Origin of the sequence: Xanthobacter lutulentifluminis (genome assembly GCF_043194675.2) — a bacterium.
Classification (GTDB): Bacteria; Pseudomonadota; Alphaproteobacteria; order Rhizobiales; family Xanthobacteraceae; genus Xanthobacter.
The window spans coordinates 115,343-171,974 of record NZ_CM195525.1 but is presented as its reverse complement, the minus strand read 5'-3'; the positions used below and the strand labels follow the sequence as shown (position 1 = coordinate 171,974).

Sequence of the window (56,632 nt, the reverse complement as noted above, 5' to 3'; positions counted from 1 at the left end):
GGAAGTATCCGAGCTGCATCCTGCGCGGCGACAACTCCCAGGGCGAGTTCTATTCCATCGCCATCTCCAACGGCCACCAGCAGGTGGATTCGGGGACGAAGATGATCCACCTCGGCAAGAACACGTCGAGCCGGATCATCTCCAAGGGCATCGCGGCGGGGAAGTCGGAGAACACCTATCGCGGGCTCGTCTCCGCCCACAAGAAGGCCACCGGCGCGCGCAACTTCACCAACTGCGACTCGCTGCTCATCGGCGACCAGTGCGGCGCGCATACCGTGCCCTACATGGAAGCCAAGAACCGCACCGCGCAGTTCGAGCACGAGGCGACCACCTCCAAGATCTCCGAGGACCAGCTGTTCTACTGCCTGCAGCGCGGCCTCGGGCAGGAGGAGGCGGTGGCGCTCATCGTCAACGGCTTCGTCAAGGACGTGCTCCAGCAGCTGCCCATGGAGTTCGCCGTGGAAGCGCAGAAGCTGATCGCCGTGAGCCTCGAGGGCTCGGTCGGCTGAACCTGCGGCCGGCGCGGAGCGCGCCGGCGCAACCCGTCATCTCCCGCAGCGCCCCGGCCGATCCGGCCCCGGCGGCGCGCGGTGTCCGAATTCCAGGGATCGTCACATGCTCGAAATCAAGAATCTGCACGCCCGCATCGGCGAGAACGAGATCATCAAGGGCCTCGACCTCACCATCCCCGCCGGCGAGGTGCACGCCATCATGGGGCCGAACGGCTCCGGCAAGTCCACGCTCTCCTACGTGCTGGCCGGCAAGCCCGACTATGAGGTCACCGACGGCTCCGTCACCTTCGAGGGCCAGGACCTGCTGGAGCTGGAGCCCGACGCGCGCGCGGCCGCCGGCCTGTTCCTCGGCTTCCAGTATCCCATCGAGATCCCCGGCGTCGCCAACATGACCTTCCTGCGCGCGGCCATGAACGCCCAGCGCAAGACCCGGGGCGAGGAGGAGCTCTCCACCCCCGAGTTCCTGAAGCTGGTGCGCGAGAAGGCCCCGGCGCTCGGCATCTCGCAGGAGATGCTGCGGCGTGGCGTCAACGTCGGCTTCTCCGGCGGCGAGAAGAAGCGCAACGAGATCCTGCAGATGGCGCTGCTGGAGCCCAAGCTGTGCATCCTCGACGAGACCGATTCCGGCCTCGACATCGATGCGCTGAAGGTGGTTGCGGAGGGCGTCAACGCCCTGCGCGCGCCCGGCCGCTCCATGCTGGTCATCACCCATTACCAGCGCCTGCTGGACCACATCGTGCCCGACCGCGTGCACGTGATGCACAAGGGCCGCATCGTGCGGTCCGGCGGACCCGAGCTGGCGCTGGAGCTGGAGGAATCCGGCTACGCCGCCTACGCCCAGGACGCGGCGTGAGGGGCGGAGCCATGAACGCTCCTCTCCGCGCGGCCCGGACCGCGACCGAAGACACCATCCTCGCGACGCTCCAGGCGCGTCTCGCCGGCGCGGCCCCCGGCCGGCTCGCCAGCCTTGCCCGCGACGCGCTCGCGGCGCTTGAGACGCACGGCCTGCCGAACCGGCGCGTCGAGGAATGGAAGTACACCGACCTGCGCGCCGCCCTGCGCGCCTTCCCGCCCCTGTCCGGCGCGCCCGAGGCGGGTGAGGAGGCCGAGGCGACGTTCAAGGCCCTGAAGGTGCCGGGCGCCGCCCGCATCCTCTTCGTGTCCGGCGCGTTCGCGCGGGGCGCCTCCGACCTCGCCGGCCTGCCGGCGGGCGTCTCCGCCTTGCCGCTGGCGAGCGCGGCTGCCGCCGGTGATCCGCTGGTGGAGCGCATCGGCAGCCTCGGGCCGGATCGGCACGACGGCGCGCTGGCGCTCAATACCGGCTTCCTCGGCGAGGGGCTGGTGGTGCGCGTCGCCGCTGGCGCCAAGCCCGGACAGGCCGTGCACATCGCCCACGTCTTCCCGTCCGCCGAGCCGCTGAGCGGCTTCACCCGCACCGTCGTGGTGGTCGAGGAGGGCGCCGAGCTGACGCTGGTGGAGAGCTTCTCCGGCCGGGCCAACATTCCCTATCTCGCCAACCACGCGGTGGAGCTGGTGGTGGGCGACGGGGCGAAGGTGAACCTCGTGCGCATCCAGGAGGAGGGCGAGGCGGCGCTGCATCTCGGCACGCTCGTCTACGAGCTGGGCCGGAAGGCGCAGCTGGAGGTGTTCTCGCTGGCGCAGGGCGCGGCCCTGTCGCGCCTCAACGTGTTCGGCCGCTTCGCCGGCCAGGGCTCCACCGCCACCATCCGCGGCGCGACCCTCGCCAAGGCGCGCCAGCATGCCGACACCACGCTGCTCATCGACCACGCGGTCGCCCATTGCGAGAGCCGCGAATTGTTCAAGACCGTGCTCGCGGACGACGCCCGCGGCGTGTTCCAGGGCAAGATCGTGGTGCGCCGCGATGCGCAGAAGACCGACGGGCGCATGATGAGCCAGTCGCTTCTCCTCAGCGACAATGCGGAGATGGACAACAAGCCCGAGCTCGAGATCTTCGCCGATGACGTGCAGTGCGGCCACGGCGCCACCGCCGGCGCGCTCGACGAGAAGATGCTGTTCTACATGCGCTCGCGCGGCCTTCCGGCCAAAGAGGCGGAGATGCTGCTGATCCAGGCCTTCGTGGGCGAGGTGGTGGAGCCGGTCGAGCCGGAGCCCCTGCGCGACCTCCTCATGGAGCGGATCGTCGGCTGGCTGGCGCAGCGGGCGGCCTGAGGGCTGCCGCACCCGTCCCTCCGCGCGGCGGGGCGGGACATGGGGAGCCGAGGGGGCGCGCCTTCCGCGCCGGCCCGGCTCCCGCAACCCGTTCCCATGGCGGGCGCGGGCGCAGGATCGCACAAGGACACACGGGTCATGAGCACGATGGTCACGGGCACGCCCGCCAGTCTCCACCCCGCCGTCACGGACGGCACGTTCGACGTGGAAAAGGTGCGGCAGGACTTCCCTGCGCTGGCGCTGGAGGTGAATGGCCATCCGCTCACCTATCTCGACAACGCGGCCTCGGCGCAGAAGCCGCGCCAGGTCATCCAGCGCATGGTGACCGCCTACGAGCGGGAATATTCCAACGTCCACCGCGGCCTGCATTATCTCGCCAATGCCGCCACCGAGGCGTTCGAGCATGCCCGCTCCACCGCGCGCGCGTTCCTGAACGCGGAATCCGATGACGAGGTGATCTTCACCCGCTCCGGCACGGGCGCCATCAACACGGTGGCCTCCTCGCTCGGCCAGTCCATCGGGCCGGGGGACGAGATCGTGCTCTCCATCATGGAGCACCATTCCAACATTGTGCCGTGGAACTTCCTGCGCGAGCGCAAGGGCGCGGTGATCCGCTGGGCGCCGGTGCGCGAGGATGGGTCGTTCGATTTCGAGGCGTTCCTGGCGCTGCTGAACGAGCGCACGCGCATCGTCGCCATCACCCACATGTCGAACGTGCTTGGCACCGTGACCCCCATCAAGGAGATCGCCAAGGCCGCGCACGCGGTCGGCGCCAAGGTGGTGGTGGATGGCTGCCAGGCCATCGTCCACATGCCGGTGGACGTGCGCGACCTCGACGTGGATTTCTACGCCGTCACCGGCCACAAGCTCTATGCCCCCACCGGCATCGGCCTGCTTTACGGCAAGAAGGCCCTGCTGGAGGAGATGCCGCCCTATGAGGGGGGCGGCGAGATGATCCGCGAGGTGACGGAGGATTACGTCACCTACGGCGTGCCGCCCCACCGTTTCGAGGCTGGAACGCCTCCAATCGTGCAGGCCATCGGCCTTGGCGCTGCAATGGAATATGTCCAGTCCATCGGCCGCGACCGCATCGCCGCGCACGAGCACGCGCTCTCGCTCTATGCCCACGAACGCTTGGGAGCGCTGAATTCCCTGCGCATCATCGGGACCGCGCCGGACAAGGGCGCCATCATTTCCTTCGAGATGAAGGGCGCCCATCCGCACGATGTGGCCACCGTGATCGACCGCTACGGGGTGGCGGTGCGGGCTGGCACCCATTGCGCCCAGCCGCTTTTGGCCCGATATGGAGCTACGGCGACGTGCCGCGCATCCTTAGCCCTTTACAACACGCGCGCTGACGTGGACCGTCTCGTGGACGCCCTCGTCAAGGCGCAGGATTTGTTCGCATGACCGATACGAAGGCGCCCGAGGCGGCAAATGCGCCGCAGATCCAGTCCACCATTCCCGACGCGGAGCTGGAGCGGCTGACCGATGGGATCGTGGTCGCGCTCAAGACCGTCTACGACCCCGAGATCCCCGTGGACATCTACGAGCTCGGGCTGATCTACAAGGTGGACATCGCGGACAACCACACCGTCGCGGTCCAGATGACCCTGACCACCCCCAACTGCCCCGCCGCAGCCGAGCTTCCGGGCATGGTGGAGAGCGCCGTCGCCTCGGTGCCGGGCGTGGCGGAGGTGAAGGTGGACATCACCTTCGACCCGCCGTGGGACCAGGGCCGCATGTCCGAGGAAGCCCGCGCCACCCTCAATCTGTGGTGAGCGGATGAGCCCGCCCCGCGCCGGCGCCCCGCCGCTCGGCCGCGTGATCGAGACCGGGCTCTATGTGGACGACCTTGTCCGGGCGCGCGGCTTCTACGAGGGCGTGCTCGGCCTTGCGCCCATGATGGCGGATGAGCGCTTCGCGGCCTATCCGGTGGGCGATACCGTGCTGCTGCTGTTCCGGCGCGGCTCGGCCGATGCGCCCATCCCTCTGCCGTTCGGCGGTGCCATTCCGGCCCATGACGGGGCAGGGCGGCTGCACTTCGCCTTGGCCGTGGCGGCCGCGGATATCGAGCCCTGGCGCGCCCACCTCACCGCCCACGGGGTGGAGATCGAGGGCGAGGTGCATTGGCCCAGGGGCGCCACCAGCCTCTATTTCCGCGACCCCGACGGCAATCTGGCCGAGATCGCCAGTCCCGGCCTGTGGCCGAACTACTGAGCGGCGGGCCGGCAGCGACGCGAGACGAGACAAAAAGAAAAGGCGAGGCCCGAGGCCTCGCCTTGTTTCATTCCGCGTGGTCCTCGCGCCGCGTACGGATCTAAGTCCGTTTCGCCTGCGGCGCGGCCCTGCCGCGATGCCGGTTCCGTACGCCCGAAAGACGGTCGTCGGTCGGCGTTATGGTTTGAGTCCTCCCGAGACCTGGACCGCATTCACCTTCCCTCTGGCCGGGCGGTGACGATCCCCTTTCTTTGCGCGCCCAAACTAGAACAAGAATCTGTCGTTTGTCATCCTTGCGCCGCAATATAAGTGTCGCTGCATCGCACCATGGTTTCCTGGCACCTTGCCCTGACCGCCGCACTTGTGTTTTCCCCTGCCATCCGCTTTCACTCCCGCCCACATTCGTCCTCTCACCAGAGCCGTGCCGATGCGCCTTTCCCGGTATTTCCTCCCCATCCTGCGTGAAGTGCCCAAGGAGGCCGAGATCGTCTCGCACCGGCTGATGCTGCGCGCGGGCATGATCCGCCAGGAGGCGGCGGGGATCTATGCGTGGCTGCCGTTCGGCCACCGCGTGCTCAACAAGGTGTGCAACATCATCCGCGAGGAGCAGAATCGCGCCGGCGCGATCGAGATGCTCATGCCCACCATCCAGTCGGCCGACCTGTGGCGCGAGAGCGGCCGCTACGACGACTATGGCAAGGAGATGCTGCGCATCCGCGACCGTCACGATCGCGAGATGCTCTATGGCCCCACCAACGAGGAGATGATCACCGAGATCGTCCGGGCCTATGTGAAGTCCTACAAGTCCCTGCCGCTGAACCTCTACCACCTGCAGTGGAAGTTCCGTGACGAGGTGCGCCCGCGCTTCGGCGTCTATCGCTCGCGCGAGTTCCTGATGAAGGACGCCTACTCCTTCGACCTCGATGCCGCAGGCGCCCGCCATTCCTACAACAAGATGTTCGTCGCTTATCTGCGCACCTTTGCGCGGATGGGGCTTAAAGCAATTCCCATGGTGGCGGACACGGGGCCCATCGGCGGCAACCTCTCGCACGAGTTCATCATCCTCGCCTCGACCGGCGAGAGCGAGGTGTTCTGCCACGGCGACTATCTCGACATGGCGCCGCCGCCGGCCGACGTGAACTTCGACGACGCGGCCGCCCTGCAGGGCGTGTTCGACGACTGGACCAAGCTCTACGCGGCCACCTCGGAGAAGCACGACGAGGCCGCCTTCGCCGCCATCCCCGAGGCGCGCCGCATGGCGGCCCGCGGCATCGAGGTGGGGCACATCTTCTATTTCGGCACCAAGTATTCCGCGCCCTTCGGCGCCAAGGTGCAGGGGCCGGACGGCGCCGAGCACACCATCCACATGGGCTCCTACGGCATCGGCCCCTCGCGTCTCGTGGCGGCCATGATCGAGGCCTCCCACGACGAGAACGGCATCATCTGGCCGGATGCAGTGGCGCCCTTCCAGGTGGGCATCCTGAACCTCAAGGCCGGCGACAGCGCCACCGAGGCCGCCTGCGGGCAGCTTTACGCGGCGTTGACCGCGGCAGGCTATGACGTGCTGTACGACGACACCGAGGAGCGGGCGGGCGCGAAGTTCGCCACCGCCGATCTCATCGGCCTGCCGTGGCAGATCCTCGTGGGGCCGAAGAGCCTCGCCGAGGGCAAGGTGGAACTGAAGCGTCGGGTGGACGGCTCCCGCGAGCTGATCGCGCCCGCCGACATCCTGGAGAGGCTGAAGGCATGAGCGCGACCGGGTCCGCGGCGGCGATGCGGGAGGAGCCTTCGGGGACACGGCCGTTCGCGCCGTTCGAATGGGCCTTGTCGCTGCGCTATCTCAGGGCCCGGCGCAAGGAAGGGTTCATCTCGGTCATCGCCGGCTTCTCCTTCCTCGGCATCATGCTGGGGGTGGCGACGCTCATCATCGTCATGGCGGTGATGAACGGCTTCCGCCAGGAGCTGCTGGGCAAGATCCTGGGGCTGAACGGCCATGTGCTGGTGCAGCCCCTGGAGACCCCGCTCACCGACTACACGGCGGTCGCCGATCGCATCGCCAAGCTCAACGGCATCCGCCTCGCGGTGCCGCTGGTGGAGGGCCAGGCGCTGGCCTCCTCGCAGTATGGAGCCTCCGGCGTGCTGGTGCGGGGCCTCGCGGAGAAGGACCTGAGGGCGCTGCCCTCCATCTCCCAGAACATCCGCCAGGGGACGCTGGAGAATTTCGACCAGGGGCAGGGCATCGCCATCGGCAAGCGGCTTGCCGACCAGCTCTCGATCCGGGCGGGCGACAACCTCACCCTCGTCGCGCCGCGCGGGGCGGTGACGCCCATGGGCACCTCGCCGCGCATCAAGGTCTACAAGGTGGCGGCGGTGTTCGAGATCGGCATGTCCGAATACGACAGCGCCTTCGTCTTCATGCCGCTGCCGGAGGCGCAGGCCTATTTCAACCGCAACGGCGACGTGAACGCCATCGAGGTCTATCTCGACAACCCGGACGACGTGGGCGAATTGCGCGGCGCCATCCAGTCGGCGGCGGAGCGGCCGGTCTATCTGGTGGACTGGCGGGTGCGCAACGCCACCTTCTTCAACGCGCTGCAGGTGGAGCGGAACGTCATGTTCCTCATCCTCACCCTGATCGTGCTGGTGGCGGCGCTGAACATCGTCTCCGGCCTCATCATGCTGGTGAAGGACAAGGGGCACGACATCGCCATCCTGCGCACCATGGGGGCGACGCAGGGCGCCATCATGCGCGTGTTCTTCATCACCGGCGCCGCCATCGGCGTGGTGGGCACGCTCTCCGGCCTGCTGCTGGGGGTGATCGTCTGCCTCAACATCGAGAGCATCCGCCAGTTCATCTCCTGGCTCACCTCCACCGAGCTGTTCTCGCCCGAGCTGTATTATCTCAGCCGCCTGCCGGCGCAGATGAACATCGGCGAGACCTCCACCGTGGTGGCGATGGCGCTGGCGCTCTCTTTCCTCGCTACCCTTTATCCGTCCTGGCGGGCGGCCCGGCTCGATCCGGTGGAAGCCCTGAGATACGAGTGATGGATACGCGCGTGACCCCCAAAGGACGTCCGCCCGCGCAGGGCTCCCGCCCGCCGCTCGCCCTCGCGCTCACCGGCGTGGTGCGCCGCTATGCCCAGGGGACGGGGGCGCTGGAGATCCTGCGCGGCGCCGATCTCGCCATCTCGCAAGGCCAGTCGGTGGCGCTCGTGGCGCCCTCCGGCTCCGGCAAGTCCACCTTGCTGCACATCGCCGGGCTGCTGGAGCATTCCGACGCCGGCGAGGTGTTCATCGACGGCAACCCCACCGCGCGCCTGCCGGATGCCGAGCGCACCCGCATCCGCCGCCTGCACGTGGGCTTCGTCTACCAGTTCCACCATCTGCTGCCCGAGTTCACCGCCCTCGAGAACGTCGCCATGCCGCAGATGATCCGCGGCCTCGGCAAGAAGGAGGCGGAGGCCCGCGCGAAGGACCTGCTGTCCTATCTCGGCCTCGCCGCGCGCCTGACCCACCGCCCGTCCGAGCTGTCCGGCGGCGAGCAGCAGCGCGTCGCCATCGCCCGCGCGCTGGCCAATGCGCCGCGCCTGCTGCTGGCGGACGAGCCCACCGGCAATCTCGATCCCAAGACCTCGGACCATGTGTTCGGGGCGCTGACGGAGCTGGTGCGCGCCACCGGCGTCGCCGCCCTCATCGCCACCCACAATCTGGAGCTCGCGGCCCGCATGGACCGCCGCGTCACCCTGCGCGAAGGCAAGGTCGTCGAGCTCGCCTGAACCGGCCGCCGCGGAGGGCGCATGGATTCGTTCTTCACGGTGTCGAAGGTCTTCTGGTTCCTCGCCGCCCCGTCCAACCTGCCGGTGCTGCTCGCGGCCGCCGGGCTCGTGCTGCTGCTCCTGAGGTGGCGGCGCGGCGGCGCCATTCTGGTGGCGCTGGCGGTGGGCTTCACCGTGGTGTTCGGCTTCTCGCCCATGCCGAACTATCTCATCAGCCCGCTGGAGGAGCGCTTTCCCCAGTTCCAGGATGATGGCACCCCCATCGCCGGCATCATCGTGCTGGGCGGCTCGGAGGAGCCGGAGATCGGCCTCGCGCGCGGGCAGCCGGCGTTCTCGGAAGCGGCGGAGCGGGTCATCGCCTTCGGCGCGCTGTCGCGGCGTTATCCGCAGGCGCGGCTCGCCTTCGTCGGCGGCAGCGGCCGGCTGTTTCCGGACGGCAGCGCCCTCGAGGCCCGCATGATGCGCCTCACCGTGCCGGAGCTCGGCATCGCGCCCGAGCGGATGGAATATGAGGAGATGTCGCGCAATACGGCGGAGAACGCCCAGCTGGCGAAGGCGCTGCTGAAGCCGAAGCCGGGCGAGCGCTGGCTGCTGGTGACGAGCGCCCTGCACATGCCCCGCGCGGTCGGCTGCTTCCGCAAGGTGGGCTTCGACGTCGTGGCCTATCCGGTGGACTACCGCACCATCGGGCCCGACGCGCTCGACGAGTGGTTCTCCCGCGCCGCCCACGGGCTGGGCCGCACCGACTCGGCGGTGCGCGAGTGGATCGGGCTCGTCGCCTATTACCTGTCCGGCAACAGCAGCGCCCTGTTCCCGGCGCCCTGAGGCCTATTCGTCCCGCGGCAGGCCGATGCGGTAGACGCCGCGCAGCTCGGCCGGGTCCACCGGCTTGCCCTTGCGGTAGATCATGAGCCGGCCTTCCTGGGCGAGGCGCACGGCGGCTCGGCGCACCACGGGGAGGGCGCGCTGCCACTCCTCCTTCGGCATCAGCACCTGCGCCACGTCCATGGGGCTCACGCTCTTGCCCACGCCGCATTCGGCGCACAGGCGGATGAGGGTGGCCTCGGCCGCGCCCTCCTCGGGGAGGCGGGCGGGAGCGGCGGTGTCGGAGCGGGAATCGGCAGTCATGGATGCCTTCTAGAGCCTTTCGCCCCGCCACGGAATTGGCGCCGGGCGCGCAGGCGGGAAACCAACGCCGCCGCCGTCCCCGCTGCTCACAGCCCCGTGGACGGTGACGGCACCCCCTTGCCGCCCGATTCACAAAACTTTAATGAATGTTGCAATGCGAGACGCATCGCGTGCCGCGGGGGCACGTGGAAGGACGCATCCAACCATCATGAATCTAAGCCAGGGCATTTCCCATCGCCGCTCCTGCTGGGGCGTGGCGCGCACCGCACTCGTGGTGTTCCTCCTTGCCATCGCGGTCGTCTATGTGTTCGGCGGCTTCGAGCCGTCGGCGCTGAAGGTGCATTGATCGCGGATCGCCGGGCGGCGCGGCCCCCGGTGCGTGCGGAAGTCCTTAACCTTCGGGCCGCCTGATGCGGCGCGCGCGTTGCCTTCACCGGCGCGCGCTCCCATGATCCGCGCCGCCGCGTCCGGCCGCGCGGCCCGCCCGGCGCAGCTCCCTCGTGCCTGCGCCGGCGCAGCGGAGGCGTGACAGATGCAGTGGATCGACCAGGTGCTCGGCGTGATGAACGCGAGCTTCGCCGTGCCGGGCTGGGCGGTCCTCGCCGCCGTGGCCATCGGTGCCGCCTTCGCGGTGAACCTCTTGGCGCGGTCCGAGCCGCACGACCATCCGCTCACCGTCCTCATCCTCGCCGGCATGCTGCTGGGCGGGCTGCTGCTGGGCGGCGCGCTGGTGCGCCAGATCGGCGCCGGCAGCGCCCGCGAGGAGGCGCGTGCCCTGTCCGCCCGGGCCGGAGCGCTCGATGCGGCGGCGGCGCAATCGCCCGCCCTCGGCTGCCTCGTGGCGGACCCTGCGCTCGCTACCCCGTGCGAGGTGGTGCTGTTCGAGCGGCCGGATCTGGTCTCCGCCGCCCGCGGTCTGGTGCTGGCGCGCATCGCGCTGGTGCAGGACGGGCTGGAGCTGGAGCGCCGCGCGCCCTCGCCGGGTCTTGAGCAGCGGATCGGCAGCTGGCGCCGGCCTTTGGCGCAGGACCCGTTCGGCATCGTCGCCGCGGTGCTTGCCGACTATGCCGGCTGCACGGCGGCGGCCTGTCCTCTGGCGGGCGAGGTGGCGGACCCCGCCCGCGTCGCCGCGAACCTCTCGGAAGGCCGTTACCCGGCGCTGATGGCGCGCTATGCGCCGGTCTGGGAGCGCAACGCCCGCAACCGCGGCACGCTGAACCCCACGCCGCCGACGCGCACGGGACCGTTCGGCCTTGCCGTCACCCCGCACGATACCGCCGCCAACGGGGCAGCCGCCGCGCCCGAGCGCGCTCCGGCCGTGAACCTGCCGGTGGAGGAGCCGGCGGCTCCCGCGCCCGCGCCGCTGCCGCCGGCCCGTCCGGCGGCGCGCCCTGCGGCGGCACCCGCTCCGGCCGCCGCGCCACGCCCCGCGCAGCCGCGCCCCCGTCCGCCCGTGCCCGAGCCGCCCGCCGATTCCGGCGAGCCGGCCGCCGGCCAGTGAGCGGGCGGCCATGACGCTGCATCTGCTGAAGCTGTGCGTGGGGGCGGTGTCCATCGCCGACCTCGAGGACTGGATCGCCGAGCGGGCCGAGGCCGCGCGCAAGGCCGGCCGTCCGTTCGAGCAGGTGCACGTGACCCGCATGGTTCCCACCCGGCGCGAGGATCTGCTCGACGGCGGCTCGCTCTACTGGGTCATCAAGGGGGAGGTGGCAGCGCGCCAGCGCCTTCTGGATCTGCGTCCGTTCGTGGACAACGACGGCATCCGCCGCTGCGGGCTGGTGCTGGAGCCGCAGGTGGTGCCGGTGGAGCCGCGCCCCTCGCGTCCGTTCCAGGGCTGGCGCTACCTTGCCGCCAAGGACGCCCCGCGCGATCTGGCGACCGGCGACGGTGCCGCCGCCGACCTGCCCGAAAGCCTGCGCCGCGAGCTGCGCGACCTCGGCCTGCTGTAGCGCGGCGGGCGAGGGGGCGGGTCGCCCCCGCTCCAATGACCTTAAGGAACGTCTTTCATCCTGCGTTCAGGTACGCTTCCCCATGGTGCCGCCGCATGGGGCATCGGCGCGGCCGTGGCCCGAGAAGGGGAAGACGCACATGACCATCCGCATCCTGCCGGCGAAGCGTTCCGGCGCGGGCCTGCTGGCGACCAGCCTCGTGGGGGCGAGCCTTGTCGGGGCGAGCCTGCTCGCGCCCGCCGCCGCGCAGGCCCAGAGCCAGGCGCTGAAGGAGATCCCCGCCGACAAGGCGCGGCTCACCGGCGCCATGACGGTGGACTACAATTCCCGCTCGGCCCGCTCCACCAGCGGCACCGACCAGTATGAGATCGCCGACCTCTCGGTGGCCGACCTCATGATCCTGCGGGGCAATGTCCAGCGCACGCCGGGCAAGAGCCTCGTCTATTCGGTGAAGTTCGACGTCATCAACCCGTCCAACCCCTCGCAGATCGCCCGCGAGGTGGCGATCCTGCGCGGCGACCTGCAGATCGACAGCAACGGCCGCTACATCCCGGACATCGGCCGCCTGCGCATCGATGTGGTGAAGGGCAACCAGACCTCCTCGGCCTTCGGCGGATCGATCCAGGGCCGCGCGGTGACGCGCTGGTGGGAGATCGGCGAGCAGTTCCGCAAGGCGCAGAAGGAAGCCACCAAGATCTATTCGCGCGTGGTGGACGGCAAGACCGTCTCCATCCAGGTGAAGAACCCCGACCCGCTGCGCTTCGAGCGCCTGCAGCTGGCCGCCGGGCCGTTCTCCTTCCTGCCGGAGACCCGTGTGTCCGGTAACCTCGACTATGACTACGAGCTCGGCAACTGGCTGACCGACGCCAACGGCGTGACGTTCGCGTATGCGGTGGCCGACCGCTCCTTCACCGATCGCGTGTCGGGCTCCATCCGCTACGTCGAGGAGAACGGCAACTTCACCGACAAGGCCGGCAAGAAGAAGCCCTACACCGGCTATTACGAATACAACCTGCGCTTCAACGAGCAGCCGGTGAACAACGACCAGTCCTTCTTCGACGCCAACGCCGCGCAGTCGCAGTCGGATGCGTTCTTCTCCTCTGCCGACCAGTCGAAGCCCGGCCTCTACGGCCGCGTCTACTACAACGACAGCGAGGATGCCTGCCGGCGCGTGAAGGGCGAGGACGGCAAGGACAAGTGCGTGGGCCCCACCCGCTCGGAAGTCACCTGGGACCTGAAGGCGGAGAAGCTCACCTATGCCCAGCTCGCCAACTGGGTGAAGCTGGAGATGCTCATCCTCGGCCCGCTGACCGACGAGTGAGCCGCGCCCCCGCGACGGCGGGGAGCAGCTGAAACGAAACGGCCGGCGCTGGACGCTGGCCGTTTTCGTTTCGGGTCTCGGTCGATCGGGGCTGGCCCTCACTCCAGCACGGCGGCCTTCAGCAGGCACACCATGAAGGCGCGGGCAGGAGCTTCGGAGCGGTTGCGGATGACGTGGCGGCGGTCGCAGCGATAGCGCACGGTCTCGCCCTCGCGCACCGTCTCGATCACGCCGCCCACCTCCACCTCCAGCACGCCGGAGATGACCGTGAGGCATTCCACCGACCCGCGCTGGTGCCCGTCGGAATCCAGCTCGCCGCGCGGCTCGGCGGTGAGGTCGTAATATTGGAGCCACTCCACCGTCTTGATCCAGCCGATGATGGAAAGGCGCACCAGCCCGTCCTCGGAGAGCAGGATGGGCGTATCCGCCCGCGTCAGCTTCTCCACGAAAGGGGCGTCGTCGGAGGAGGCGAGCACCCGCTCCACCGACATGTCCAGCGCCTGCGACAGGCGCCAGACGGTGGCGAGGGTGGGGTTGGTCTCATTGCGCTCGATCTGGCTGATGATGGATTTCGCCACGCCCGACTGCTCGGCAAGGTCCGACAGGGAGAGGTTGTAGGCCTTGCGCAGACGCTGGATGGTCTTGCCAAGCTGCCCGGTGATCGCCTGCGCGCCACTCTCCAGCGCGCCGCCGCTGCGTTCCTTGACTGCCATGACCCAGCGTTCCTTAGTATCGAACGAACGTTCGCTGAGCCGGACGATACCCGGCAATGCGGCGGCTGGGAAGCTCCGGCGGGCGGGAAAAGAGGGGCGGCCTACTTCCCCCACAGCGCGTGGAAATGATGCACCGGCCCGTGTCCGTGGCCGATATCCAGCACGTCGGCAGCCGCGATGGCGCCGGTGATGTAGGCCTTCGCCGCCGCCACCGCCTCGGGCAGGGCGGCGCCGCCCGCGAGCCCCGCCGCGATGGCGGAGGAGAGGGTGCAGCCGGTGCCATGGGTGTTGCGGCTGGCATGGCGGGGCGCGGCGAAGCGCGCGACGCCGGAGCGCGTCACCAGCAGGTCCACGCTGTCGGCGCCTTCGCCGTGGCCGCCCTTCATCAGCACCGCCCGGGCGCCAAGCGCGAGCAGCGCCTCGCCCTGCGCGCGCATGTCGTCCTCGGTGGTGGCGACGGCCACGTCCAGCAGCGCCGCCGCCTCGGGCAGGTTGGGGGTGACGAGGTCCGCGACGGGGAGGAGCAGCGCCTTGAGGCTCGTGAGGGAATCGTCGGTGAGGAGCCGCGCCCCGGAGGCCGCCACCATCACCGGGTCCAGCACGATCGGGCCAGCGTTGTGCCGCGCCAGCCCCTCGGCCACCGTGCGGATGGCGCCGGGGCGCGAGAGCATGCCGATCTTCACCGCGCCCACCGCGAGGTCGCAGAACACCGCATCCATCTGCGCGGCGATGAAATCGTCCGGCACGTCGTGGATGGCGGACACGCCCAGCGTGTTCTGGGCGGTGAGGGCGGTGATGACGCTGGCGCCGTACACGCCAAGGGCGGAAAACGCCTTCAGGTCCGCTTGGATGCCTGCGCCGCCGCTCGAATCCGAGCCGGCGATGGTGAGGGCGATGGGGATCTTGCGCGACACCGGACCTGCTTCGCCAGACATGGCACTCTTTCCACCCTTGCTCGGAACTCTTTTCTGGCCGCACGGCGCGCAGCCGGGGCGCCGCGCCACCCTTGCCAGTCCCGGCGGATTTGTCCACCTTGGCGCCGCCCGGCGCGCCGGGCGTTGTCCTCTCCGGCTTCAGCGGAGCATGCCGTGGTTCCCTTCTTCGTCCAGATCAAGTGCCAGCTCGGGAAGTCCTACGAGGTGGCGGACGCCCTTGCCGACGCCGAGATCGCTTCCGAGATCTATTCCACCGCCGGCGAGTTCGACCTCCTGGTGAAGTTCTACGTGGATGAGGGCACGGACATCGGCCATTTCGTGAACCAGAAGGTGCAGATCCTGCCCGGCATCCAGGACACGCGGACCATCATCACCTTCAAGGCGTTCTGACGGGCCTTCCCGCCCGCCTACTTCTCGGTCTCGGTCAGGCCGCGCACGAACAGGCGCTGCATGGCCGCGATCACCAGCACCGGCGGCAGCAGGGCGAGGATGGCGGTGGCCATCACCAGGTGCCACACCGGGTCCGCCTCGCCCGCCGCGCCGACGAGGCGGCGGATGCCCATCACCACCGTGTAGTGCGCGGTATCCGTCGTCACCACCAGCGGCCACAGATACTGGTTCCAGCCATACAGGAACAGGATCACGAACAGCGCCGCGATGTTGGTGCGCGACAGCGGCAGGAGGATGGTGCGGAAGAAGGTGAGGGGGCCGGCGCCGTCCACCAGCGCGGCCTCCGTCAGCTCGTCCGGGATGGTCATGAACACCTGTCGGAACAGGAAGGTGGCCGTGGCGCTGGCGATCAGCGGCACGGTGAGGCCGGCGTAGGAATTGAGCAGCCCCAGCCGCGCCGTTACCTCGAAGGTGGGCAGGATGCGCACCTCCACCGGCAGCATCAGCGTCAGGAAGATGAGCCAGAACGCCGCCACCCGGAACGGGAAGCGGAAGTAGCACACGGCGAACGCGGACAAGAGCGAGATGGCGATCTTGCCCACCGCGATGCCCATCGCCACCACCAGCGAGTTCCACAGCATGGGCGCCACCGGCGGAATGCCGGCGGTGGACGAGCCGGTGGACAGCGCGAGGCGGTAGTTCTCCACGAAATGGGGTCCGGGCAGGAGGCCCACCCGGCCGGAGAGGAAGTCCCCGCCGTCGTGGGTGGAGGCGACGAAGGCCACGTACACCGGCAGCAGCATCACCGCCGCGCCGAGGATCAGCACCAGGTGCGCGAGCAGGCGGGAGAGGCGGGAAGCGCCGGCCATCAGTAGGTCACCTTGCGCTCGATATGCCGGAACTGCACCGCCGTCAGCGCCACCACGATGACGAGCAGCACCACCGACTGCGCCGACGATCCGCCGAGGTCCAGCCCCTCGAAGCCGTCGCGGAACACCTTGTAGACGAGGATGGTGGTGGCCCGCCCCGGCCCGCCGGAGGTGGTGGCGTGGATGATGCCGAAGGCGTCGAAGAAGGCGTAGGTGAGGTTCACCACCAGAAGGAAGAAGCTGGTGGGGGCGAGCAGGGGGAAGACGATGTGGCGGAAGCGCTGCCACGGCCCCGCCCCGTCGATGGCCGCCGCCTCCAGCGCGCCCTGGGGGATGGCCTTGAGACCCGCATAGAAGAACAGGAAATTGTAGCTCACCTGCTTCCATGCCGCCGCCAGGATGACCAGCGTGAGCGCCTGCCCGCCGTCGAGGAAGTGGTTCCAGGTGATGCCGAAGATGCGCAGGGCGCGGGCGACCATGCCCACCGAGGGATCGAACAGGAACAGCCAGAGGATGCCGGCCACCGCCGGCGCCACCGCATAGGGCCATACCAGCAGCAATTGATAGAGACCGGCGGCCTTGCCCAGCGCATCGGCGGCCGCGGCGAACAGGAGGCCGAGCCCCATGGCCAGCGCCGTCACCGCGAAGGCGAAGAAGAAGGAGACGCCCACCGCCTCCAGATAGGCGGGGTCCCGCGCCAGCGCCTCGAAATTGGCGAGGCCCACGAAGGTGCTGCCGAGCCCGAACGCATCCTGCGCGAACAGGGAGGAGACCAGCGCCTCGCCCGCCGGCCAGACGAAGAACACCAGCGTCACCGCCACCTGCGGCAGCAGCAGCAGGTAGGGCAGGACCTTGCCGGGGAAGGTGACGCGCTTGGCCTGCATGGGGTCAGATACCGGGCCGGGCAAAGGCAAGACCGGTCCCGCGGCGCGGGCGCAGCACCGGACGCCGGGGGCGGAGCGAGGTGTGTTCAGGCCGTGAAGGTCTCAGCCCCCCGGCGCCGGCCCGACGGACGCGGGGTTCGCCGGGTGCAAGCCGGCGGGCGGGCGCCGTGCCTGCGCCGCCTCGCCCGCCTCGCCGCCTCACGGATTGGCCTTCTCGAACGCGCGCAAGAGCTCGTTGCCGCGCTTTTGGGCGGCGGCGAGTGCTGCTTCGGGCGTCTTCTGGCCGGCGAGGGTGGATTCCAGCTCCTCCTCGATCACGTCGCGGATCTGCACGAAATTGCCGAAGCGCAGGCCCTTGGAATTGGGGGTCGGCGCCTTCAGCGTCATCTGGCGGATGGAGACGTCGGTGCCCGGGTTCTTCTCGTAGAAGCCCTGCGCCTTGGAGAGGTCGTACGCCGCCTGCGTGATGGGCAGGTAGCCCGTGTTCTGGTGCCACCAGGCCTGCACTTCCGGCCGCGACAGGAAGGCGAAGAACTTCGCCGCGCCCTTGTACTCCTCCTGTGGCCGGCCGGTGAGCACCCACAGGGTGGCGCCGCCGATGATGGAGTTCTGCGGCGCCCCCTGCACCTGCGGCCAATAGGGCATCATGCCGTAGCCCAGGTCGAACTTCGCATTGGCGAGGATGCCCGCCCGCGCCGCCGAGGAGCCGATGCTCATGGCGCACTCGCCGGAGAAGAACTTGGGGTCCGCCTTCGCCTGCCGGCCGCCGTAGTCGAACAGGCGGGTCTTCTGCCACTCGGCGAGGGCCGCCCAGTGGTGGCGGGTCAGGTCATTGTCGATGGTGAGGGCGGCGGCGGTGCCGCCGAGGCCGTTCTCCAGCGTGCCGATGCCCACGTTGTGCCAGGCGGAGAGGTTCTCCAGGTTCACCCAGGAGGGCCACTGGGTGGTGAAGCCGCAGGGCACGCCCGCCGCCTGCAGCTTGCGCGCCGCGGCCTCCATCTGCGGCCAGGTCTTGGGCGGCGCGTCGGGGTCAAGACCCGCTTTGCGGAACAGGTCGCGGTTCACGTAGAGAATCGGCGTCGAGGAGTTGAACGGGAACGACAGCATGTTGCCCGCGGTATCGGTGTAATAGCCCGTCACCGCCGGCAGGTAGGCCTTGGGGTCGAACGGCTCGCCGGCGTCCGCCATCAGCTTGTAGACCGGATAGACGGCGCCCTTGGCCGCCATCATGGTGGCGGTGCCAACCTCGAACACCTGCACGATGGCCGGATGCTGGCGCGCGCGGAAGGCGGCGATGGCCCCCGTCATGGTCTCGGGATAGGTGCCCTTGAACACCGGCACCACCTTGTACTCCGCCTGCGAGGCGTTGAAGTCGGCGGCGACCTTCTCCAGCTTCTCGCCGAGCGGGCCGGACATGGCGTGCCACCACTGGATCTGCGTCTGCGCCTGCGCCGGCAGCGCCAGCGCGCCGAGGAGCGCGACCGGAGCGAGCGCCTTCGCGAGGTGGCCGAGCAGCGAGCGGGCGATTGCGGGGTGTGCCGGCGAGGTGTGCGCGGGGGAAGGGTGGGCCATCTTTGCCTCCAGTGCGCCGCTGTCCGCCGGCGCTTGCCGGACATGGTGCATGGAAGCAACGCGCGAAGGAACCATGACGGAGCTGTTGCAGCTTCGTGACGCCCGGCCGTCGCCGGGCCTACCGCGGCCGGCTTGTGAATTGCCGGCCCGGCATTCTCTGGCTAAACCGGGTCGCCGCGCGGAGGGCCGGGCGGACCAGCGGAACCAAGGGCCACGGCGGGAACACGGAATGAGTTTGACCTACCGGTCCGACATCGACGGGCTCAGAGCCATCGCGGTCGGCAGCGTCGTCCTGTTCCACGCGCGCATTCCCCCGTTTGACGGCGGCTTCATCGGCGTCGATGTCTTCTTCGTGATCTCCGGCTTCCTCATCACCTCCATCCTGTACCGGGAGATGGCGGGGGGCACCTATTCGCTGGTGGATTTCTACGACCGGCGCATCCGCCGCATCTTCCCCTCGCTGTTCGTGGTGCTGGCGGCGACCACCCTGCTCGCGGCGCTGCTGCTGATGCCGGGGCAGATGAAGACCTATGCGGCGACGCTGATCCCCTCCGCCCTGTTCTTCGCCAACATCCACTTCGCCGAGCTGCTCAACTATTTCGGCCCCCGCGCCGACGAGACGCCGCTGCTGCACCTGTGGTCGCTGGCGGTGGAGGAGCAGTTCTACATCTTTTTCCCGCTGATCCTGTTCGCGCTGATGCGGCTGGGCGGACGCCGGCTCTCGGCGGCGGTGCTGGCGCTGGTGGCGATCGGCTCGCTGGTGTGGGCGCAGAGCATCGTCGAGAAGGACCAGCCCTCGGCCTTCTTCCTGCTCACCGGCCGGGCGTGGGAGCTGCTGGTGGGCTCGCTGCTCGCCCTCGTCGCCTGGCCGCGGATATCGCACAAGGTGGCGACCGGCATCGCCATGGCCGGCGCGCTCGCCATCATCGTGCCGGTCTTCCTCTATGGCCCGGGCACCATCTTTCCCGGCCTCGCGGCGGTGCCGCCGGTGCTGGGCGCGGCCGCGATCATCTATGCCGGCGGATTCGCGCCCTCGGGAATCGTGTCGCGGGTATTGAGCCTGCCGGCGATGGTGTACGTCGGCCGCATCTCCTACTCGCTCTATCTGTGGCACTGGCCGCTGCTGGTGCTGGCGGTGCTGTGGCGGGGGCGCCACCTCACCTACATCCAGGCCGGGCTGGTGGTGCTGGTGGCCGTCGCCCTGTCGGCCCTGTCGCTGAAATACGTGGAAACGCCGCTGCGCTCCGGGAGCGCGCTGGGCGGGCGGCGGATCGCGCGGATCGGCGCCGGGGCGCTGGCCATCCTCGTCACCGCCGGGGTGGCGCTCGGGCTGGAGCGGGCGGGGCGCGGCTTCTTCCCGCTCTCGCCGCTCGGCACAGCGGCGGAAGCCGCAGCCGACGACAAGAGCCGGTTCCAGCGGGAGTGCAACAACACCGCCCGCTTCTGGCAGCCGGCGGACATGAAGACCATCGCCGCCTGCGCGCTGGGTCCGGACGCTGCGAAGGGCACCTACGGCGTGCTGGTGTGGGGCGACTCCCATGCCGGCGCGACTTTCCTCGGCGTCGCCGAGGCAGCGGTGGCGCAGGGGCAGACGGCCCGGCTCCAGACCATGGCCGGCTGCCCGCCCCTGTTCGGCGGCCTCGCCCGGCAGGATCAAGCGAGCGGCAGCGTCTGCGCCGCCTTCAACGCCGCCGTGCTGGAGGAGGCCCGCCGCATCCGGCCGAAGGTGGTGGTGCTGGTGGGCCGCTGGGCCATCTGGACGACCCGCGCCGGCTCCGGCTTCGCGCTGGTGACAGACGAGATTCCCGGCGGCATGGAGCGCAGCAAGGAGAACAGCACCCGCGTGTTCGCCCATATGGTGGAGCGCACCGTCGCCGAGCTGCGCGGCCTCGGGGCGCAGGTCATCTTCGTCGGGCAGGCGCCGGAATTCGCCACCGCGCCCGTGCGCTGCGTGGCCCAGCGGGAGTTCCACCGCACCGGCGAGAGCGCCGGCTGCTACGTGCAGGCCCGCGCCGATGTCGAGCGCGCGGTGGGGCCGGCCAACGCCATGCTGTCCGCCGCGGCGCAGCGGCATGCCGGCGTCGCCACCTTCCTGCTGTCGGACGTGCTCTGCACGGCCGACCGGTGCAGCGCCGGTGCTGGCGAGACGTTCTATTACGTGGACACCGACCACCTCTCCGCCACCGGCGCGCGCCATGCGGTGGCGAGCTCGGGATTCGGGCAGGTGCTGGCGCAGGCGCTCGCGGCGGACCGGACGGCATCGGCGCCGGCAGGCGGCTCGTCCGCACCGGCGGGCGATGGGGCGCCGGTCACACCCGCGAACGGGGCGGGCGCCTCCGCGCCCCGTCCCTGAGGATCGCGCCGGCTGCTGCCGGAAGAGGGGAGAGCAGCCGGGTCGCCGACCGCAGCGGCTGCCGACCGTCCGGCAGCGGAGCCGTCTGCCGCGCTCCGAAGACTTGTTGCGCTCCGAAGATGTGCCGCGCCTGCACGGCTTGCAGCGCCTGGAAGACGCGCCGCGCTCGCATTGCCGCGATGGACCTCGGATGAACCTCGGCGGCCCGTGTGGCGCCGTCCCGGCCTGCCATGGGCCTGAGACGCATGGCGGTGGGCTGGCGCGCCGCGAGGTGCGGCAATCCGGGCATCTCGAGCCCGGCAGCGGCGCCGGGCCTCTCCGGCCAGCGCCGCGTTGCCGTTGCCTCGCTACTGGTCCAGCAGCCCGGCGAGCTTGAGCGCCACGCCCTGCGAGCCCTGCACCTTCAGCCGGCCGGTGGAGAAGGCCAGCATGGGCCCGATGCGGCCGGTGATGAGCTTGTCCAGCGTGTCGGTGGAGAGCTTGAGCACCGCATCCGCCTCGCCGGTGCCTTCCTCAACCTCCACGTTGCCGCCGGTGGCGTCGAGCAGGATGGCCTCGCCCGTGTCGCTGAGATCGAACCGCACCCTGTAGCCCAGCTCCTTGAGCGCATCCGCGCGCTCGCGCATGGCCTCGATCAGGGAAGACACATCAGCCATCGGTATCGCCTTCTTCACAAAAAGAGCCGCCCCGGAGGGACGGGGCGGCGGGAGGTCACCTCGAAAACCGCAGGCCCGGCGGCGCGCCCGGAGGCGAACCGCGCGGGTGGGTCAGAACATCGCCTCGTCGAGCGCCATCATGGACGCCTTGCCGGCCTTGATGGAACCCCACAGGGCCGCCACGTCCGGCAGCAGCTTCTCGATGAAGAAGCGCGCGGTGGCGATCTTGGCGTCGTAGAAGGCGGCATCGTCCGGGTTGGAGACGCGCTTCTCGTAGGCCACCTCGGCCATGCGCACCCACATGTAGCCGAGCGCCACCATGCCGAACAGGCGCAGGTACTGGGTGGCGGCGGCGCCCGCCTCCTCCGGGTCCTTCAGGCCCTTCTCGGCAATATGGGCGGTGGCGAGCTGGAGCGCGCCGAACGCCTTGCCGAGCGGACCCACCAGCGGACCGAGATTCTCGTCATCCAGCTTGGCGTCGATGTAGTTCAGCACCGGATGGAAGAAGGAGCGCAGGTAGCGCCCCATGTGCGCCGGCAGCTTGCGGCCCACGAGGTCGAGCGCCTGCACGCCGTTGGTGCCCTCGTAGATCATGGCGATGCGGGCATCGCGCACATACTGCTCCATGCCGTGGTCGCGGATGTAGCCGTGGCCGCCATAAACCTGCATGCCCATGGAGGTGGCCTCGAAGCCGAGATCCGTGAACAGCGCCTTCACGATGGGCGTCATCAGCGCGGTGAAGTCCTCGGCGTGCTTGCGCTCCTCCGGGTCCTCCGCCCGCTCCATCAGGTCGAGCGCGCGGGCGACCCAGCCGGCAAGCGCCCGGCAGCCCTCGTTGTAGGCGCGCATGGTCATGAGCGTGCGGCGCACGTCCGGGTGGACGATGATCGGGTCCGCCGGCTTGTCCGGGTGCTTGGTGCCGGAGAGCGAGCGGCCCTGCAGGCGCTCCTTGGCGTAGACCACCGCCGCCTGATAGGCCGCCTCGCCGAGGCCGAGGCCCTGCGTGCCCACGGACAGGCGCTCCGAGTTCATCATGGCGAACATGGCGCGCATGCCCTTGTGGGGCTCGCCGACGAGCCAGCCGGTGGCCTCGTCGAACGACATCTGGCAGGTGGACGAGCCGTGGATGCCCATCTTGTGCTCGATGCCGGTGCACAGCACGCCGTTGCGCGGGCCCACCGAGCCGTCCTCCTTCGGCAGGAACTTGGGCACCAGGAACAGCGAGATGCCCTTGATGCCCTTGGGCGCGTCCGGCAGGCGGGCGAGCACGAGGTGGACGATGTTCTCGGTCAGATCCTGCTCGCCGGCGGAGATGAAGATCTTGTTGCCGGTCACCTTGTACGTGCCGTCTCCCTGAGGCTCGGCCTTGGTGCGCACGAGGCCGAGGTCGGTGCCGCACTGGGGCTCGGTGAGGCACATGGAGCCGGACCAGATGCCGTCCACCATCTTCGGCAGGAAGCGGTCCTTCAGCTCGTCCGAGGCATAGGCCTTCAGGGCCTGGTAGGCGCCGTGGGTGAGGCCGGGGCAGATGCCGAAGGCGAGGTTGCCCGAGCAGAGCATCTCCTCCACCAGCTTGTTCACGCTCGCCGGCAGGCCCTGGCCGCCGTACTTGGGATCGCAGGCGATGCCGTTCCAGCCGCCCTCACGGAAGGCGGTATAGGCTTCCTTGAAGCCCCTGGGCGTGCGCACCACGCCGTTCTCATAGGTGCAGCCCTCGAGGTCGCCGGACTGGTTGAGCGGCGCGAGCACCTCGGTGACGAACTTGCCCGCCTCCTCCAGCACCGCGTCGATGAGGTCGGGGGTGACCTCCTCCAGACCGGGCAGGGTGGAGAGCTGCTCGCTGCCGTGCAGCTCATGGAGGACGAAGCGCATGTCGCGCAGCGGGGGGGAATAGACCTGCATGGCGTTGGCTCCCTGATTCTTCCTGTGGCCGCGCGCCCGTGTCCGGCGCTGTGGCCCTGCCTCCGGTGGGAGGCGGATGTTTCGTCGCGTCTTGTCCGGCACCGGCCGGACTGCGCGGCGGATCCGGGGCGCATCCATCGGGTGCCCCGGCGTCGCCGGATGGCCGGGCCTGCCCGGCCTTGATGCCGTGGCCGGGCCGTCATTCGCGGGTGAGGCACACCGCGCATGACGGCCCGGTCCTGTTCAGTTCCTGAGCGGCCGGCCCGTCTCGAGGATGTGCTCGATGCGGTCCAGCGTGGCATGGGTGCGGATGAGCTTCATGAAGCCTTCCCGCTCCAGCTCCAGCACCTGCTCCGCCTTCACGGGGGTGGTGTGGTCGGCATCGCCGCCGGTGAGCACGTCCGCCAGCACGAGGGAGACCGTGCGGTCGTGCTTCGTGGCCATGCCCCTTTTGGCGAAGCCTTCCACCGCCATTTCCATGGCCACCTTGCCGGACGGGCCGGGCAGGAAGAACTCCACGGGCTTGGGCGGTGCATAGCCCTCCACCAGCGCCAGGGCCTTCGCCTTGGCGTCGGCAAGGAGCCGGTCGCGGTTCATGGTGATGCCGTCGCTCTCGCGCAGGAACTTGAGCTCCTTCGCCTCGGCGGCGGACTTGGCGACGGTGGCGGTGGAGACCGTCTCGAACACCTTGGCGGTGGCCGGCATGGGACCCTTCGGGAACTTGGGATCGCTCGCCCAGCGCTCCAGCATGGCGGTGCAGCCGCCCCACGCCGGGAGCACGCCGACGCCGCATTCCACGAGGCCGATGTAGCTCTCCGCATGGGCCTGCACGGCGCTGGCGTGGAGCAGGATCTCGCATCCGCCGCCGAGCGCGAGGCCCGAGGGCGCCGCGACCACGGGGAAGGGGGCGTACTTCATGTCCTGGTAGGTCTTCTGGCCGACGGCGACCAGCTTCTCCACCTCGCCGAACGCGCCGATGTTGCAGGCGAACAGGGCAAGGCCCAGGTTCGCGCCCACCGAGAAGTTCGAGCCCTCGTTATAGATCACGAGCGCCTTGTGCTTGTCCTTCGTGAGCTTCAGCGCCTTGGCGAGCATCGAGATGATGCCCTCGTCCAGCGAGTTGCTCTTGGAGGTGAACTCCAGGCACACCACCCCGTCGCCGATGTCCCACAGGGACGCTGAGCCGTTCTTGGCCAGCGGCTGCGACTTCAGCTTGATGTCGGCGAGCAGCAGCACGCCGTCCGGGCGCACGATGTCGCGATAGGTGCCGTCGAGGCCGAGGAACTGGCGCGCGCCGTTTTCCACCCGGTAGAACGGCTTGTCGGCGGCGAGCGCCAGCAGGGCGGGGATCTCCTCGCCGTCCGCCTTCAGGAGCTCGATCAGCCGGGCAGCGCCGATCTTGTCGATCAGCTCGAACGGACCGAACTTCCAGTTGTAGCCGAGGCGCATGGCGTCATCGATGGCGACGATGTCGTCCGCCGCCTCCGGCACCAGGCGCGCCGCATAGGCCAGCGTCCGGGCCATCACCGCGCGGGCATAGCGCCCGCCGGCACCGGGCGCCGACATGAGGGCGAACAGGTCCCTGCCGCCGCCTTCCTCCAGCTCCGCCACCGCGGCCCTGCCCTGCGGGCGGTATTCGCCAGAGGTGAGGTCGATGGCCTCCTTCAGCTTCTGGCCGCCCTCGCGGTTGAGCCGGTAGAAGCCGCCCTTGCCCTTGCGGCCAGTGTAGCCAGTCGAGATCATCTTCTCGATCAGCGGCTCGTCGCGCAGCGTGGCGTGGAAGGGATCGGAGGCGGGCAGGGCGCGCTTCAGGGAGCCCTGCACGTGGGGCATCAGGTCGAGGCCCACGAGGTCGATCAGGCCGAACACGCCGGTCTTGGGGAAGCCGAAGGGCCGGCCCATCACCGCGTCGGCGTCCTCGATCCTGAGGCCGGCGGCGAACGCCTCGCCCACCGCCAGCTGCAGCCAGTAGGTGCCCAGCCGGTTGGCGATGAAGCCGGGGGTGTCCTTGCAGGTCACCACCGTCTTGCCGAGCTTCACGTCGGCGAAGCGGGCGACGGTCGCGACCGTATCGGCGTTGGTGTCGGCCCCCGCCACGATCTCCAGCAGCCGCATGTAGCGCGGCGGGTTGAAGAAGTGGGTGATGAGGAAGTCGCGCCGGAAGCTCTCCGGCAGGCCGGCGGTGAGATCCGCCAGCGGGATGGTGGAGGTGTTGGAGGACACCGCCGCGCCGGGGCGGCGGGCGCCCTCGATCCTGGCGTAGAGCGCCTGCTTGATGTCGAGCCGCTCGATCACCGCCTCGACGATCCAGTCGCAGGAGGCGAGGTCGGCGAGGTTGTCCTCGATGTTGCCGGCGGTCACCAGCTTCGCCGCGCGCTTGGACATGAAGGGCGCGGGATCGGCCTTCAGCAGCTTGGCGATGGCGCCTTCGGCGACGACGTTGCGGTTGGTGGCGCCCTCGGGGACGATATCGAGGAGCAGAACCTCGACCCCGGCATTGGCCACGTGGGCTGCGATGCCGGCGCCCATGACGCCGGCGCCGATGACGGCGACCTTCTTGATCTCACCGGTCGTTTGCGTGCTCATGCGCGCCTCCCTCAGACGCGCTCGAGGACGGTGGCGATGCCCTGTCCGCCGCCGATGCACTGGGTGGCGAGGGCATAGCGGGCGCCGTCGCGCTTCAGCAGCGAAGCCGCCTTGCCGACGATGCGCGCGCCGGTGGCGCCGAGGGGATGGCCGAGGGCGATGGCGCCGCCGTCGATGTTGAGCGTGTCCTCCTTGATGCCCAGCTCGCGCTGGCAGGCGATGGCCTGGGAGGCGAACGCCTCGTTCAGCTCCACCACGCCGATCTCACCCACATCGATGCCGGCACGGGCCAGCGCCTTCCTGGTCGCGGCCACCGGGCCGATGCCCATGATCTCCGGCGCGCAGCCGGCCACGGCCACGCTCTTCAGCCGGGCGAGGGGCTCAAGGCCGTTCTTCTGGGCGTAGGCCTCCGAGCACACCAGCACCGCGGAGGCACCGTCGGTGAGCGGGGAGGAGGTGCCGGCGGTCACGGTGCCGTGCTCGTCGAACGAGGGCTTCAGGCCGGCGAGGGCCTCCAGCGTGGCGTCGCGGCGGATGCAGCCGTCCTGGTCCACCGTGCGGTCGGACTTGCCGTTGACGCGGATGGGGACGATCTCGGCCTTGAAGCGGCCCTCGGCCTCGGCGCGGGAGGCCTTCTCCTGGCTCTTGAGGGCGAAGGCGTCCTGGTCGGCGCGGGTGATCTGCCACTTGGCCGCGACGTTCTCGGCGGTCTCGCCCATGCCCATGTAGGCGGCGGGCAGGCGGGCGTAGAGCGCGGGATTCGGCATGGGGTTGAAGCCGGCCATGGGCACGCGGCTCATGCTCTCGATGCCGGCGCAGATGAAGGCGTCGCCGGCGCCGAGCTGGATCTGGCCGGCGGCCATGTGCACCGACTGCATGGACGAGCCGCAGAATCGGTTCACCGTCACGCCCGCCACGCTCTCCGGCAGGCCGGCGATCTGGGCGACGAGGCGGGCGACGTTGAGGCCCTGCTCGGCCTCGGGGAAGGCGCAGCCGAGGATGAGGTCCTCGATGTCCTCGGCCTTCACCCCGGTGCGGGCCACCAGCTCCGCCACCACCTGGGCCGCAAGGTCATCCGGGCGCACGCGCGCCAGATCGCCCTTCTTGGCGGGTGTGAAAGGCGAGCGGGCATAGCCCGCGATCACAACGTTCTGCATGGGCTCTCCTGCCTGTCATGTCTTGTTGGTTCCGCGCGGGTGCGCGCGGTGCCGGACGATGCGTCCGGGTCAGCCGGCGGCCTTCTGCTGGGCCGCCTCCCGCTCGAGGGCGGATAGGGTCTGCTCCTCGATGTCCTTGAGCTCGACGATGGTCTCCTCCAGCGCCAGGCGCTGGTCCTCGAGCATCTCCAGGCGCACCTGCACCTTCTTCAGCAGCAGGCGCATCTGCTCCGACTGGCTCGGGTCCATGTCGTAGAGGTCGAGATATTCCTTGATCTCGCGCAGGCTGAAGCCAAGCCGCTTGCCGCGCAGGATGAGGACCATCCGCGCCCGGTCGCGCTTGGTGTACACGCGCATGGTGCCGGCGCGGCGCGGGGTGATGAGTCCCTTGTCCTCGTAGAAGCGGATGGTGCGGGGCGTGACCGACAGATCGCGGGCCAGTTCCGTCACCGTGAAGAAGGTGTCCGTCAGGGCGGACCCGCTGATGCGCTTGCCTGTGGATGCCACGGGTTCACCTATACGTCATCTGATGAACCGGAAGATACATGCTTTGCCCCCCGGCGCAAGTACCGAATCGGGCGGATTTCATCCCAATTGCGTCAGCGCCGCGGCAGGGGGCCGGGGCGGGCGGCGGTTGCCGCGTCGCCGCATCTGTCGCGCACGGGTGCCCTGCAGCGCAGCAATGCCAAGCCTTGGCCGTTAGGGAAGGGGGCTGGCGCGCGCGACCTGTATCCCGATTGCAACGCGCCACGATTTCTCCATGATGGAGGGATCGCGGTAGATAGAAAGCCGTTGACGGGCCTGTTCGTTTAGGCATGCTGGGTGACGTATAGGGCACCGTAAAAACGTAATGTGCACTGCAGCGTGCCGGGCCCTTGAGGAAACAACAGGAGGGGAAACCCAATGATGATGCGCAGGTGGGCCGTGCGGGCGGCGCCGATGCTTGCACTTCCCGTGGCCGCCATTGCGGCCGGGCAGGCGCAGGCCGGCGGGTTCGGGCTGCGCGAGCAGAGCTCCTATTATCAGGGCACGGCGTTCGCGGGCGATGCCGCCGGCGGCGCGGGCCTTGCCTCCATGTTCTGGAACCCGGCGGCCATGAGCTTCGCGCCGGGCCTGAGCGTGGAGCAGAACGTCACCTACATCGCGCCCCATGCCTCCGTCGACGTCTACAGCGCCACCAACGCCGTGGGCACGAACCTCGGCAACATCGGCGTCAGCGACATCGTGGACAACGGCACCCTGCCGTCGGGCTACGCGTCCTATTCGTGGGACAACAAGTGGGCGATCGGCCTTGCCGCCACCTCCCCCTTCGGCCTCGTCACCGACGCCGAGTGCGGCTGGTCCGGCCGCTACTACGGCTGCTACAACCGCATCTTCGACGTGAACGTGCAGGCCTCCATCGCCTACCGCGTCAACGAGTGGCTGACCCTCGGCGCGGGCGTGAACGTCAATTACATCGACGCCAAGCTGACCAACGCGCAGTTCGTGTCGCCGGTGCCGCCGCAGAACAACCTCTATGCCCAGGTGAACGGCGACGACATGTCGGTCGGCTTCAACCTCGGCGCGCTGTTCACCCTGGCTCCCGGCACCACCCTCGGCGTCGGCTACCGGTCGGGCATCAACCACAACCTGGACGGCGACCTCGCCATCTCGCTGCTGAACATCGTCACGGTCCAGCAGGTGGCGGCCACGGCCGCGCTCGACCTGCCGAGCCAGGTGACCGCCTCGTTCCGCTCGCAGATCGATCCGCAGTGGACCGTGCTCGGCACCGTGGAATGGACCGACTGGTCCTCGATCCAGCAGATCGTGGTGAAGGCCCTCGGCGTCCAGCCGGTGAGCACCATCGACCTCAAGTGGAACGATGGCTGGTTCTTCTCCGGCGGCGTCGAGTACCAGTGGGATCCCAAGCTCGCGCTGCGGGCCGGCATCGCCTACGAGCTGACCCCGGTGCCGGATTCCACGCGCTCGCCGCGCCTGCCCGACACCAACCGCCTGTGGCTCTCCGCCGGCATGACCTACAACTTCTCCACGCAGCTCTCCATGGACTTCGCCTACAGCCACATCTTCGGCGAGACGAGCCCGATCATGCTGACCCAGCTCGATCCGGCCAATCTCTCCCGTGGCAGCCTGATCGGCCAGGTCTCCGACGGCTACGTGGACATCGTCTCGGTCGCGCTGCGCTACAAGTTCGACCCCTCCACCGTGGTGCTCGTGCCCCGGTGATCCGTGCGTGAGCGGTGACGAGGCGGCCCCCCGCCGCGCCTCGTCACCCGCGCCGCCGCCGGGCGCGCCATCGCGATCTCGGCGCAATCAGACTGCATCCTGACAGGGAAAACCGGAGCGGCCGCGCGCCGTCCGTCGCGCCCTTGCGCGCGGACACGCCAGAGCGCCGCCCCAAGGAGGGACGCCCATGCTCCACCGCACCGACGAGGGGACCGTGACCCCCGTCCCCGTGCCCGAGCTGCTCGAGACCAGCGTTGCCGCCTACGGCGACCGTCCGGCGCTCGACTTCCTCGGCCGCAAGTGGACCTACGCCGCGCTGGGGGAGGCGGTGGACCGCGTCGCCGCCGGTCTCCAGGCCCAGGGCGTGCACAAGGGCAGCAAGGTGGGCCTGTGCCTGCCCAACACGCCTTATTCGGTCATCTTCTTCTTCGCCGTCATGAAGGCCGGCGGGACGGTGGTGAACTTCAGCCCGCTCTATGTGGAGCGCGAGCTGAGGCACCAGATCCGCGATTCCGGCACGACCATCATGGTGGTGCCCGACCTGAAGCTGATCCATTCCCGCGTCGCCGCCGTGGCGCAGGAGGCGGGGCTGAAGACCATCATCGTCTGCCCCATGTCCGGCATCCTGCCGTTCCCGAAGGGGCTGCTGTTCAACCTCTTCAAGCGCAAGGAAAAGGCGCAGTACAAGGCCGGCGACGGCCTGCACATGCCCTATGCCGAGCTGCTGCGGCACGGCCGGCGCCCGCAGCCGGTCGAGGTGGACGTGGAGAACGACGTCGCGGTGCTGCAATACACCGGCGGCACCACCGGCGTGCCGAAGGGGGCCATGCTCTCGCACGCCAATGTCTCGGCCAACGCGCAGCAGGTCATCACCCATGCGGATTGCCGGCGCATCGGGGTGAAAAAGGTGCTGGGCGTGCTGCCGCTGTTCCACGTCTTCGCCATGCAGACGGTGATGCTCATCCCCATCTGCCTCGGCGCCGAGATCGTGCTAGTGCCGCGCTTCCAGCTCGACGATCTGCTCGACCGGCTGGAGCGCGACAAGCCCACCATGTTCCCGGGCGTGCCCACCATCTATGCCGCCATCAATGGCGTGAAGGACATCGAGAAGCGCGACCTGTCCTCGCTCACCCTGTGCATCTCCGGCGGCGCGCCGCTGCCGCGCGAGGTGCGCGAGCGGTTCGAGGAGCTCACCGGCTGCAAGCTGGTGGAGGGCTACGGCCTCAGCGAGACCTCGCCGGTGGTCACCGCCAATCCGCCGCTGGGGCTGGTCAAGGACGGCTCGGTGGGCACCGCGCTGCCCGGCACCGAGATCGAGATCCGCGACCTCGCCGACCCCTCCCGCCGCGTGCCCCAGGGCGAGCGCGGCGAGGTGTGCGTGCGGGGGCCCCAGGTGATGAAGGGCTACTACAACCGCCCGCAGGAGACCGCCGACAGCTTCATCGACGGCGCTTTGCGCACCGGTGACGTGGGCTATCTCGACCCCGACGGCTACCTGTTCCTGGTGGACCGCATCAAGGATGTGATCCTGTGCGGCGGCTACAACGTCTATCCGCGCGTGATCGAGGAAGCGCTCTATCTGCACCCGGCGGTGGCCGAGGCGGTGGCCATCGGCATCCCCGACAGCTATCGCGGCCAGGCGCCGAAGGCGTTCGTGACCCTGCGGCCCGATTCGGAGACGTCCCCCGAGGAGCTGATGGGCTTCCTCACCGCCCAGATCTCGAAGATCGAGATGCCCAAGGCGGTGGAGATCCGCGAGAGCCTGCCCAAGAGCGTCGTGGGCAAGCTCTCCAAGAAGGAGCTGGTGGAGGAGGAGCGCCGCCGGGCCGAAGGCTGAGGCGGCGCGCGTCCCGCATCCCGCGCCCCGCCCAACGCCGGCGCCCGCTACCGTCGCACGGGCGTCGCCGATCCGTCATGGATCTTGCGCCGGCGGACCTGCTCGTGTAAGTGCCCAACCCATTCCGCACGCGGACACAGACCCCGACGGGTCATCCGGTGCCCTTTTGCCGTTCCGGCGAGGGTACGTCCGCGGAGGCTCAACCGGAGAATACCAACGTGGCTCTTCCCGACTATTCCATGCGCCAGCTCCTTGAGGCTGGTGTGCACTTCGGCCATCAGTCCCACCGCTGGAACCCCAAGATGGCTCCGTACATCTTCGGCGTCCGCAACAACATCCACATCCTCGACCTGTCGCAGACCGTGCCCGCGCTGCATCGCGCGCTGCAGGCCGTGTCCGACACCGTCGCCCAGGGCGGCCGCGTGCTGTTCGTCGGCACCAAGCGCCAGGCCCAGGAGCAGGTGGCCGAGGCTGCCCGCCGCTCGGCGCAGTATTATGTGAACTCCCGCTGGCTCGGCGGCATGCTCACCAACTGGAAGACCATCTCCAACTCCATCGCCCGGCTGAAGAAGCTGGAGGAGATGCTGGCTGGCCCCGAGGCCTCTTCCGGCTACACCAAGAAGGAGCGCCTGACCCTCTCCCGCGAGAAGGAGAAGCTGGACAAGGCGCTCGGCGGCATCCGCGACATGGGCGGCCTGCCGGACCTGCTGTTCGTGATCGACACGAACAAGGAAGACATCGCCGTGAAGGAGGCCCAGCGCCTCGGCATCCCGGTGGCGGCCATCCTCGACACCAACTGCGATCCGGACGGCATCGCCTTCCCGGTTCCCGGCAACGATGACGCCGGCCGCGCCATCCAGCTCTACTGCGATCTGGTTGCCCGCGCCGCCATCGACGGCATCGGCCGCGGCCACACCGATCTCGGCATCGACCTCGGCGCCGAGGATGCTCCGCTGATCGAGGAACTGCCCGCCGAGACCGGCGCCTGGTCCACCTTCGAGCCCCTCTCCGGTCCCCGCGGCGTCGCCGACGACCTGAAGAAGCTCGCCGGCGTGAGCCCGGAGATCGAGCAGAAGCTCAACGACCTCGGCGTGTTCCACTTCTGGCAGATCGCCGGCCTCGACGCCGTCGACGCCCATCGCATCGGCGAGGAAGTGGGCCTGCCCGGCCGCGTGGACGGCTGGGTCGCCCAGGCCAAGGAAGTGTCTGCCGAGGTCGAGTGACCCTTGTGGCGGAGCGGGAGGCGCGCCTCCCGCACGCTGTCGCAGATCTGAAGACGAATCGAGAGTAATGGGGCGCTTGGGGCGCCCACGCGGCCGGCTCGGGCTCACCGTGGCCGGCCGTGGTGCGAGAGGAAGGGACTGAACATGGCTGCGATCACTGCCGGGCTCGTGAAGGAACTGCGCGACAAGACCGGCGCAGGCATGATGGACTGCAAGGCCGCGCTCACCGAGACCGCCGGCGACGTCGAGGCCGCCATCGACTGGCTGCGCAAGAAGGGCCTCGCCAAGGCCGCCAAGAAGGCCGGCCGCGTGGCCGCCGAGGGCCTGGTGGCCGTCGAGTCGTCGGGCCACTACGCCGCCGCGGTGGAAGTGAACGCCGAGACCGACTTCGTCGCCCGCAATCCCGATTTCCAGGCCTTCGTGCGCGAGGTGGCCAAGGTCGCCCTGAACACCGACGGCTCGGTGGAGGCGGTCGCCGCCGCCAAGTTCCCGGGCGAGAGCGTCACCGTCGCCGAGCGCCTGACCGCGCTCATCGCCACCATCGGCGAGAACATGACGCTGCGCCGCTCGGTGAAGCTCACCGTCTCCAAGGGCGTGATCGCCACCTACGTGCACGGCGCCGTGGTGGAAGGCCAGGGCCGCATCGGCGTGCTGGTGGCGCTCGAGTCCGAGGGCGACGTGGAGAAGCTCTCCACCCTCGGCCGGCAGATCGCCATGCACGTGGCCGCCCTCAACCCGCTGGCGCTCGACGCCTCCGGCATCGACGAGGCCACCGTCGCCCGCGAGAAGGCGATCCTGCTCGAGAAGCACCAGGGCAAGCCCGCCAACGTGCAGGACAAGATCGCCGAGAGCGGCATGAAGAGCTTCTTCAAGGAGAACACCCTCCTCGACCAGCCCTTCGTGCACGACGGCTCCAAGTCCGTGTCGCAGGTGCTGAAGGAGGCCGAGGGCCAGGTCGGCGGCGCCATCAAGCTCACCGGCTTCGTGCGCTACGCCCTGGGCGAGGGCATCGAGAAGGAAGAGTCGGACTTCGCCGCCGAGGTGGCTGCCGCCGCCGGCCAGTCCTGATCCAACGGGCAGGGGGGCTGCGATGACCGCTTCCATGGCGGACGACTCGGACTATCCGGAGCCTGCGACGCCCTACGCGTCGCCCGGCCTTCCTTATCCCCGCATCCTGGTGAAGGTCTCCGGCGAGGCCCTGATGGGCGAGGAGCCCTTCGGCCTTCACCCGCCCACGGTCGCGCGCATCGCGCGCGACCTGGTCGCCGCCCGCGCCCTCGGCTGCGAGGTGGCGGTGGTGGTGGGTGGCGGCAACATCCTGCGCGGCGCGCGGGTGGCGGACGAGAATCTCGACCGCGCCACCGCCGACCACATGGGCATGCTCGCCACCGTCATGAACGGTCTGGCGCTGGAGCGGGCCATCGAGGCCGCCGGCGCCCCGGCGCGCACCCTCTCGGCCATCCCCATGCCCACGGTGTGCGAGCCCTATGCCCGCCAGCCGGCCTCGCGCCACCTGCGCCGCGGCCGCATCCTGGTGCTCACGGGCGGCACCGGCAATCCGTATTTCACGACGGACACCGGCGCCGTGCTGCGTGCCGCCGAGCTCGATTGCGACGCGGTTCTGAAGGCGACCAACGTGGACGGCGTGTACACCGCCGATCCCAAGCGCGACCCCTCGGCCACCCGCTACGACCGCATCACCCACGACGAGGCGCTGGCCCGCGACCTCAAGGTGATGGATGCGGCCGCCTTCGCGCTTGCCCGCGAGGCCTCGTTGCCGATAATCGTGTTCTCCATTCGCGAGCCGGGCGCCATCGTCACGGCCGCCAAGGGGGAAGGCCGCGTCACGGTGGTCGCCCCCTGAGCGCAGGCGCGCCGGGGCGGTTCCGCGCCGGCGCAATCGGATGAGCGGCCGATCGGGTGACACAAGCCATGACGGGATGGCTGGGGCGGGGTCTGGGGCTGGGCGGCCGTGCCATCGCACGCGCCGGGCGCTGCCGTGACGCCGTGTCCGGCCTCCGCGCCCGCCCGTCCGTTACCCGCCCGTCTGTTACCCGCCGGTCCCTTGCTTGCGCAGCCCTTGCCCGCCCGTCCGTCGCCGGCCCGATGGTCGCGACTTCGGCCCCGGCCGCCGGCTCCGCCACCGAATCGCCGTTTGCCTCTGCCATCCGCGCTGCTGCCGCGCCGGCCGCGCATTTCCATCCCGGGCACGTCCGCGTGCATGGATCGCCGAGCGTTTCCATGCCAAGGGAAGCAGCCCAGAATTCAGCCAACTGAGGTTCCACATGACCACCGGCACCTTCGACATGTCCGACCTGAAGCGCCGCATGCACGGCGCCGTCGGCGTGCTCAGGGACGAGCTCGCGGGCCTGCGCACCGGACGCGCCTCTGCCAACCTGCTCGATCCCATCACCGTCGAGGCCTATGGCGCGCGCATGCCGCTCAACCAGGTCGCCACCGTCTCCGTGCCCGAGGCCCGCATGCTCTCCGTGCAGGTGTGGGACCGCGGCATGGTGGGCGCGGTGGAGCGGGCCATCCGCGACAGCAACCTCGGCCTCAACCCGGCGACCGAGGGCCAGGTGCTGCGCCTGCGCATCCCCGAGCTCAACCAGGAGCGCCGGCAGGAGCTGGTGAAGGTCGCGCACAAGTATGCCGAGGCCGCCCGTGTCGCGGTGCGGCATGTGCGCCGCGATGGTATGGACCTGCTGAAGAAGCTGGAAAAGGACAGCGAGATGGGCTCCGATGAGCTGGAGCGCCTCTCCAAGGACGTGCAGAAGGCCACCGACGAGGCGATCGCCGAGGTCGACCAGACGCTCGCCCAGAAGGAAAAGGAAATCCTTTCCGTCTGAGATCCAGCGCGTGAGCCCGGAGCAAGCCATGTCCCTGCGAGCCGCCGCGAGCGATGCCGCCGTTTCCGGGCAGGACCCGGCGGCCGTTCCGGCGCACGTGCCAGCCCACGTGGGCGTCATCATGGACGGCAACGGGCGCTGGGCCACCTCACGCAAGCTGCCGCGCCTCGAAGGCCACCGCCGCGGGGTGGAGGCGCTGCGCCGCTGCGTGCGCGCCGCCCGCGAGGTGGGCATCCGCTTCCTCACCATCTACGCCTTCTCGGCCGAGAACTGGACCCGGCCGCTGGGCGAGGTGACGGAGCTGATGCGGCTCCTCAAGCTGTTCCTGCGCCATGACCTCGCCGAGCTCAACGCCGCCAACGTGCGGGTGAAGGTGATCGGCGAGCGCGGCAACCTCGCGCCCGACATCCGCCAGCTGCTCGACGACGCGGAGGCGCTGACCCGCGCCAACACCGGGCTGACGCTGGTGGTGGCCTTCAACTACGGCTCGCGGCAGGAGATCGCCGCCGCCGTCTCCCGCATCGCCGCCGACGTGGCCGCGGGCCGCGTGAAGCCGCAGGACGTGGACGTGGAGATGATCTCCCAGCGGCTCGAGACCGCCGGCATCCCCGATCCGGACCTCATCATCCGCACCTCGGGCGAGCAGCGGCTGTCCAACTTCCTGCTATGGCAGGCGGCCTATGCCGAGTTCGTCTTCCTGCCCATCAACTGGCCGGACTTCGACAAGGCCGCGCTGCTGACGGCCATCGACGAATTTGCCCGGCGGGACCGCAGGTACGGCGGCGTGACCAACCGCCCCGGACCCTGACGCACGTGAACTTCGGCGCCGATCTCAAGCATCGCACCCTTTCCGCCCTCGTCCTGGTGCCGGTCGTGCTCGCGGCCGCCTGGTTCGGCGGCGCGCCGTTCGCCCTGCTGTGGGTGGCCGCCGGCGTCGCCATCCTGCACGAATGGGCCAACCTGGCGCGGCTGGATCACCGCCCCGTCTTCCTCGCCATCGGCGCCGCGGCGCTGGCCGGGGGAGGGGCCCTCGCGGTGTGGTCGCAGCCGTCCTATGCCTTCAGCGCCGCCGTCCTCGGTGCCGCCGCGGCCGCCCTCGCCGTGCCACGCCAGAGCGCGTGGGCCATGACGGGCCTGCTGGTCGCCGCCGCCGCGGCGCTGCCGGTGATCGTGCTGCGCGGCACCTCCACGCTCGGCTTCGTGGCGGTGCTCTATCTGTGCGCCGTGGTCTGGGCCACCGACATCCTCGCCTATTTCACCGGCCGCGCGCTGGGCGGCCCGAAGCTGTGGGTGCGCGTCTCTCCCAACAAGACGTGGTCCGGCGCGGCCGGCGGCACCCTCGGCGGGGTGCTGGCGGGGGTGATCGTGGCCGCGCTCGCCGGGCTGCCGACGCTGCTGCCGCTCGCCGGCCTCGCGCTCGTGCTCTCCGTCGTCAGCCAGGCCGGCGATCTCGCCGAGTCGGCGGTGAAGCGGCTGTTCGGGGTGAAGGATGCCAGCCGTCTCATCCCCGGCCATGGCGGCCTGCTGGACCGCCTCGACGGCTTCGCCGCCGCCTCCCTGCTGGCCGCCGGCATCGCGGCGCTCAGGACCGGCGCGGACCCTGCCGCCGCGCTGTTATTGTGGTAGGACCTGTTCCATGAAGCGCCTTTCCCTCCTCGGGGCCACCGGCTCCATCGGCCAGAGCGTCCGCAGGATCGTCACCGACGCCCCGGATCTCTACCGCGTCGAGGCCGTGGCGGGAGGGCACAATGTGGCGGCGCTGGCCGAGACGGCCGTGGCGCTGGGCGCGCGCTTCGCCGCCATCGCCGATCCCGCCGCCGGGCGGGCGCTGGCCGATGCCCTCGCCGGCACCGGCATCGAGAGCGCCGCCGGTCCCTCCGCCCTGATCGAGGCGGCTCGGCACGATGTCGACATCGTGGTGAGCGCCATCGTCGGCGTCGCCGGCCTCGCGCCCACGGTCGCCGCCTTCGCTCCGGGCCGCCGGGTGGCGCTGGCCAACAAGGAATGCCTGGTGGCCGCCGGCGCCTTCTTCATGGCGGAGGCGGCCCGCACCGGCACCGAGATCCTGCCGGTGGACAGCGAGCACAACGCCATCTTCCAGGCGCTGGCCGCCGGTCCCCGCGCCGCGGTGGAGAAGATCACCCTCACCGCCTCCGGCGGGCCGTTCCGGCAGAAGAGCCGGGAGGAGATCGCGCGCGCCCTCCCGCGCGACGCGCTGAAGCATCCCAACTGGTCCATGGGCGCCAAGATCACCATCGATTCGGCGACGCTCATGAACAAGGGGCTGGAGCTGATCGAGGCCCAGCACCTGTTCGCCTTGCCGGCCGATCGGCTCGACGCCGTGGTGCACCCCGAGTCGATCATCCACGGCCTCGTCTCGTTCGTGGACGGCTCGGTGACGGCCGGCCTCGCGGTGCCGGACATGGGCGTGCCCATCGCCCACTGCCTCGCCTATCCCGAGCGAATCCCCACCCAATGCCGCCGGCTCGACCTGATCGCGCTGGCGCGGCTGACCTTCGAGGCGCCGGACGAGGACCGATTCCCCGCCCTCGCGCTCGCCCGCGCCGCCATGGCGAACGAGGGGGTGGCCGCGACCATCCTCAACGGCGCCAACGAGGTGGCGGTTGCAGCCTACCTTGAGGGGCGCATCGGCTTCTATGGAATCACCGACACGGTGGCCGCGACGCTCGACCGCATCAACGGTGGCCCGGCCCCCACCAGCGTTGCCGAGGCGCGGGAGGCGGATGCCGCCGCCCGGCGCACGGCGGCCGCGCTCTTGCCCAAGTTTGCTGCAAAGGCATCCTGAGTGCATACGCTGCCCGCCGGGTAGCGACATCAAAGAGCCGGGCAGGGCCCCGGCGATCTGGCTGGCGCGCGGCGGACGCATCCGCGGCGGCGCCGCCTGCGGGAGGAGAGGTGAGGGTGATGGATGTGCTTTCCGGTTTCGGCGCGCACCTGGGCAGCCTTTCGTCCTCGCTTCTCGGCTATATCGTTCCATTCCTTTTCGTTTTGACGCTGGTGGTGTTCTTCCACGAGCTCGGCCACTTCTGGGTGGCGCGGCGCGCGGGCGTGCGCGTGCTCACCTTCTCGCTGGGATTCGGGCCGGAGATCGCCGGCTTCACGGACCGCCACGGCACCCGCTGGCGGCTGGCGGCGGTGCCGCTGGGCGGCTACGTGCGTTTCTTCGGTGACGAGGACGCGGCCTCCACCCCCGATGCCGGCCGACTCGCGCAGATGACGCCGGCCGAGCGGCGCGAGAGCTTCTTCTTCCAGCCCGTGGGCTGGCGCGCCGCCATCGTGGCCGCCGGGCCGATCGCCAACTTCCTGCTGGCCATCGCCATTTTCTCCATCGTCTTCATGGTGTTCGGCAAGCAGGTGACGGCACCGCGCGTGGATCAGGTCAACCCCGGCAGCGCCGCCGAGGTGGCCGGGTTCCAGCCGGGCGACCTGGTGCTGGAGATCGACGGCTCGAAGGTGGAGAGCTTCGCCGACATGCAGCGCATCGTCGGCAGCCGCGCCGGCGAGCGTCTCGCCTTCACCGTGGAGCGCGGCGACCGCCACGTGGTGCTCGACGCCACGCCCGAGCTGAAGGAGGTGAAGGACCCCTTCGGCAATGTGCACCGCACCGGTCTTCTCGGCATTTCCCGCTCGCTCGCCGCCGGCGACGTGACCGTTCGTCGCTATGGCCCGGTCGAGGCGGTGGGCCTCGGGGTGCAGGAGACGTGGTTCGTGGTCGCACGGACGTTCGATTATCTCGGCGGCCTCATCGCCGGCCGCGAGTCGGCCGACCAGCTGGGCGGACCCATCCGCATCGCGCAGGTTTCGGGGCAGGTGGCAACCTTTGGTATCGGCGCACTCCTGTCTCTGGCAGCAGTGCTGTCCGTTTCTATCGGACTGCTTAACCTCTTTCCCATCCCGCTGTTGGATGGCGGGCACCTTCTGTTCTACGCTTTCGAGGCGATCCGCGGGCGTCCGCTGAGCGCCCGCACGCAGGACATCGGCTTCCGCATCGGCCTTGCGCTGGTGCTGATGCTGATGATTTTCGCGACGTGGAACGACGTGCTGCATATTGCTGCAATGTAAAGGGTTTTGATTTGCCGCAGGGGGGTCGTGGCGGGAGCGCAACGGTCGTCCGGAAAAGGTCGGGCTTGGGGGCCGCGCGGTTTGCACCGCAGGTAAAAGCCTGTACAAGCGGCTCGTAGGGTGAGAATCCGCAATCGTGTCCTCAGGGACGCGAAACGGCTTCAGAACAACGAAATTTCAAGGTTGCGCACCATATGACTGCTCCGCTTCGGGTGTTGAGAAACCTGGCCGCCGCCCTTGGTCTTGCCGTGTGTGTCACGGGAGCCTCGGTGGCCGGTACCCTCATCGCGGCCAGCCCGGCCGCCGCGCAGTCGAGCGCCATCGTCGTGGAGGGCAACCGCCGCGTCGACGCCGAGACCATCCGCTCGTACTTCGGTACCGGTCCCTACACGACCGGCAAGATCGACGAGGCCTGGAAGGCGCTGTACGCCACCGGCCTGTTCTCCGACGTGAAGATCACCCAGTCCGGCGGGCGCATCATCGTCCAGGTGTCGGAGAACGAGGTCATCAGCCGCGTCGTCTTCGAGGGCAACCGCAAGATCAAGGACGAGGTGCTCGAGGGCGAGGTCCAGTCCAAGCCCCGCGCCGCCCTCAACAAGTCGACCGTCCAGGCCGACACCCAGCGCATCATCGAGGTCTACCGCCGTTCCGGCCGCAGCGACGTGCGGGTGAACCCGGTCACCATCGACCGCGGCAACGGCCGCGTGGATCTGGTGTTCGAGGTCACCGAGGGCGACAAGACCGGCATCAAGGACATCAAGTTCGTCGGCAACAAGGCCTTCTCGGACTGGAAGCTGCGCGACGTGATCGCCACCACCCAGACCAACTGGCTGTCGTTCCTGAAGTCCACTGACGTCTATGATCCGGACCGGGTGAACTCGGACCAGGAGCTGCTGCGCCGCTTCTATCTGAAGAACGGCTATGCCGACTTCCGCATCGTTGCCGCCACGGCCGAGCTTGATCCGGGCGGCGCCGGCTATACCCTCACCTTTACCCTTGATGAGGGCGAGCAGTATCGCTTCGGCAAGGTCGACGTGGTCTCCAACATCCGCGACGTGTCCGGCGACTCGCTGAAGCGCGTGGTGCGGGCGCAGGACGGCCAGATCTACAACGCCGAGATGGTGGAGAAGTCGGTCGAGAACCTCACCATCGAGGTGTCGAAGAGCGGCTATGCCTTCGCTCAGGTCCGTCCCCGCGGCGACCGCGACTTCGAGGCCAAGCGCATCAACGTGGTGTTCGTGGTCGAGGAAGGCCCGCGCGTCTACATCGAGCGCATCGAGATCCGCGGCAACACCCGCACCCGGGACTACGTGATCCGTCGCGAGTTCGATATCGGCGAGGGCGATGCCTACAACCGCGTGCTGGTGGATCGCGCCGAGCGCCGGCTGCGCAACCTCGGCTACTTCAAGACCGTCAAGATCAACACCGAGCCGGGTTCCGCTCCGGACCGCGTGATCCTGGTGGTGGACGTGGAAGACCAGTCCACGGGTGAGTTCGCCATCTCCGGCGGTTACTCCACCGCCGACGGCATCATCGGCGAGGTCTCGCTGGGCGAGAAGAACTTCCTCGGCCGTGGCCAGTACGTGAAGGTGTCCGGCTCCTTCGGCCAGAATGCCTCGGGTGCTGAGTTCTCCTTCACTGAGCCCTATTTCCTCGGCTACCGTCTGGCCGCCGGCTTCGACGTGTACTGGAAGGAAACCAACGCCACCAGCTACACGCCCTACGGCACCACGACCGTGGGTGGCGGCCTCCGCTTCGGCCTGCCCATCACTGACGAGGTGACGCTGGCGCTGCGCTACAACATCTATCAGCGCGAAATTTCGCTCTGCAACAATGTTGACCCTGCCTTCTACTGGAGCTGCCTGGACACCACGTCCTGGGCCATTCGTGACGCTTCCTTCCAGGGCGCCACGGTGACCTCGGCGATCGGCTACACCCTGTCGTTCAACGGTCTGGACAACAACCAGAACCCGACCCAGGGCCTGTATGCCGAGCTCAAGCAGGATCTGGCCGGCGTCGGCGGTGACGTGAACTTCATCCGCACCACCGGTGACATCCGCCACTTCACCCCCCTGTACGGCGACAGCGTGCTCATCCTGCGCGGTCAGGCGGGCTATGTGGCCTCCTGGGGTGGCGATCAGCTGGACGTGCTGGACAACTTCTACATGGGTCCGAACCTGGTGCGCGGCTTCGCCCCGTCCGGCATCGGCCCGCGTGACGTCGCTCCCTGCGCCGCGTCCAACGTCGGCACGCCCATCGCCTACAACTGCCTGAACAACCAGCTCAACGCGCTGGGCGGCACCACCTACTGGGGTGTTTCGGCGGAAATCCAGTTCCCCTTCGCCTTCCTGCCCAAGGACATCGGCATGAAGGGCGCGATCTTCGCCGACGCCGGCTCGCTGTTCGATTACGGCGGTCCGACCTCCTTCCCGGGCGTGCCCAACTGGATTGCCAATCCGGCTATTCCTGGGAGCGGCACCAACATCTACGGCAGGCCCAATTTCGTTACGTGTCCGATCCCTGCGTCGTCCAACAAGGTCGGCAACGTCTGCGTCGGCGACGAGAACGTGATCCGCTCCTCGGTCGGCGCGAGCTTGATCTGGCAGTCGCCCTTCGGTCCGCTCCGCTTCGACTATGCGTGGGTGCTCTCGCAGGCGACCTACGACCAGACCCAGGCGTTCCGCTTCTCCGGCGGCACCCGCTTCTGATCCTGATCGAACCCGCGCGGGCGCCGGGTGACGGAGGCTTCGGCCCCGTCTCCGGCGCCCGAGCCTATTCTCGGTTCCCCCGGCGGTCCCCCATGAGCCACGATGTCTTCTTCCCGCTGCCGGCTCCGCTGACGCTGGCCGAGGTCGCCGAGCTGAGCGGCGCGCGCATCGCCGGCGATGCCGCTACGGTCGAGCAGCTCGGGACGCACCAGATCCGCGGCGTGGGCACGCTCGATACCGCCGGGCATTACGATCTCGCCTTCTGCGACAGCTTCCTGTTTGCCGAGAAGCTCGGCTCCGTTCAGGCCGGCGCGGTCATCACCTCCGACCGCTTCGCCGCCAAGGCGCCGGAGGGCATGACCCTGCTGATCTCGCCGCGACCGGCCACAGCCTTTCTCGCGGTCACGCGCAAGCTGTTCCCGGGTGCGCTGCGTCCGCTTCCCGTGTTCGGCCAGGACGGCGTCGCCCCCGGAGCGCAGGTGCATCCGCGCGCGCGGCTCGAGGAGAACGTGACCGTCGATCCCGGCGCCGTCATCGGTCCGGGCGCGGAGATCGGTGCCGGCTCGGTCATCTGCGCCGGCGCCATCATCGGCCCCAACGTGCGGATCGGCCGGAACTGCGCCATCGGCGCGGGCGCGAGCGTCATCCACGCCTTCCTCGGCAACGGCGTCATCATCCAGTCCGGCGCGCGCATCGGCTCTGACGGCTTCGGCTACCAGCCGAGCCCGCGCGGTCACGTGAAGGTGCCGCAGATCGGCCGGGTGGTGATCCAGGACGACGTGGAGATCGGCGCCAACACCACCATCGACCGCGGCGCGCTGGCGGACACGGTGATCGGCGAGGGCACCAAGATCGACAATCTGGTGCAGATCGCCCACAACGTGGTCATCGGCCGCCACTGCATCATCGTGTCCCAGACGGGAATCTCCGGATCCACGACGCTCGGCGATTTTGTCATGCTGGGCGGGCAGGTCGGCGTGGTGGGCCACATCACCATCGGCACCGGCGCGCAGATCGCCGCCTCCAGCAACGTGAAGGGCGACGTGCCGCCCGGCGTGCGCTGGGGCGGCTCGCCGGCCAAGCCGGTGCGCGAATGGTTCCGCGAGGTGACGACGCTCAAGCGCCTCGCCGCCGCCAGCGCCCGCCGCGGCAGCAACGACGAAGAAGGGGAAGGGACGGGGGAATGAACGAGATCACGCCCGCCGGGGAAGGCAAGGTGCTCGGCAGCGCCGATATTCTCAAGGTGCTTTCCTGCCTTCCGCACCGCTATCCGTTCCTGATGGTGGATCGCGTGGAGCAGATCGACGGCGACCTCTCCTGCGTCGGCATCAAGAACGTGTCCGCCAACGAGCCCCATTTCCAGGGCCATTTCCCCGGCAATCCGGTGATGCCCGGCGTGCTCATCATCGAGGGCATGGCCCAGACCGCCGGCGTCGTGTGCGTGCTCGGCAAGGACAACGAAAAGCCCTCGCTGGTCTATTTCATGACCATCGACGAGGCCAAGTTCCGGCGCCCCGTGGTGCCGGGGGACGTGCTTGAATACCACATGACGCGCATCTCGCGGCGCCGGAACATGTGGTGGTATCGCGGCGAGGCCAAGGTGCGCGGCGAGCTGGTCGCCGAGGCCAAGGTCGGCGCGATGATCGTGGAGAACCCATAGTGGCGAAGATCGACCCCACCGCCCGGGTGGAGAACCCGGCGGGGCTTGCGGACGACGTGGAGATCGGCCCCTTCTGCATCGTCGGGCCGGATGTCGTGCTCAAGCCGGGCGTGCGGCTCCTCTCGCATGTGAACGTGCAGGGCGCCACCACCATCGGCGCGCGCACCACGGTCTATCCGTTCGCCTCGCTCGGCACGCCGCCCCAGTCGGTGCACTACAAGGGCGAGCGGACCGAGCTCGTGATCGGCGAGGACTGCCAGATCCGCGAGCACGTGACCGCCAACATCGGCACCGCCTCCGGCCGCGGCATCACCCGCATAGGCAATGGCGTCATGATGATGGTGGGCGCCCATGTGGGCCACGACTGCATCGTCGGCGACCAGGTGATCTTCGCCAACAACGCCACCCTCGCCGGCCACGTGAGCGTGGGCGATCACACCTTCCTCGGCGGCCTGTGCGCCGTGCACCAGTACACGCGCATCGGCTCCCAGTGCATGATCTCCGGCCTCACCGGCGTGCGCGAGGACGTGATCCCCTACGGCAATGTGCTCGGGCAGGCCGGCAAGCTGGTGGGCCTCAACGTGGTGGGCATGCGCCGGCGCGGCTTCACCAAGGCCGACGTCCACGAGGCGCGTGCGGTCTACCGCGACCTGTTCTTCGGCGAGGACACGTTCGACGCGCGGCTCGAGCAGGTGCGCGCCAAGGTCGACAGCTCGCCGTTCGCGGCCGCCGTCATCAGCTTCATCGATGCGGATCGCAAGCGCGCGCTGTGCCATCCCTCTCGGGGCGTCATCAAGGAGGAGTGAGGCGTGGGCCTGCCGGGGGACGAGGGGCGGAGGGGCGCGCCCGGCGCGACGCCGGCGTCCGCCGCCGATCAGCCGGCAGCCGGGGCCGTCTCCTGCCCGCGCGCGGAGGGCGCTCAGCGCGGCCCGGTAGGCATCGTCGCCGGCGGCGGCGCCTTTCCCGGCGCGGTCGCCGAGGCGGTGCAGGCCCAGGGCCGCGGGGTACTGCTGCTGCTCATCAAGGGCTTCGCCGATCCGGCGCTGGAGCGCTATCCGCATTACTGGTTCCGTCTCGGCTCGCTGGGCCGGGTCACGACCTATGCGAAGGCGCGGGGCGTGCGCGACGTGGTGATGGTGGGCGGCCTCACCCGCCCCCGCCTGTCCGACCTCGGGCTGGACTGGACCATGGTGCGGCTGCTGCCGCGCATCGCCGCGCTGTTCCGCGGCGGCGACAATCATCTGCTCTCCGGCGTGCTCGGACTGGTGGCGGAGCAGGGCTTCCACCTGATCGGCGCCCATGAGGCCGCCCCGGGCCTGCTCCTGCCCGAGGGCGTGCTGGGCGCCCGCGCGCCCGGTCCCGTCGACCGCTCGGACATGGCGCGCGGGTTCGACGTGATCCACACCCTCGGCCCGTTCGACGTGGGGCAGGGGGTGATCGTGGTGGACGGCTTCGTCGTGGCGGTGGAGGCGGCGGAGGGGACGGACCAGATGCTGGCGCGCTATGGCGAGATGCGGCGCACCGGACGGCTGCGCATTCCGGCCGGGCGCGGCGTGCTGGTGAAGGCGCCGAAGCCGGGGCAGGACCGGCGGGTGGATCTGCCCTCCCTTGGCCCCGCCACCGTGGCGCGCGCCGCAGAAGTGGGCCTGGGCGGCATCGCTTTCGAGGCCGGCGGCGCCATCGTGCCTGATGCGCAGGCGCTGGTGTCGGCCGCCGATGCGGCGGGCCTGTTCGTGGTAGGCGTGCCGCGCGCGTCCGGCGGAGCGGAGGCTGCGCGGTGAGCGGCGGACACGAACGGCCGCTGCGCGTCTTCATGGTCGCCGGCGAGGAGTCGGGCGACCAGCTCGGCGGTGCGCTCATGGAAGCGCTGACGGCGGAGGCGCCGGGCACGCATTTTCGCGGCGTGGGTGGCCGGCGCATGGCGGCGGCGGGGCTGGAGAGCCTCTATCCCATGGATGACCTGACCGCTATCGGCATCGCCGCGGTGCTGGGGAAGCTGCCCACCATCCTGCGGCGGCTGAAGGAGACGGTGGCCGCCGTGCTCGCCGATCCGCCGGACGTGCTGGTGCTGGTGGATGCGCCCGATTTCACCCATCGCGTCGCGGCGCGGGTGCGCGCGGCGAACCCCGCGATTCCCATCGTCAAATACGTCTCGCCCACCGTGTGGATCTGGCGTCCCGGCCGTGCAGCGGCCATGCGGCCCCATGTGGACGCGCTGCTGGCGTTGCTGCCGTTTGAGCCGCAGGTGCATCGTGAGCTCGGCGGGCCGCCCACCTTCTACGTGGGGCACCCGCTGCTGGAGCGCATGGACGAGCTGCGGCCGGGGCCGCAGGAGGCGGCGCTCCGCGCGGGCTCTCCGCCGCTGGTGCTGATCCTGCCCGGCAGCCGGCGCCGCGAGATCGTGCGGCTGGCGGACGATTTCGGCGCCACCATCGCCGCCGTGGCGCAGGCGGGGCCGGTGGAGTTCGTGCTGCCCACGTTGCCGCGCCTGGAGCCGCTGGTGCGCGAGACCATCGCCGCCTGGCCGGTGCAGCCGCGCATCGTCACCACCGAGGCGGAGAAGCTCGCTGCCTTCCGTTCCGCCCGCGCGGCGCTCGCGGCCTCCGGCACGGTGACGCTGGAGCTGGCGCTGGCCGGCGTGCCCCATGTGGCGGCCTATCGCATCGGCTGGCTGGAGGCGCAGATCGGCCGGCGGGTGCTGAAGGGCACGACCGTGATCCTGGCCAATCTGGTGGCGGGCGAGAATGTGGTGCCGGAGTTCCTGCAGGAATTCTGCACGGTGCCGGCCCTGACCGGCGCGCTGACCGCGGTGATCGGCGACACTCCCGAGCGCGCGCGGCAGGAGGCGGCGTTCGCCCGCTTCGATTCCATCTTCGGCATCGACGGGCCGAGCCCCAGCGTGCGGGCCGCCGAGGTGGTGCTGCGGCTGGCGCGGCACGGCCGCCCCGGGGCATTGCCGCCGGCGTGAGCCGGCGCCGGCCAGTTCCAGGGTGCGCGTGAGCCGGCGCCGGCCAGTTCCAGGGTGCAGAGCCTCGCGGCGCGGACGCCGCGGGAGCCTGCGCGCAGCGCCTGCATGCACCGCGATCCCCTGAGCGCCGCTCTCTCTGCCCCGCCTGCCGCCTTGCCGGGACGGCGGTAAATCGGCCCCAAGAGATCCCCCGCCCGGGTCTCACCCCCTCAACTGCCGGCCCGAAAAAGAAAAGGCGCGGCCGAAGCCGCGCCTTTCATTCCGGAGCATGCGGCGGACGCGCGATGCGCCCGCCGGGACATGCTTCACTTGCGCTTGGTCACTTGCGCTTGGATCACTTGCGCTTGGACATGGCGATGTAATCGCGCTGGGCGGCGCCGGTGTAGAGCTGGCGGGGACGGCCGATGCGCTGGCTCGGGTCCTCGATCATCTCCTTCCACTGGCCGATCCAGCCCACGGTGCGGGCGAGCGCGAACAGCACGGTGAACATGGTGGTGGGGAAGCCCATCGCCTTCAGCGTGATGCCCGAGTAGAAGTCGATGTTCGGATAGAGCTTCTTCTCGATGAAATACTCGTCGTGCAGCGCGATGCGCTCGAGCTCCACCGCCACGTCGAGCAGCGGATCGTCCTTGATGCCGAGCTCGGTGAGCACTTCATGGCAGGTCTGCTGCATGATCTTGGCGCGCGGGTCGTAGTTCTTGTAGACCCGGTGGCCGAAGCCCATGAGACGGAAGGGATCGTTCTTGTCCTTGGCGCGGCGGACATATTCCGGGATGCGATCCACGGAGCCGATCTCGGCCAGCATCTTGAGCGCCGCCTCGTTGGCGCCGCCGTGCGCGGGGCCCCACAGGCAGGCGATGCCGGCGGCGATGCAGGCGAACGGATTGGCGCCGGAGGAGCCGGCGAGGCGCACCGTCGAGGTGGAGGCGTTCTGCTCGTGGTCGGCATGGAGGATGAAGATCCGGTCCATGGCCTTCGAGAGAATCGGATTGACCTTGTATTCCTCGCACGGCACCGCAAAGCACATGCGCAGGAAGTTCGACGTATAGTCGATGTCATTCTTGGGATAAACGAACGGCTGGCCGATAGAATACTTGTAGGCCATGGCCGCCAGCGTCGGCATCTTCGCGATCATGCGGATGGATGCGATCAGGCGCTGGGTCGGGTCGGAAATGTCGGTGGAGTCGTGGTAGAAGGCCGAGAGCGCGCCGACCGAGGCCACCATGATCGCCATGGGGTGCGCATCGCGGCGGAAGCCCTGGAAGAACCGGGTCATCTGCTCGTGAACCATCGTGTGACGGGTCACGGAGGCGTCGAACTCGGCCTTCTGCTGGGCGGTCGGAAGCTCGCCGTAAAGCAGAAGGTAGCAGGTCTCGAGGAAGTCACCATGCTCGGCGAGCTGCTCGATGGGGTAGCCGCGATAGAGCAGCACGCCGGCATCGCCGTCGATATAGGTGATCTTGCTTTCACACGAGGCGGTGGAGGTGAAGCCGGGGTCGTAGGTGAACATCCCGGTCTGGCCGTAGAGCTTGGCGATATCGACCACGTCGGGCCCGATGGTGCCTTCGTGGATCGGCAGATCCCAGCTCTTTTCCCCCAAGCTCAGCTTGGCCGCTTTTGCCCCGGTATTGGTGGTGGCGTCCATGGATCCCTCATCCTTTGGGCGGACAAGAACCGGAACGCCGTCGAGCACCGGACGTGGCGATCCGGGTCCCCCTGCGGCAAGTCCGTCTCCGCTCTGCCGTCTTCGCGAATGCGAAGCCGCCATTGAGCAGTCCTAAACCCTCCCCATTCCTGCCGCAAGCATGACCATGCTTCAAAGCCGGGCAGTCCGGCGAATCTCTGCTACGGCAAGGTCTTCCGGCGTGTTCACGTTGAAGAAGGGGTCGTCCGGCTCACTGTCCCAGACCACTGTTACGGCCTGAAGGGCCTCGAGGAAAAGCCCGACTTTAAGCTGCCCGGAAGCCAAGCTTTGCCGCAGCGCGGCGCGGACGGTGCCCGGCCACAGCGCCACCACCGGATGACGCTGGCCGCCGGAGCCCGCGCAGACCAGTCCGCCTGTATCCCGATGCCGTTCCATCAGCCGCGCGACGAGATCCGCCGGCAGGAACGGCGTGTCCGCCGGGACGGTGAGGAGGCATCCACCGGAACCCGCCTCTGCCAGCCGCTCGAGCCCCGCGAGCACGCCCGCCAGCGGCCCGGGGTGGCCGGGAATCGTATCCGGCACCAGCGGCCGTCCGAAGCCGGCATAGGTCTCCAGGTCCGCGTTGGCGTTGATCCAGATGTCCCCGGCCTGCGGCGCGATGGCGTCGATCACATGGGCGATGAGCGGCCGGCCGGCGAGCGTCGCCAGCGGCTTGGGGGGCACGGCGCGTGCGGTCGGCGCCATGCGTCGGCCGAGGCCGCCTGCGAGGATCAGCGCCGTGGGGCGGTCAGGGGTGGGCGGGGCAGGGGACGCCGCCGGGGAGATCGGATCGGGCATGATCCTTCATAGGGCGAGCGGGCGGCGTGGGGGAAGCCGAGCGGTGCGGCACGGCGAGTGCGGAATCGCACCGCTGCCTGTTGCCTGAGGGCGGTCGGGGCGGGAAATCCTCGCGCAGCTCTCGTCGGGGTGGGCGGTTGCGGCAGCCTGTCCGCGAGCCGATGGCGGACGGCCAAACGAAAGCGCCCGGCCGCGGGGCCGGGCGCTCGGACTTGCGATGTGTGCCGTGCCTTCCGCCGAACGGGCTTTGGGGGCCCGTAACACGCGAGGAGGGGACGGGCCTTGGGGCGCCGCCTCAGTCCGCGACGGCGGGCGGAGGCGTCACGCGCAGGCGGCGCGGCAGGGCGGCGACCCGCGCCCGCAGCGCGTGCCAGAAGGCGAAGTCGTTGTACCGCGTGTTCTCGAACACGCCGATCGCCGCGGCGGCAACGAACGGGATGCTCTGCACCATCAGGGCGATGGCGTAGAGGTTGATCTCCCGGATGTGCTGCCAGTCGTTCGACGACTTGGAGATGGTGATCCCCGGCATGTTGTTGGCGATCAGCAGGTACACGCCGGCCAGCACCAGCAGGCCGCCGATGGTGGCTTCCGGCAGGGCCGGGAAGGAGCGGGCCGCGCCGGCGAGCCAGTTGTTGCCCTTGGCGGTGCGGGCGAAGGCGAGGTCCTTGTAGCGGAACCCGTCCAGCACCGCCTTGGCCACCGTGAACTGCACCGCGCTGGCGGCGATGGCGGCGCCCATCATCCGCAGGGGCGAGGTCTCCACCCGCAGGCGGTAGAGGCTCACGAAGTGCAGCAGGTAGACCAGGAAGGTGATGAGGATCGGCAGCGTCAGCACATGGGCCGGCACCGAGATGGAGAACAGGGCCACGAACGGCACGAACAGCAGCGAGGCGATCGCCATGAAGCCGCCGACCGATTCCGAGCCCAGCCAGGAAATCCAGCCCAGGACGAAGTGGCGCTTCTGCGCGTTGGTCAGGCGCGAGTTGTTGGGCAGGAACCGGCGCCAGTGCTTCTTGATGATCTGGAAGCCGCCATAGGCCCAGCGGTGACGCTGCTTCTTGAAGGCCTCGAACGAGTCGGGCAGCAGGCCGTAGCCGTAGCGCTTGCGGGTGTAATGGGTCTTCCAGCCGTTCTCGGCGATGGTCAGGCCGAGGTCGGTGTCCTCGCAGATGGTGTCGGACGACCAGTTGCCGGCCTCCATCATGGCCGCGCGGCGGATGAGGCACATGGTGCCGTGGACGACGATGGCGTCATCCTCGTTGCGCTGCACCATGCCGATGTCGAAGAAGCCGGCATACTCGGCGTTCATCGCCTCGTGCAGCGGGCTGCGGTCGGCGTCGCGATGGTCCTGCGGCGCCTGGACGAGGCCCACGGTGGGGTCCTCGAACATGGGCACGAGGTCCTTCAGCCAGTCCGGCGTCACCACATAGTCGGCGTCGATCACGCCGATGATCTCGGCATCCGGGGCGGTCGCGTCCAGCGCGATGCGCAGGGCGCCGGCCTTGAAGCCCGCCACCTTCTCGGCGTTGATGAACTTGAAGCGGTCGCCCAGCAGCGCGCAATGCTCGCGCACCGGCTCCACCATCGCCGGATCGGGCGTGTTGTTGACGATGATGACGGCCTCGAAGTTCGGATATTCGAGCCGGGCCAGCGCGTCGATGGTCTGGATCAGCATCTCCGGCGGCTCGCGATAGGCGGGCACGTGGATGGAGACCTTGGGGAAGCGCGAGGGGGTGCCGGGCTTCTGCGATTCCACCAGCCGGCGCGGGCCGCTGCCGAAGGCGACGGCGGCCAGCTCCTCGATGCGGTAGAGCAGCACGAACACCAGCGGAACCAGCATCACCACGCTCAGGAACAGGGTGAAGTAGTCACCGCCCGTCACGTAGTGGTTGAGCCAGTAGTCCACCACCATCGCCAGCCACGCAGCCACGCCGTTGGCGGCGCCGGCCAGCACGAAGCCCTGGGTGAGGGTGACGTCGCGCATGCGCAGCATGGGCAGGGTGAACAGCACGCCGAGCAGCAGCGCCAGAACGGCGGTCTGGTTGTAGGTGCGCTCGACGATGGGGCCGGTGAGCGGGAATTTCAGCTCCCGGTCGGCGTTGAAGACGCCCCAGTATTGGCCCACCGAGCCCTCGTTCTGCTTCTTGGGCAGGTCGAAGGCCTCGATGATGTTGTAGTCGATGCCGAGCGCATCGGCCCGCGCCACGAAGGTGCGGATGATCTTGGCCTGATCGATGGGGTCCGGCACGGCCGAGCCGCGGTTGAAGCCGTGCGAGGGCCAGCCGAACTCGCCGATCACGATGCGCTTGCCGGGATAGGCGGCGCGCAGCTTGTTGTAGGCGTTGATGGTGTAGTCCACCACCCGGTCGGCCGGCACGTCCTCCCAGTAGGGCAGGATGTGGGCGTAGATGAAGTCGACCGCCGAGGCGACCTCGGGGTGCTCCAGCCAGGTGTTCCAGATTTCGCCGGTGGTCACCGGCACGTTCACCTGCCGCTTCACCCGGCGGATCTTCTCGGCCAGCTCGGCGTCGGTCATGTCGCCGCGCAGCATGGTCTCGTTGCCGACCACCACCGCCTCGACGTTGCGGTTCTCGCGGGCGATCTTGACCGCGTTCTCGATCTCGCGGTCGTTGCCGTCCCTGACCGGCACCATCTCACCGGTCTTCTTGTCCCGCGCCAGGACGGGCTCGCCGGTCTTGGAATCCGTCTCCTTGTTGAGCCAGGCGCCCACGGTCGCGCGCAGGCCCTGCTCGCCCGCGATGGGGGCGATCAGCTCCTTGCCGTTGATGGACGAATAGGTACGCACGCCGCGCGTGTAGGGGGCCACCACCTTCATGTCCGAGCGGATCTGCGCCTCGGTAGTGGGCGCGTCGCCCTCCGGGCTCATGTCCCGGGCGAAGGGAGCGAAGGACAGGCTGTGGAAGCGGCCCGTCATGCTCGGGGCGCTTTCCTCCGGACGCATGGAAATCCACATCGCGGCGTGGAGAGAGGTCACAACCGCAATGACCGCTGCCGCAGCAGCAAGACCGGGACGCATGGCGATGCCCACCCAGAAAGGGGAAGTTAGAACCCGAACGCTGGCTTAAGGCGTGGAGTTCCGGAAGACGGGTTCAGGGCACCCTTTCGACCTGCCCCAAGGTCGGCACTGCAGCATCGGCCGATGCCTTACGCTGCAACGCACCGAGACACTAACATTCTCGCGAGAAGAGATAAATCCCGATCATGGCGGACCTTCGACGCCGCTGCGTCACCGCCATGACCCGCGGATGATCTTATTGTTGCGCCGCAGGCTGCGCCGGCGCCGCGGGCGGGGCGGCGATGTAGTCCGGGTTCACCCAGCACTGGTGCACGCGGCTGTTCAGGTTGGCCTGCGCCTTGGGATCGATGTTGCCCTGCCGCACCAGGCAGCGGAAGGCGAGCTTCAGGTGCTCGGTGGGGCAACCGAAGCGCTCGTACATCTCCAGGTGCCGGCGGGCGGTGTCGATGTCGTCGCGCCAGAGCAGTGAGGCAATCCGCCGCCCCGTCCAGACGCATTCGGGCAGGCCCGCCGTTCCGGGAAGCTTGGAGGCCTCTGTGAACTCCTCGACCGAGCGGCGCTGGGCCTCGAGCGCGGCCTTCTGCTCGGGGGTCAGCTGCTCGGCTGCGGGCTTCTGGTCGCCCGGCTGGCTCTGGGCGGCCGCCGGCGCGACGCAGGCGAGGACAAGGGCGGCTGCGAGCAGCGAAATGCGGAAACTGTTCATGAGAGCCATTTTCTCAAAAGGATGGCGGCGGAAGGCGCGACCACACGTTAGGAGAAGGAAGGGAATTTGTCAGCATGACGGCGTCCGGGTAACGCCCGGCGACGGTATCCGCAAGAGCCTTGCGCATCCGGCAAGGCGAGGCTTCACACCGCCGCCGCGAGGCTCTATCAGGCGGCGGGGTTCTTCTTCATGACGTCCGGAGTTTCCATGGCCTCCTCCCTGCGCCTGCCGCTGGTGCTCGCGCTCGTGGTCGCCGGCCTCGTGGCCGGCCTGTGGGCCGTGCTCGGCCGGCCCGTCGCCATGCCGCCCTCGCCGCTGGCGCCGGGCGAGAAGCTGCCCTGCGTCTCCTACGCGCCGTTCCGCGACGGGCAGTCCCCGTTCCAGAAAGGGCTCGTGATCTCCGAGGCGCAGATCGAGGAGGACTTCGCCAAGCTGGCGAAGATCACCTCCTGCGTGCGCACCTATTCCATCGAGATGGGGCTGGACAAGGCGCCGGCCATCGCCCGCCGCCACGGCCTCACCATGCTGCTCGGCATCTGGCTCGGTCCGGACGTGGACCGCAACCGCGTCGAGCTCGACACCGGCATCCGTCTCGCACAGGAAAATCCGGACGTGGTTAAGGCCGTGGTGGTGGGCAACGAGGTGCTGCTGCGCGGCGAAATGTCCGCCACCGAGCTCGCCGCCACCCTCGCCAGCGTGAAGCGGCAGGTGGGGTCCGTTCCCGTCACCTACGCCGACGTGTGGGAGTTCTGGGAGCGCAACAAGGGCCTCACCGAGAACGTGGATTTCGTCACCATCCACATCCTGCCCTACTGGGAGGACCTGCCGGTCTCCGCCGAGGACGCCGGACCGCATGTGGACGAGATCCGCCAGCGCATGGCCGAGGCCTTTCCCGGCAAGGAGATCCTGATCGGCGAGACCGGCTGGCCCAGCGCCGGACGCATGCGCGAGGAGGCGCTGCCCTCGCCCTCCAACCAGGCGCGGGTGATGCACGACGTGGTGGCGCTGGCCAAGCGCCAGGGCTACCGGGTGAACGTCATCGAAGCCTTCGACCAGCCGTGGAAGCGGCGCAGCGAGGGCACCGTGGGCGGCCACTGGGGCCTCATCGATTCCGGCACCCGCGAGCCCAAGTTCGCTTGGGGCGAGCCGGTGGAGGACTTCCCCGGCTGGCGCATGCATATCGCGGTCGGGCTGGTGACGGTCGCCGCTGCCTTCGCCGCCGCTTTCGCCGGCGCCCGCCGCCGCGAGGATCAGGTGAGCCCGCGCGAGTGGCTCGCCGTGGCCGGCGTCGCGCTGGCCGGCGGGGCGACGCTGGGCGCGGCCATCTCGGCCCTGCCGCTGGAAAGCCTCGGGCTGGTGGGCTGGCTGCGCAACGGCTTCCTGTTCGTCGTCGCGGCCGCGAGCGTGGTGGTGATGCCGGGGGTGATCGGCCGGGGGCAGGGGCTCGCGCCCTTTTCCGTCGCGCTCGATGCGCGGCGCTGGGCCGCCTCGTCCTGCGCCGCCATCGCCGCCGCGCTGATGCTGGCGCTGGTGGCCGTGGCGGTGGGTTCGGTGGCGTTCGAGCTGGTGTTCGACCCGCGCTACAAGGATTTCCCGGTGTTCCCGCTCACCGCCGCCGTGGCGGGCGTGGCCGCGCCCCTGCTGGTGCGCCGCGCCGACCGGGACGGTGCCGGGCTCGCCGAGCTGATCGCCATGTGGGGCCTGCTGGTCGCCGGCCTCTACGTGCCGCTCAACGAGACGTTGTCCAACTGGCAGGGCGCCTGGTTCGGCGCGCTCTGCCTCGTGCTGGCCTTCACGCTGTGGCGGGTCCAGGCCGTGCAAAGGAAAGGATGAGCATCATCGCCGCCAGCGCGCCGGCCACCTCGTTGTGGAACACCAGCGCGAAGGCGGAGAAGACCATCCCCACCGCGAAGGTGGCGAGGCCCGGCGCCAGCAGCTGGATGCCCGCCACCACCAGCGCCACCGCGCCGAACACGTTCCACAGGGACAAGGCCAGCACCGCCGCGCGGCCGTAGCAGCCGGCGCTCTCCAGCCCCGCCTCGCAGGCGAGCGACACCAGCGTCGGCTCCACCACCATGTAGCGCATGTAGAGCGCCCAGCCGGTCGCGCCCATGCCGAGCGGAATCAGCCAGTTGAGGGTGCGCGGGCCGGGCCGGAACAGCGGGCGCTCGGCATAGGGAACGTGGGGCATGGGCGCAATCTCGCACTCGCGGCCGGGGGCGGCCGCCCCTGCTCCTTATGAAATGGCGCCGCGCCGGTCCAGAGGCAAGCTGCCCGCCGGGCGCTTCCGCTCCGGCCGGCGGCAGGGTAAGGGACTGCGCTGCGCCGAGGAGTGTCGAGATGAGTGACCGGAGCCTGCTCGTTGTGGTTCTCGCCGCCGGTGAGGGCACCCGCATGGCCTCGCGCCTGCCGAAGGTGCTGCACAAGGTGGCCGGCCGCACCATGCTGCACCACGTGCTGGAGGCGACGCGCGCCGCCGGCGCCACCCGAACCGCCGTGGTGGTGGGGCCGGGCCGCGAGGACGTGGCCGCGGAGGCCCGTCGTGTCGTGCCGGACGCCTCGGTGTTCGTGCAGGCCGAGCGGCTCGGCACCGCCCACGCCGTGCTCGCCGCCCGCGCGGCGCTCGAAAGCGGCGCCGACGACGTGCTGGTGCTCTATGCCGACACCCCCCTCGTGCGCCCGCAGACTCTCGATGCCCTGCGCGCGCCGCTCGCGGCAGGCGCGGCGGTGGCGGTGCTGGGCTTCACGCCGGAGGACCCCACCGGCTACGGCCGCCTTGTCACCGAGGGCGATTCCCTCCTCGCCATCCGCGAGGAGAAGGATGCGAGCGCGGCCGAAAAGACCATCGGCTTCTGCAACGCCGGCCTGATGGCGCTCTCCGGCGCCCATGCGCTGAGCCTGCTCGACCGCATCGGCAACGCCAACGCCAAGGGCGAGTATTACCTGACCGACGCGGTGGAGATCGCCCGCGCGGACGGTCTCTCCGCTGTCGCGGCGCTGGCGGATACCGAGGAGGTGGCCGGCGTCAACAGCCGCATCCAGCTGGCCGAGGCGGAAGCCATCATCCAGAAGCGCCTGCGCCTTGCCGCCATGGCTGGCGGCGCGACGCTGGTGGCGCCGGAGACGGTGTTCCTCTCCGCCGACACGAAGCTCGGCCGCGACGTGATCGTGGAGCCCAACGTGGTGTTCGGCCCCGGCGTCACCGTCGGCGACGACGTGACCATCCACGCCTTCTGCCATCTGGAAGGGGCGACGCTGGAGGCCGGCGTCTCCATCGGCCCCTATGCCCGGCTGCGGCCCGGCACCCGGCTCGATGCCGGCGTCCGCATCGGCAATTTCGTGGAGACCAAGGCCGCCCACATCGAGAGCGGCGCCAAGGTCAACCACCTCTCCTATGTGGGTGACGCCCATGTGGGCGCGGACGCCAACCTCGGCGCCGGCACCATCACCTGCAATTACGACGGCTTCACCAAGTCGCGCACCGAGATCGGCGCCGGGGCGTTCGTCGGCGTCAACACCGCGCTGGTGGCGCCGGTGAAGGTGGGGGAGGGCGCCTATATCGGCACCGGCTCCGTCATCACCGCCGACGTGCCGGCGGATGCGCTGGCGCTGGCGCGCGGCCGGCAGGTGGTGAAGGAAGGCTGGGCGCGCGAGTTCCGCGCCGCCCGCGGCAAGGACAAGCCGAAGGGTTGAGGCCCCCGGATCGCCTGCAACCTGACAGAATGCGAAAGCGGAAGTGATTCCGC

The 56,632-nt window shown here is 69.5% G+C and carries 50 protein-coding genes (1 of these 50 only partly in view); 34 read left to right on the top strand and 16 right to left on the bottom strand.

Going from position 1 to position 56,632, the window contains the following annotated elements; genetic code table 11:
• From sufB to V5F49_RS00770, 10 genes are all read left to right on the top strand, one after another.
• Positions 1–509 carry the 3' portion of a Fe-S cluster assembly protein SufB gene (sufB, locus tag V5F49_RS00815; RefSeq protein WP_394116422.1) on the top strand. 964 nt of this gene lie to the left of the window's left edge, so 509 of the gene's 1,473 nt are visible here — the last part of the coding sequence; its start codon lies off the left edge, out of view; it ends in the stop codon at positions 507–509.
• Between the two features lie 106 nt (positions 510–615).
• Entirely contained in the window at positions 616–1,365 is a 750-nt protein-coding gene (sufC, locus tag V5F49_RS00810) for a Fe-S cluster assembly ATPase SufC (protein WP_394116423.1), read from the top strand.
• An 11-nt stretch (positions 1,366–1,376) separates the two neighbouring features.
• Positions 1,377–2,702, top strand: coding sequence for a Fe-S cluster assembly protein SufD (gene sufD, locus V5F49_RS00805; protein WP_394116424.1), 1,326 nt, complete (start codon positions 1,377–1,379; stop codon positions 2,700–2,702).
• A gap of 138 nt (positions 2,703–2,840) precedes the next feature.
• Positions 2,841–4,112, top strand: a complete 1,272-nt coding sequence (locus V5F49_RS00800) for a cysteine desulfurase (RefSeq protein WP_394116425.1) — start codon at positions 2,841–2,843, stop codon at positions 4,110–4,112.
• Entirely contained in the window at positions 4,109–4,483 is a 375-nt protein-coding gene (locus V5F49_RS00795; RefSeq protein ID WP_394116426.1) for an SUF system Fe-S cluster assembly protein, read from the top strand. Before V5F49_RS00800 ends, V5F49_RS00795 begins: the two co-directional genes overlap by 4 nt.
• 4 nt (positions 4,484–4,487) lie before the next feature.
• Positions 4,488–4,922 carry a VOC family protein gene (locus V5F49_RS00790; protein WP_394116427.1) on the top strand — a complete coding sequence of 145 codons (435 nt, stop codon included), beginning with the start codon at positions 4,488–4,490 and terminating at the stop codon, positions 4,920–4,922.
• A 427-nt stretch (positions 4,923–5,349) separates the two neighbouring features.
• Positions 5,350–6,672: a proline--tRNA ligase gene (proS, locus tag V5F49_RS00785; RefSeq protein ID WP_394116428.1), complete on the top strand. Its 1,323-nt coding sequence runs from the start codon at positions 5,350–5,352 to the stop codon at positions 6,670–6,672.
• Positions 6,673–6,695: 23 nt separating this feature from the next.
• Positions 6,696–7,967: a lipoprotein-releasing ABC transporter permease subunit gene (locus tag V5F49_RS00780; protein ID WP_394116666.1), complete on the top strand. Its 1,272-nt coding sequence runs from the start codon at positions 6,696–6,698 to the stop codon at positions 7,965–7,967.
• On the top strand, positions 7,967–8,698 hold the full coding sequence (locus V5F49_RS00775; RefSeq protein WP_394116429.1) for an ABC transporter ATP-binding protein: 732 nt from the start codon (positions 7,967–7,969) through the stop codon (positions 8,696–8,698). Before V5F49_RS00780 ends, V5F49_RS00775 begins: the two co-directional genes overlap by 1 nt.
• Before the next feature lie 21 nt (positions 8,699–8,719).
• The gene (locus V5F49_RS00770) at positions 8,720–9,523 is read left to right on the top strand and encodes a YdcF family protein (RefSeq protein ID WP_394116430.1); all 804 of its coding nucleotides are present in this window, start codon (positions 8,720–8,722) and stop codon (positions 9,521–9,523) included.
• Between the two features lie 3 nt (positions 9,524–9,526).
• Here V5F49_RS00770 and V5F49_RS00765 read toward each other — a convergent pair whose 3' ends face one another.
• Positions 9,527–9,826, bottom strand: a complete 300-nt coding sequence (locus tag V5F49_RS00765; protein WP_394116431.1) for a DUF3253 domain-containing protein — start codon at positions 9,824–9,826, stop codon at positions 9,527–9,529.
• Positions 9,827–10,034: 208 nt separating this feature from the next.
• On the opposite strand from V5F49_RS00765, the gene V5F49_RS00760 reads away from it, so the two are divergent.
• The 4 genes from V5F49_RS00760 (at position 10,035) to V5F49_RS00745 (ending at position 13,096) form a co-directional block, all read left to right on the top strand.
• Complete coding sequence (locus V5F49_RS00760) at positions 10,035–10,172, top strand: hypothetical protein (RefSeq protein ID WP_394116432.1); 138 nt, start codon at positions 10,035–10,037, stop codon at positions 10,170–10,172.
• 186 nt (positions 10,173–10,358) lie between these two features.
• Positions 10,359–11,327 (top strand): hypothetical protein, encoded by a 969-nt coding sequence (locus V5F49_RS00755; protein WP_394116433.1) that lies wholly within the window; start codon positions 10,359–10,361, stop codon positions 11,325–11,327.
• A 10-nt stretch (positions 11,328–11,337) separates the two neighbouring features.
• On the top strand, positions 11,338–11,775 hold the full coding sequence (locus tag V5F49_RS00750) for a DUF1489 family protein (protein ID WP_394116434.1): 438 nt from the start codon (positions 11,338–11,340) through the stop codon (positions 11,773–11,775).
• A gap of 139 nt (positions 11,776–11,914) precedes the next feature.
• On the top strand, positions 11,915–13,096 hold the full coding sequence (locus tag V5F49_RS00745; protein WP_394116435.1) for a hypothetical protein: 1,182 nt from the start codon (positions 11,915–11,917) through the stop codon (positions 13,094–13,096).
• 98 nt (positions 13,097–13,194) lie between these two features.
• Here the strand turns inward: V5F49_RS00745 and V5F49_RS00740 are convergent, their stop codons facing one another.
• Together V5F49_RS00740 and thiD are read right to left on the bottom strand one after the other, a co-directional pair.
• Positions 13,195–13,809: a helix-turn-helix domain-containing protein gene (locus V5F49_RS00740; protein ID WP_394116436.1), complete on the bottom strand. Its 615-nt coding sequence runs from the start codon at positions 13,807–13,809 to the stop codon at positions 13,195–13,197.
• Between the two features lie 101 nt (positions 13,810–13,910).
• The gene (gene thiD, locus V5F49_RS00735; protein WP_394116437.1) at positions 13,911–14,744 is read right to left on the bottom strand and encodes a bifunctional hydroxymethylpyrimidine kinase/phosphomethylpyrimidine kinase; all 834 of its coding nucleotides are present in this window, start codon (positions 14,742–14,744) and stop codon (positions 13,911–13,913) included.
• 153 nt (positions 14,745–14,897) lie between these two features.
• Between thiD and V5F49_RS00730 the strand changes: the two genes are divergently transcribed.
• Positions 14,898–15,134: an Lrp/AsnC ligand binding domain-containing protein gene (locus tag V5F49_RS00730; protein ID WP_394116438.1), complete on the top strand. Its 237-nt coding sequence runs from the start codon at positions 14,898–14,900 to the stop codon at positions 15,132–15,134.
• Positions 15,135–15,151: 17 nt separating this feature from the next.
• Here V5F49_RS00730 and ugpE read toward each other — a convergent pair whose 3' ends face one another.
• From ugpE to ugpB, 3 genes are all read right to left on the bottom strand, one after another.
• Positions 15,152–16,003, bottom strand: coding sequence for a sn-glycerol-3-phosphate ABC transporter permease UgpE (gene ugpE, locus V5F49_RS00725; RefSeq protein ID WP_394116439.1), 852 nt, complete (start codon positions 16,001–16,003; stop codon positions 15,152–15,154).
• Positions 16,003–16,887: a sn-glycerol-3-phosphate ABC transporter permease UgpA gene (gene ugpA, locus V5F49_RS00720; protein ID WP_394116440.1), complete on the bottom strand. Its 885-nt coding sequence runs from the start codon at positions 16,885–16,887 to the stop codon at positions 16,003–16,005. Before ugpA ends, ugpE begins: the two co-directional genes overlap by 1 nt.
• A gap of 198 nt (positions 16,888–17,085) precedes the next feature.
• Positions 17,086–18,459, bottom strand: a complete 1,374-nt coding sequence (gene ugpB, locus V5F49_RS00715; protein ID WP_394116441.1) for a sn-glycerol-3-phosphate ABC transporter substrate-binding protein UgpB — start codon at positions 18,457–18,459, stop codon at positions 17,086–17,088.
• Between the two features lie 229 nt (positions 18,460–18,688).
• Here ugpB and V5F49_RS00710 point away from each other — a divergent pair, with 229 nt between their 5' ends.
• Positions 18,689–20,812, top strand: coding sequence for an acyltransferase family protein (locus tag V5F49_RS00710; RefSeq protein WP_394116442.1), 2,124 nt, complete (start codon positions 18,689–18,691; stop codon positions 20,810–20,812).
• Positions 20,813–21,159: 347 nt separating this feature from the next.
• Here V5F49_RS00710 and V5F49_RS00705 read toward each other — a convergent pair whose 3' ends face one another.
• From V5F49_RS00705 to V5F49_RS00685, 5 genes are all read right to left on the bottom strand, one after another.
• Positions 21,160–21,468, bottom strand: a complete 309-nt coding sequence (locus tag V5F49_RS00705) for an SCP2 sterol-binding domain-containing protein (RefSeq protein WP_394116443.1) — start codon at positions 21,466–21,468, stop codon at positions 21,160–21,162.
• A gap of 111 nt (positions 21,469–21,579) precedes the next feature.
• Positions 21,580–23,370, bottom strand: a complete 1,791-nt coding sequence (locus tag V5F49_RS00700) for an acyl-CoA dehydrogenase C-terminal domain-containing protein (RefSeq protein ID WP_394116444.1) — start codon at positions 23,368–23,370, stop codon at positions 21,580–21,582.
• 243 nt (positions 23,371–23,613) lie between these two features.
• Positions 23,614–25,956 carry a 3-hydroxyacyl-CoA dehydrogenase/enoyl-CoA hydratase family protein gene (locus tag V5F49_RS00695; RefSeq protein WP_394116445.1) on the bottom strand — a complete coding sequence of 781 codons (2,343 nt, stop codon included), beginning with the start codon at positions 25,954–25,956 and terminating at the stop codon, positions 23,614–23,616.
• Positions 25,957–25,967: 11 nt separating this feature from the next.
• Positions 25,968–27,113 carry a thiolase family protein gene (locus V5F49_RS00690; RefSeq protein ID WP_394116446.1) on the bottom strand — a complete coding sequence of 382 codons (1,146 nt, stop codon included), beginning with the start codon at positions 27,111–27,113 and terminating at the stop codon, positions 25,968–25,970.
• 69 nt (positions 27,114–27,182) lie between these two features.
• Complete coding sequence (locus V5F49_RS00685) at positions 27,183–27,620, bottom strand: MerR family transcriptional regulator (RefSeq protein ID WP_394116447.1); 438 nt, start codon at positions 27,618–27,620, stop codon at positions 27,183–27,185.
• Between the two features lie 432 nt (positions 27,621–28,052).
• Between V5F49_RS00685 and V5F49_RS00680 the strand changes: the two genes are divergently transcribed.
• From V5F49_RS00680 to lpxB, 16 genes are all read left to right on the top strand, one after another.
• Positions 28,053–29,336, top strand: a complete 1,284-nt coding sequence (locus V5F49_RS00680; RefSeq protein WP_394116448.1) for an OmpP1/FadL family transporter — start codon at positions 28,053–28,055, stop codon at positions 29,334–29,336.
• A gap of 187 nt (positions 29,337–29,523) precedes the next feature.
• Positions 29,524–31,173: a long-chain-fatty-acid--CoA ligase gene (locus tag V5F49_RS00675; RefSeq protein WP_394116449.1), complete on the top strand. Its 1,650-nt coding sequence runs from the start codon at positions 29,524–29,526 to the stop codon at positions 31,171–31,173.
• 218 nt (positions 31,174–31,391) lie between these two features.
• Positions 31,392–32,396, top strand: coding sequence for a 30S ribosomal protein S2 (locus V5F49_RS00670; RefSeq protein WP_394116450.1), 1,005 nt, complete (start codon positions 31,392–31,394; stop codon positions 32,394–32,396).
• A 144-nt stretch (positions 32,397–32,540) separates the two neighbouring features.
• The gene (gene tsf, locus V5F49_RS00665) at positions 32,541–33,464 is read left to right on the top strand and encodes a translation elongation factor Ts (protein ID WP_394116451.1); all 924 of its coding nucleotides are present in this window, start codon (positions 32,541–32,543) and stop codon (positions 33,462–33,464) included.
• Positions 33,465–33,498: 34 nt separating this feature from the next.
• Positions 33,499–34,260: a UMP kinase gene (pyrH, locus tag V5F49_RS00660; protein WP_394116452.1), complete on the top strand. Its 762-nt coding sequence runs from the start codon at positions 33,499–33,501 to the stop codon at positions 34,258–34,260.
• A 421-nt stretch (positions 34,261–34,681) separates the two neighbouring features.
• Positions 34,682–35,245: a ribosome recycling factor gene (gene frr / locus V5F49_RS00655; protein WP_394116453.1), complete on the top strand. Its 564-nt coding sequence runs from the start codon at positions 34,682–34,684 to the stop codon at positions 35,243–35,245.
• 28 nt (positions 35,246–35,273) lie between these two features.
• Entirely contained in the window at positions 35,274–36,053 is a 780-nt protein-coding gene (locus V5F49_RS00650) for an isoprenyl transferase (RefSeq protein ID WP_394116454.1), read from the top strand.
• A gap of 5 nt (positions 36,054–36,058) precedes the next feature.
• Positions 36,059–36,871, top strand: a complete 813-nt coding sequence (locus V5F49_RS00645; RefSeq protein ID WP_394116455.1) for a phosphatidate cytidylyltransferase — start codon at positions 36,059–36,061, stop codon at positions 36,869–36,871.
• Between the two features lie 10 nt (positions 36,872–36,881).
• Complete coding sequence (dxr, locus tag V5F49_RS00640) at positions 36,882–38,051, top strand: 1-deoxy-D-xylulose-5-phosphate reductoisomerase (RefSeq protein WP_394116456.1); 1,170 nt, start codon at positions 36,882–36,884, stop codon at positions 38,049–38,051.
• A gap of 119 nt (positions 38,052–38,170) precedes the next feature.
• Complete coding sequence (rseP, locus tag V5F49_RS00635) at positions 38,171–39,328, top strand: RIP metalloprotease RseP (RefSeq protein ID WP_394116457.1); 1,158 nt, start codon at positions 38,171–38,173, stop codon at positions 39,326–39,328.
• 269 nt (positions 39,329–39,597) lie between these two features.
• The gene (gene bamA, locus V5F49_RS00630; RefSeq protein ID WP_445329377.1) at positions 39,598–42,036 is read left to right on the top strand and encodes an outer membrane protein assembly factor BamA; all 2,439 of its coding nucleotides are present in this window, start codon (positions 39,598–39,600) and stop codon (positions 42,034–42,036) included.
• A 92-nt stretch (positions 42,037–42,128) separates the two neighbouring features.
• The gene (lpxD, locus tag V5F49_RS00625; protein WP_394116459.1) at positions 42,129–43,223 is read left to right on the top strand and encodes a UDP-3-O-(3-hydroxymyristoyl)glucosamine N-acyltransferase; all 1,095 of its coding nucleotides are present in this window, start codon (positions 42,129–42,131) and stop codon (positions 43,221–43,223) included.
• On the top strand, positions 43,220–43,696 hold the full coding sequence (gene fabZ, locus V5F49_RS00620) for a 3-hydroxyacyl-ACP dehydratase FabZ (protein WP_394116460.1): 477 nt from the start codon (positions 43,220–43,222) through the stop codon (positions 43,694–43,696). The genes lpxD and fabZ overlap by 4 nt, the downstream gene beginning before the upstream one ends.
• Entirely contained in the window at positions 43,696–44,502 is an 807-nt protein-coding gene (gene lpxA / locus V5F49_RS00615) for an acyl-ACP--UDP-N-acetylglucosamine O-acyltransferase (protein WP_394116461.1), read from the top strand. Before fabZ ends, lpxA begins: the two co-directional genes overlap by 1 nt.
• Positions 44,503–44,505: 3 nt before the next feature.
• Complete coding sequence (locus V5F49_RS00610; RefSeq protein ID WP_394116462.1) at positions 44,506–45,477, top strand: LpxI family protein; 972 nt, start codon at positions 44,506–44,508, stop codon at positions 45,475–45,477.
• 32 nt (positions 45,478–45,509) lie between these two features.
• Entirely contained in the window at positions 45,510–46,664 is a 1,155-nt protein-coding gene (gene lpxB / locus V5F49_RS00605; RefSeq protein WP_509210798.1) for a lipid-A-disaccharide synthase, read from the top strand.
• A gap of 334 nt (positions 46,665–46,998) precedes the next feature.
• Here the strand turns inward: lpxB and gltA are convergent, their stop codons facing one another.
• The 4 genes from gltA to V5F49_RS00585 all read right to left on the bottom strand — a co-directional run bounded on the left by gltA (position 46,999) and on the right by V5F49_RS00585 (position 52,886).
• On the bottom strand, positions 46,999–48,309 hold the full coding sequence (gene gltA, locus V5F49_RS00600) for a citrate synthase (RefSeq protein WP_394116464.1): 1,311 nt from the start codon (positions 48,307–48,309) through the stop codon (positions 46,999–47,001).
• Between the two features lie 171 nt (positions 48,310–48,480).
• Positions 48,481–49,146, bottom strand: a complete 666-nt coding sequence (gene mobA, locus V5F49_RS00595; RefSeq protein WP_394116465.1) for a molybdenum cofactor guanylyltransferase MobA — start codon at positions 49,144–49,146, stop codon at positions 48,481–48,483.
• 295 nt (positions 49,147–49,441) lie between these two features.
• Positions 49,442–52,183: a glycosyltransferase gene (locus V5F49_RS00590; protein WP_394116466.1), complete on the bottom strand. Its 2,742-nt coding sequence runs from the start codon at positions 52,181–52,183 to the stop codon at positions 49,442–49,444.
• A gap of 235 nt (positions 52,184–52,418) precedes the next feature.
• On the bottom strand, positions 52,419–52,886 hold the full coding sequence (locus tag V5F49_RS00585) for a hypothetical protein (RefSeq protein ID WP_394116467.1): 468 nt from the start codon (positions 52,884–52,886) through the stop codon (positions 52,419–52,421).
• Between the two features lie 207 nt (positions 52,887–53,093).
• On the opposite strand from V5F49_RS00585, the gene V5F49_RS00580 reads away from it, so the two are divergent.
• Positions 53,094–54,719 carry a glycoside hydrolase family 17 protein gene (locus tag V5F49_RS00580; RefSeq protein ID WP_394116468.1) on the top strand — a complete coding sequence of 542 codons (1,626 nt, stop codon included), beginning with the start codon at positions 53,094–53,096 and terminating at the stop codon, positions 54,717–54,719.
• Here V5F49_RS00580 and V5F49_RS00575 read toward each other — a convergent pair.
• A complete protein-coding gene (locus V5F49_RS00575) occupies positions 54,679–55,077 on the bottom strand; it encodes a hypothetical protein (RefSeq protein ID WP_394116469.1) in 399 nt (132 codons plus the stop codon). The genes V5F49_RS00580 and V5F49_RS00575 overlap by 41 nt on opposite strands.
• 149 nt (positions 55,078–55,226) lie before the next feature.
• On the opposite strand from V5F49_RS00575, the gene glmU reads away from it, so the two are divergent.
• Positions 55,227–56,579 (top strand): bifunctional UDP-N-acetylglucosamine diphosphorylase/glucosamine-1-phosphate N-acetyltransferase GlmU, encoded by a 1,353-nt coding sequence (gene glmU, locus V5F49_RS00570; protein ID WP_394116470.1) that lies wholly within the window; start codon positions 55,227–55,229, stop codon positions 56,577–56,579.
• Positions 56,580–56,632: the final 53 nt, after the last annotated feature.

Excerpts from the sequence above, each read along its gene's own strand:
- sufC (WP_394116423.1), top strand. The coding sequence starts at position 616 with ATGCTCGAAATCAAGAATCTGCACGCCCGCATCGGCGAGAACGAGATC.
- sufD (WP_394116424.1), top strand. The coding sequence starts at position 1,377 with ATGAACGCTCCTCTCCGCGCGGCCCGGACCGCGACCGAAGACACCATC.
- V5F49_RS00800 (WP_394116425.1), top strand. The coding sequence starts at position 2,841 with ATGAGCACGATGGTCACGGGCACGCCCGCCAGTCTCCACCCCGCCGTC.
- V5F49_RS00795 (WP_394116426.1), top strand. The coding sequence starts at position 4,109 with ATGACCGATACGAAGGCGCCCGAGGCGGCAAATGCGCCGCAGATCCAG.
- V5F49_RS00790 (WP_394116427.1), top strand. The coding sequence starts at position 4,488 with ATGAGCCCGCCCCGCGCCGGCGCCCCGCCGCTCGGCCGCGTGATCGAG.
- proS (WP_394116428.1), top strand. The coding sequence starts at position 5,350 with ATGCGCCTTTCCCGGTATTTCCTCCCCATCCTGCGTGAAGTGCCCAAG.
- V5F49_RS00780 (WP_394116666.1), top strand. The coding sequence starts at position 6,696 with ATGCGGGAGGAGCCTTCGGGGACACGGCCGTTCGCGCCGTTCGAATGG.
- V5F49_RS00775 (WP_394116429.1), top strand. The coding sequence starts at position 7,967 with ATGGATACGCGCGTGACCCCCAAAGGACGTCCGCCCGCGCAGGGCTCC.
- V5F49_RS00770 (WP_394116430.1), top strand. The coding sequence starts at position 8,720 with ATGGATTCGTTCTTCACGGTGTCGAAGGTCTTCTGGTTCCTCGCCGCC.
- V5F49_RS00765 (WP_394116431.1), bottom strand. The coding sequence starts at position 9,826 with ATGACTGCCGATTCCCGCTCCGACACCGCCGCTCCCGCCCGCCTCCCC.
- V5F49_RS00760 (WP_394116432.1), top strand. The coding sequence starts at position 10,035 with ATGAATCTAAGCCAGGGCATTTCCCATCGCCGCTCCTGCTGGGGCGTG.
- V5F49_RS00755 (WP_394116433.1), top strand. The coding sequence starts at position 10,359 with ATGCAGTGGATCGACCAGGTGCTCGGCGTGATGAACGCGAGCTTCGCC.
- V5F49_RS00750 (WP_394116434.1), top strand. The coding sequence starts at position 11,338 with ATGACGCTGCATCTGCTGAAGCTGTGCGTGGGGGCGGTGTCCATCGCC.
- V5F49_RS00745 (WP_394116435.1), top strand. The coding sequence starts at position 11,915 with ATGACCATCCGCATCCTGCCGGCGAAGCGTTCCGGCGCGGGCCTGCTG.
- V5F49_RS00740 (WP_394116436.1), bottom strand. The coding sequence starts at position 13,809 with ATGGCAGTCAAGGAACGCAGCGGCGGCGCGCTGGAGAGTGGCGCGCAG.
- thiD (WP_394116437.1), bottom strand. The coding sequence starts at position 14,744 with ATGTCTGGCGAAGCAGGTCCGGTGTCGCGCAAGATCCCCATCGCCCTC.
- ugpE (WP_394116439.1), bottom strand. The coding sequence starts at position 16,003 with ATGGCCGGCGCTTCCCGCCTCTCCCGCCTGCTCGCGCACCTGGTGCTG.
- ugpA (WP_394116440.1), bottom strand. The coding sequence starts at position 16,887 with ATGCAGGCCAAGCGCGTCACCTTCCCCGGCAAGGTCCTGCCCTACCTG.
- ugpB (WP_394116441.1), bottom strand. The coding sequence starts at position 18,459 with ATGGCCCACCCTTCCCCCGCGCACACCTCGCCGGCACACCCCGCAATC.
- V5F49_RS00710 (WP_394116442.1), top strand. The coding sequence starts at position 18,689 with ATGAGTTTGACCTACCGGTCCGACATCGACGGGCTCAGAGCCATCGCG.
- V5F49_RS00705 (WP_394116443.1), bottom strand. The coding sequence starts at position 21,468 with ATGGCTGATGTGTCTTCCCTGATCGAGGCCATGCGCGAGCGCGCGGAT.
- V5F49_RS00700 (WP_394116444.1), bottom strand. The coding sequence starts at position 23,370 with ATGCAGGTCTATTCCCCCCCGCTGCGCGACATGCGCTTCGTCCTCCAT.
- V5F49_RS00695 (WP_394116445.1), bottom strand. The coding sequence starts at position 25,956 with ATGAGCACGCAAACGACCGGTGAGATCAAGAAGGTCGCCGTCATCGGC.
- V5F49_RS00690 (WP_394116446.1), bottom strand. The coding sequence starts at position 27,113 with ATGCAGAACGTTGTGATCGCGGGCTATGCCCGCTCGCCTTTCACACCC.
- V5F49_RS00680 (WP_394116448.1), top strand. The coding sequence starts at position 28,053 with ATGCTTGCACTTCCCGTGGCCGCCATTGCGGCCGGGCAGGCGCAGGCC.
- V5F49_RS00675 (WP_394116449.1), top strand. The coding sequence starts at position 29,524 with ATGCTCCACCGCACCGACGAGGGGACCGTGACCCCCGTCCCCGTGCCC.
- tsf (WP_394116451.1), top strand. The coding sequence starts at position 32,541 with ATGGCTGCGATCACTGCCGGGCTCGTGAAGGAACTGCGCGACAAGACC.
- pyrH (WP_394116452.1), top strand. The coding sequence starts at position 33,499 with ATGGCGGACGACTCGGACTATCCGGAGCCTGCGACGCCCTACGCGTCG.
- frr (WP_394116453.1), top strand. The coding sequence starts at position 34,682 with ATGACCACCGGCACCTTCGACATGTCCGACCTGAAGCGCCGCATGCAC.
- V5F49_RS00650 (WP_394116454.1), top strand. The coding sequence starts at position 35,274 with ATGTCCCTGCGAGCCGCCGCGAGCGATGCCGCCGTTTCCGGGCAGGAC.
- dxr (WP_394116456.1), top strand. The coding sequence starts at position 36,882 with ATGAAGCGCCTTTCCCTCCTCGGGGCCACCGGCTCCATCGGCCAGAGC.
- rseP (WP_394116457.1), top strand. The coding sequence starts at position 38,171 with ATGGATGTGCTTTCCGGTTTCGGCGCGCACCTGGGCAGCCTTTCGTCC.
- lpxD (WP_394116459.1), top strand. The coding sequence starts at position 42,129 with ATGAGCCACGATGTCTTCTTCCCGCTGCCGGCTCCGCTGACGCTGGCC.
- fabZ (WP_394116460.1), top strand. The coding sequence starts at position 43,220 with ATGAACGAGATCACGCCCGCCGGGGAAGGCAAGGTGCTCGGCAGCGCC.
- lpxB (WP_509210798.1), top strand. The coding sequence starts at position 45,510 with ATGGTCGCCGGCGAGGAGTCGGGCGACCAGCTCGGCGGTGCGCTCATG.
- gltA (WP_394116464.1), bottom strand. The coding sequence starts at position 48,309 with ATGGACGCCACCACCAATACCGGGGCAAAAGCGGCCAAGCTGAGCTTG.
- mobA (WP_394116465.1), bottom strand. The coding sequence starts at position 49,146 with ATGCCCGATCCGATCTCCCCGGCGGCGTCCCCTGCCCCGCCCACCCCT.
- V5F49_RS00590 (WP_394116466.1), bottom strand. The coding sequence starts at position 52,183 with ATGCGTCCCGGTCTTGCTGCTGCGGCAGCGGTCATTGCGGTTGTGACC.
- V5F49_RS00585 (WP_394116467.1), bottom strand. The coding sequence starts at position 52,886 with ATGAACAGTTTCCGCATTTCGCTGCTCGCAGCCGCCCTTGTCCTCGCC.
- V5F49_RS00580 (WP_394116468.1), top strand. The coding sequence starts at position 53,094 with ATGGCCTCCTCCCTGCGCCTGCCGCTGGTGCTCGCGCTCGTGGTCGCC.
- V5F49_RS00575 (WP_394116469.1), bottom strand. The coding sequence starts at position 55,077 with ATGCCCCACGTTCCCTATGCCGAGCGCCCGCTGTTCCGGCCCGGCCCG.
- glmU (WP_394116470.1), top strand. The coding sequence starts at position 55,227 with ATGAGTGACCGGAGCCTGCTCGTTGTGGTTCTCGCCGCCGGTGAGGGC.